Below are 57,671 nucleotides of genomic sequence, written 5' to 3'. Positions count from 1 at the left end.
ATGTGACTACAGATGACAAAAGGCTAAAATACCAGTTTGATACGCAAACCCAAATGGCATATACACCAAGAGATACCGTAGGCGGTCACTTCTTTTATCGTATGCATTTTGATTTGCATTATATGAGTGTGATATGGGCCAGAATTATCGTCGGTATAGCTTCTATGATGATGTTGATTGCTATTATCACAGGCGTTATTGTCCACAAAAAAATATTCACGGATTTTTTTACCTTTCGTTGGGGTAAGGGGCAACGCTCGTGGCTTGATGCGCACAATGCTTTTTCTGTGCTGCCAATACCGTTCCATTTGATGATTACCTTTACCGGCATCATTACCTTGATAACCTTGTATATGCCGTGGGCAGGCATGGTGTCTGGGGTAGATAATGAGCAGTTTTTTAAGGAAATTTACTCTTATCGGGCAGCGGATGCAACCCAGTTACAGGCTGCCCCTATGGCCAGTATTGCTCCATTGCTTGCCACGACACAATCTGATTGGCGAAAACGTAACTCCAATTATACCGTGACCAGTGTCAGTATTAATCATCCCAATACTGACCAAAGTATGATTATTATCGACGGTAAAGCCGAGCATCAATTATCGACATTAGGGGTGTTTCGTATTTATGATGGGCAAACAGGGGAAGTACTCAAAGACAGTCGACCGCCGCCGCTCGCTGTGCAAACACAAGCGGTCATGATAGGTTTACATGCAGGACGCTTTGCTGATAATTGGCTGCGTTGGTTGTACTTTTTATGTGGTACAGCGGGCTGCGGTATGATTGCATCAGGCTTAGTGCTTTGGACGGTTAAACGTCGCCGCCAATTATTAACTATAGATAAGCCTGATTGGGGATTTTGGTTAGTAGAAAAGCTCAATATTGCCACACTGGCGGGATTACCTTTAGCGATGATAGGTTTTTTATGGCTCAATCGTTTATTGCCGTTAGAGTTATTAGGGCGAGGCAAGTGGGAGGTAGATGGATTTTTTATCATCTGGGCGTTTGGTTTTTTGCTGACGTTATTACTGTCTAGTCGCCAGGCGTGGCGTCTATTATTAACATTGGTCACTCTATTGCTTTTATTCACACCGCTACTCAACGGCCTAACTACCGAGCGCGGATTGCTTCACAGTATCTTGAGCGTCGATGTGCTATTCATCAGCTTTGACGTTATGTTTTTTATTCTAGCCTTGCTGTTTGCTTATATCACTTATGTGGTCAGTTTTAAGAAAGCATCTCACCAGCAAAAAATAAAGTCGCCTAGTCGTTCAAAGCTTCAGATGGAAAATGTATAGTATGTCTAACGTAGTGTTATCTGGATTGCTATTGGCATTTAATCTGCTAGGTATGATGGCATTAATGATGACCAGTAAAAGACATAGGGATAAGTTTCATCATGATGAGCAGAAACGATATATCACTAAACAGCAATGGTTACGATGGCTGGGGTTGCTACTGCTATTGATAAGTTTTATCTTCCCTTTTTTTGCACCTCCTACTGGTTATTTTATCGTTGTCTGGTTTGCCAGCTTAATCGTAGCAGCAGGAATTGTATATTTGAGCATGGTCATTTATGAAAAATTGGCCTAGTCAGTTTATATAAAAGCGCCAAATTCAAAATAAAATGCTGCTATAAAGTTCTCCTGCTTGCTATGTGTCTTGTCCGCCAAAGGCTATGCTAATCTTTGGAATTAAGTAGTTTAATGGTATGACTTATCAGCAGTTATTCTAGCTGAGCAATTACTCTAACATAGAAATGGCGTCTGCACTGGCGCGCTGGCGTTCTTCTGCATTTAGCTCTGTCAGCCTTCCTTCTTTCATCATCAGCAAGCGGTCAGCATGCTCAAAATAACCGTCATCATGACTGATAATAAACAGTGTTTTGCCCATGGCTCTTAATTCAGGAATCAGCGTTTGATAAAATACTCGGCGAAAAGCAGGGTCTTGGTCAGCGGCCCATTCATCGAGCAGCAGAAAGTCCTTTTGTTCGGCGACAGCGAGCAGCATGGCCAAGCGTTTGCGTTGTCCTTGTGACAGCTTGTCGGTAGACAGTCGATGGTCAGTTACTGTCACTTTATCTTGCAGGTTCAATTTATGCAGCCACTCAGTTACTAAGGACCTATCAGGGTCATTGTCTTGACTGCCAATGAGTTGTTTAAAAAGATGTTGATCGCTAAAAATGGCAGAAAATAGCTGCCGATAATGGCTATTATTTTCCGAATCAATCGTCTGCTGGTCTACTTTTACAGCGCCTGTCGTAGGCGTAAAAATACCAGTAATGATTTTTGCAAGGGTTGACTTACCGCTGCCATTAGACCCTATCAAAAATACCACTTCGCCGCGCCTCAAGGTGAGATTGACATTTTTTAAAATGTCATCAGTAAGCAACTCATTTTCAGGTACACTTTCTTGTGTATGGTGGTTTATACCTTGATAGCGATAGCTTACATTGTTCAATGAGATGGTCTGCCAATCAATTTTTGCGATATCGGTTAAAAACGCTGGCTGATAATCAGCAAGCGCCAACGTCTGTATTTTATCTAACGCGACTTGCGCCGTTTGTAAAGTGGGATAAGCGCCAACGGCTTGTAGCAGCGGCGATTGCATAAATAGAATGGTTAAAGAAAAAGTAGTGGCAACGCTCATGGGTATATTAAGATAATTTGAGACGGCAAAGACGACGCCAATCGCTGCAAACATCATAATGTTCGACCAATTCACTGCTGATAGGTGAAAGGTATCTGCTTTAATAACACGCTCTTTATAAGACTGGGCATGACTCAAAAACTCATTGGTATACAGTTTTTGCGCGCGGTGCTGATTAAGTGCAAGCTCTTTTCGCCCTTCGATAATAGATTGATAATCTTGATACAAAAGATCATTAATCTCCCTTAATTCCGTTAAATGCTTATAAACGTGCTTCACCAAAATGGTGCTTATCCAAATTGTCATTACAATCCAAACCATGATGATCAGCAATAGTGGCAATGACAACCAACCCAAATATAAAGCGACTCCGCTAGATAAAATTACCCCTTGAACCAACTCTGGCATACGGACAAAGGCGACGGTAATCGATTGGATATCGGTAGACAAGCTGGCGAGTAGTTGGGCGTTTCCTAACTTGTCAATCTGCGGAACGTTGGTATCGATGATTTGTTTGACCAGCTTGGTTCTGAGCTCATACACAAATCTATGACCCAAGCGGGTTAGGGCATATTGTGATAAAAAAGTCGTGACCAATAGCAGAACCACTAACGCTGAAAAATAGCCTAAGCTCTGCCATGATAAGGTATTAAAAACAGGCTGACTGATAAAGGTGTGGTTAATATAAGCAATAATACCCACACTGACCGCCGCATTGACTAAATTCAGTAAGATAACTTTGAGAAAAGGCAGGCGATAATGCGACCAGATCATATGATATAGAGAGGCTGTAGCGCGAGAGGACATAAGGACTCAATAATAAAATGAATTTTGCGTATTTTAAGATAGCACAAAAGGGAGTAGGTGGCGCCTAATCCCTTTTATTTAACTCTGGTAATGACTCTATAACGATAATTTAATCAGTATAGTCGTTTCATTGGCGAAGCTTAGCGTTTAAATTTAAAAGTCAAACGTCGCTGAAACTTTTAAAGCCGTGGGTTCACCGGCACTTAAATAACCAGCATTTGTATAGCCACCGACTGATTGCCAATAATCTTCGCCCGTGACATTGGTTACCATGCCTTTTAAGGTTACATCTTGTCCGGCCAGCACGGTTTTATAGCGAGCTCCAAGATCTAACGTCGTATAACCGTCAACCTTTAAGGTATTGGCATTATCGGCATAACGAGGGCCTGTATGAATGATGTCACCTGTTAAGGTTAATCCTTCGAGTGCCGCAACATCATATTCTAGATTGACATTGCTTTGTAAGGTAGGAAGACCAATGACTTTATTACCATCTAACGCCGCATCACCGGTGTCTTTTTGTTTGGCACTTAAATAACTGACGCCCGCATTTAGGCGCATATTTTCGCTAGGGCTACCAAATACGGTCAGTTCTACGCCTTGGTGACGGTTTTTACCAGCAGATATAAGGGTGTTTGAAGCATCGATATAGTCACGTGCGGCATCAGTGCGATATATCGCCAAACTACTACCAATAAGCCCGTTGTCATACTTCACGCCAATTTCAGTTTGTTCGCTTACATAAGGGTCCAAAGCTTGACCAGCATTAGTAACGGGAGCATTGTTATTTGTCTGCGGGGCTGTTTTTCCTGGTGCTAAGCTTTCAATATAGTTACCGTAGAATGACCAGTCCATGTTCGGTTGATAGACAATACCGATACTTGGTGTCCACTCACTCTTATCATAATGAGCCGTTTCTGCCTGCGTGTTGGCATCATAGCTGGTGGTTTTTATAGTTTGATGACGCACACCCAAGGTGGTTTTCAGTTTGTCATCGAACAGCGATATGGTGTCAGCCAGTGCAAAGCTTTGGAGTTGCTTTTCATTGGTTAATTTTGGATCGTCTAGGTTACCGCCAAACGTAGTTGTACTTGTAAAAGGGACTTCCGTGTAGTCGGTAGGGCGGTAAAAATTGGTCGCTAGCTGATTGCCAAAATCATATGCGAATGCGCCTTTTTCTTCTTGATCATAGAGGTTTGCGGCCAACACCAAGTTATGAGTCACTTCACCGGTTTGTAATTTACCACGTAGACCAAGCTCGGCACTTTGTACCAAATCTTCTCTAGAGTTATCAAAACGATAAATCGTGCCCGCACCATCAGCACTGTTGACGGTTAAGGTGGCTAGTGAGTTTTCTTCCTCGCCACTTCGTATGCCGTAAGCACCATAAGCGGTGAGATTGTCATTAAAATCATATTCACCTCGAATGGTACCAAAGATATCTTTTTCATCTGAGTACGTCCAAGGCTGCGCCCAATTTTTTGAGCCGTCTGGCGCTTTTGGTACACGAGAAACACCGCCAAGATTGACGCTAGGACGAGTCTCTTTAAGTTTGTTGTCTTGCCAGCCCAAATCTGCTGATAATCGGTATTGCTCGCCTTTATAATCTAGACCAAGGGCTGCCAATCCCAATGTTGAAGATTCATCATCGATGGCACTATCGCCATCTTGATAAGCGGCATTAAAGCGCACGCCAAATGCCTCCTTAGTACCAAAACGGTCACTCACGTCGACGGCAACTTTACCTTGGTCACCTTGACCATAACCAAGCGTTAATTGGCGTAGCGGATCATTACTAGCACGTTTTGGTAATAGGTTAATCGTACCACCAGCATTGCCGCCACTAGGCGCTGCACCGTTTAGCATGGCAGAAGCGCCGCGTTGGACTTCAACACGCTCAAATAATTCAGTGGCAATATACTGTCTGGGCAAGATACCGTATAGGCCATTAAACATCGTGTCATCTGATGTGGTGATGAAACCGCGCATAAAGTAAGCTTCTTGGAAGTTACCAAAACCTCTGGCCACGCGTACCGTAGGGTCTTTTTTGAGCAGATCACCCACGCTTTGTGCTTGTTGGTTGGCGATATATTCGTTGGTATACGATGTAGTAGAAAATGGCGTATCCATGATGTCTTGATTGCCCAAAATTCCCACACGGCTTCCAGTCGCCATTTGGCCACCTTCATAAGCATCTGGCAATCCATCCGCTGACGCGTCCGCACTACTGGTCACCACAATCGTATCAAGTACCACACTTGGCACATCTGATTGACTATCGTTATTTATATCGGTTTGTGCCCACGCTGCTTGGCTTGCAGCAAGTAAAACGACTGAAGTAGAAATATGAAAGGTACGCAGTGATTTTACTGAAAATGGGTGACGCGCTCTGTTAGATGCTTTGAGGCAAAATAGAGCAGAATATAGGCGAGACAATTGCATGAATGTTACCAATATGTAAGTTAAATCACTATTATAATGATAAGCATTTTCATTACAATAGTGGCGCGTTATTAATTTTAAAAATTTTTAAAGCCTTAAATAGCGATAATGTTGTCGTGTCGTTATTGAAGTATTAACCATATAGGTTACGCTCTAATACGCCGCATCAAATATAGAAAATAAGCCCCGCCAATAATGGCAGCGATGGTGCCAGCAGGAATCTCATAGGGAAATATGAGATAGCGTCCAACCCAGTCTGCTATGACCATTAAGCCGGCGCCTAAGATAGCGGACAGTTGAATTTGACGTTTGAGCTTCACCGCGCCTAATGTGCTGGCAAGGTGAGGAATCATCAGACCCACAAAACTGAGCGGACCCACTGCCAACGTTGATATCGTACTCAGTAATGCTACAAGAATGAGTATCAAGCTTTGATACAATCTCAAAGATACCCCAAGCTCACGGGCAATCCCGCTACCTAGGCTCAATATTTCTAATGGTTTGATCACCATAAAGCTTAATAGGAAAAGTATAAAAGCCAACCCTACTAAAATCCATGCCGTTTCTGGACTGGCAAGGTACGTAGAACCTGATAGCCAACTTAACACCGCTTGTAACCGTTGATCGCCAGATATTTTTACCAGACTTAATAAACCGCCCATCAATGCGGCAATGGCCACACCAACTAATAATAAATAAGCTGGATTGATTCGACGGGCAAGCCATAAGATCAAACTAAGGACGATAAAAGCGCCCAACAATCCTGATAATATAATACCTGTATAGCCAAAACTGGGTAGGAAAACAAAGGCCAATACCACGCCTATTGCTGAGCCTGAGCTAATACCGAGTACTTCAGGGCTAGCCATAGGATTGCGAGTCAAGGTTTGTAGCAGCACGCCAGCAGTGGCTAGCATTACGCCAGTGGCGGCTGCGCTTAACGTGCGAGGCAATCTAAAGTCAATAATTAAATGTCTTAGCGTACTAAGCTGCCAGCCATTTGAAGTCGCCGTAAAGATAAGTACGCCTATGATCAACAGTATTAAGGCGATTCCCCAACCTATTAAATGAGTGTCACGGCGTTCTGAAATCAAGGTTGGAATAACCTCATCGGTATGTTGACGACTTTGGCTCACAATTAACCATATCACCAATGGCGCACCAAGAATGGCCGTCATTGCATCAGCGGGGATATTTAGGCTTAAATAATGTTGTAACAGCGTCGTAGCATTACTGGTGATCCATAACAACAGCGCCCCAAACACATAACCCAAAAGCAGGCGGTAACCAATACGCCGTACCGAAAACACATTCACCAGTGTGGCAGCCCCTAAGCCAATAAAACCAATAGGGCCCACGCGACTGACGACAAGGGCGGTCAGTAGTGCCACCAATCCCACCACCAATACACGAATGAGGTTGATAGGAACGCCCAAACTTTTGGCTTGCCTATCATCTAAGCTCATTATTTCTAATGGCTTTAATAAGGGCATTAAGCTAATAAAGGCGACCACACTAGCGATGAGTAATATGACAGATACTTGCCAGTTATTCTGCGTGAGACTACCCGCCGCCCAAACCATAACGTTTAAGGTTTCTTCAGCATAATAAATCAATAATAAAGCAGTAATAGCACCCAATAAAATATTAGTTACCAGTCCGCCAAGCACCAATACCAGAGGATTCATGCGGCTAGGCGCAGCTAGAAGAAAAACAATCGCCATACTGCCAAGCGCGCCCATAAAAGCGACCCAAAAACTTCCCCCCAATGCTAAAGTAGGCAGGAATAACGTGACAATGAGCAGCGCCATATTTGCACCGCTACCGACTGCTAGTGTCGTGTCTGAGGCCAATGTGTTTTTTACCAGCTGTTGTAATAACACACTGACCAATCCTAAAAGACCACCAGCGGTCAATGCTACCAACATAGTCGGTAGGATTTGTAGCTGGATACTCATGTCCGAAAGTGATAGGTCAAAAGAGGGGGTGAACAATTCTAAAAAAGTGAGAGACCATAGCTGATGTACGACTGCATAACCGCTCACTACTGCTAGCAGCATTAAGAAAACGACCATCATATAAATACGGTTAGCAGACAAAAAATTATTTTTATTCATCATAAATCGGTATTGCCTACAAAAGTGACATTCGTTAAGCGATCGGCCAAGACATTCATAGAAGCCACGCCACTATTGTTCCATGTCGCAGGCAGTAAGGTGATACAACGGCCTTTTTTGCTAGATGCATGCTCTTGATCAAAGGAATAACCCAAGCGCTGCCACACTAAGCTGTCTTCTAATTCAAGTTTGAGAAGGTCACTAAGAGGTTCAACGACCACAAGGCAAGTATCGTCATCAAGCTGCGCTAAGTCTCCTAGCATAATGGGCGTAAACCCCCATTGATTGCCATCTGCCAATGCCACTAGCTGTAGTCCCATCGTCTCTAAAGCAGGTTGAAACAAGCTATTATACGAAAACATACGCAAATTATTGGTGTCGGCAAATTGCACCACAGCCAATTTTTTGACATGAGGATAACGCGCATGAAAAGTCTGTCCCGCTTGTAAGATTTGTTTCTTACTGGTGTCTAAATAATCTTGCGCGGCTTGCGGTTTATTGATAGATCGGCCCAATTCTAACGTTGGTTCTATAAAGTCCTCCCACTTTGCAATTTTGTTAGGACTGGTCAATTCAATAGAGTGGATAGGCAAATCGCCGTACATAGGACGCAGGTGCGCATAAAAATCGTTGTCTATGACCAAATCCAAATCTAACTGAGAGAACATTTCAGGGTTGGGCTGATAGCGTGTTCCTACGTCGAGAGTCGTATCAGGTATAAGAGGCTTACCGACCCATTCTCTATAGAAAGGTTTATCACCCATAGCAACTGGTGGGTATCCCATGGCAGTCAGCGTCGCCGCAATACCCCAATCAGGCGTCATGACTTTAGGTGTTTTTTGACTTTCTTGAGGCGACATTGCTTGTGGCGCTTGTGATGTAGCGTCAGACGACTGGCAACTGCTTAACAATAAACTTGAGCATAATGCCACACATAGCCCGAACGAAAAGGTGAGCGCTTTCATATAACTGCGACTTTATGAGTAGTGGTAGGATGGGTTAGTAGGGTAAAATCGACACCAAATATCGAGCGCAGTACATCCTTTTCCATCGTGCGTTTTACATCACTCATATGGCACAACTTGCCTTGTTTTAAAGCGATAAATTCATCACAAAACCTTGCTGCTAGATTTAGGTCGTGCAGGATAATCACAACACCTAAGCCTTGCTCATCGACCAATTGACGAATCAGTTTTAACACTTCTATTTGATAGACCACATCCAGCGCCGCTAGTGGCTCATCCAATAGCAGATACTTTGTTTGCTGGGCAAGGCACATCGCCAGCCAGACGCGCGCACGCTCACCACCTGACAACGTTGATACTTGGCGGTTTCTAAAGGCGTCAACTTGAGTGAGGGCGATGGCTTTTTCTACTTGTTGATGATCGTTGGCAGTCGGCTTTTGCAGCCATTTTTGATGAGGGTATCTGCCCAACATCACAAGCTCATAGACTGTAAAAGCACCCGCATCAGGTAGATTTTGCGGTAAGTAGGCAAGATGCGTGGCCAGTCTTTTAGCAGAAAAACTTCGCAAATCTGTATTTTCTATCTCAATGCCACCTTGCGTGGGTGTCATCTCTCCTGCCATGGCTTTTATAAGGCTAGATTTACCAGAACCATTATGCCCAATGAGGGCATACAGTTTATTTGGTTCGATAATAAAAGAAGTCGGGTGAAGCAAAACTTTTTTTTGACGAATTAGGCTTAAATTATTGATGTGCATCATAGTGAGCAGTCGAAAGTAAATGGGGCATTTTAAAGAAAAGTAGCTGGTTAATGCAAATGATTTTCATTTTATTTATGGAATTGAAGCAGTTATTGAGCGCGCCAATAGACTTTTATGACCATATCTTGACGAGATAAACCAAGGGTGGATTTTAATCGTTGTCTTAATGACTTGATGTCCGTCGCTTCAAGCGCGCCCCATACTTTGCCAATCTTAAGAGGCAATGTCGTTAATCTTGCATGTAATAAGCTCATGATTTGTTCAGAGAGATCGATTGTCGGCGTTTTAATGATATGAAGTAGATTGTCTTGTAGAAAGCGCTCATCATGACCTAAGTGCTGACAGAGATTGAGAGTGTGTAAATAACTGATGTCTTCTGGATCTTCGGTGATAGTAATGACAAGGGGCGGCAACGGATTTTGCCAGTTTTCTAATAGATTGGCGACGGTAGGTAGAGAGGTTTCATCGCAAATTAATAAGCATTGTCCCTCACTGAGGTGTTCTATTTTTTCTGGATAATCGCGCACCGTTTTTATTGGCATGCCGCAGACGAGAGAGCGTACCCAATTGCCACCTGGCGTGTTGCCATGGATATAAACATCTATCCAAGCTTGAACAGACGAGCGGATTGGATCTCGCCATGCTTTTCGCAGGGTGTAGTAGCGCTGTAAAGGTTTATCGTTATTTTCTGACTCACCATTTATGGTAGATAAAACTTCAGCATTTAACTCAAATAAATACGCGTAGCCGGGATGATTGAGTGGGATATTATCGGGTGCTGTGACCACCAGTCGATACATATTAGGGCTGATATAATAACCATCAATCACGCTAAAGTACTGTTCTTGAAGCTTGATCGTACGCTTACCAAGCTTAGTAGCGGATGCCTGCAATAATGCTATATATTGCTCATGTAGTGTCTCAGCGTTACTAATAGGCACAAAAAAGTTGATAAAGTATTGATGATTAACACTAGAAAGGTTTTCAGCGAGGCTGTTATCTGTGGAACTGCCATCTTTTAACGTATTAGAGTTATTTTGATACCGATTCATCGTCATAACATCTAGCAAAAGGCCGTCGGGATACAGCTCTTTTATCGATACTATATCGTACTCGCCGACTGAAGCAGGGGTAAAGGCATTGATAAACATCGCAAGTTCATCTTGATGCTCTTCATTAAGATGATGAATAAACATGGCTTTATCAGCAAAGGCTAATGGAGTTTTATCGATGTCGTAACGAGTAAGCGTTTCAGCCATAAAGGGTCATCCAAGCCAAAAAATCATATAACGGTTAATTCATATAACCGTCAAGTAAATGGCATCTGAAAATATAAGGTAGCGGAGAATAGAGATAAAAATAACAAAGGTTTAATCAATAAGTATTGCGAGTCAAGCAAGGCGATAGAATTAGTAATCGATGATATGAATTAAAAACACCTAAGCGTTATTGATAACCATTAACATCTAGATTATTATTACGTTAATAAGGCTGACTGTCAATGTATTTATAAATAGGAAGTTGTGATTTTATTTGTAATGGATAAAGTTTATGCTAAAAAGTAGAAGGATTCCTCATCCTACTCATCAGTTATTAAGCCATTGCATTTCAACACTTTATAAGCTGAGCTATGATGAAGAAACCGTAGAGATAAACTTGGTAAACTAAGCGTATTAACAGGAGTTTACTATGACCAAGAAAGTAAGAATGTAGTGGTCAACTAATTTAGGACATCTGATAAGAGGTTTTGGTTAAAGTAGCGTTTCTCTTTTTCTAGCGGTGTTAAATAATCATTAAAACTGTGCGGTCTCACGATTTGATAGTAGCCCCAGATATAATCAATAATGGCGCTTTTAGCTTCAGTAATATCTTCATAGCCGCCCTTGGGCATCCATTCTGTTTTAAAGCTTCTAAAGAATCGTTCGGTTGGGGCATTATCCCAACAGTTTCCGCGACGGCTCATACTTTGCGTCATGCCCTCACAACTGGCAACGGATTCAGCAAATGTCTTACTGGTGGAATGGGTTCCCTGATCGGAATGAAACAGCACGCCACTGGGTTTGAGCCTAGTGTGATACGCCATCTGTAGGGCTTTAGCGGTCAGCACGCTATCAGGGGAACCTGATACAGCAAAGCCCACCACACGCCGAGCATATAAATCTAAAACAACGGCTAGGTAGCACCAGCCACCCTTGATACGAATGTAAGTCACATCCCCCGTCCAGACTTGGATTGGGCGCTGTTGGGCTAAAGTTGCGAGCTAGGATATTGTCATGCGTTTTATGCGCCTCGTCAGCGTGCTTGTATTTGTGCGTCTTCAATTGACAGCTTTTAAGCCTCATCTGCGCCATAAGTTTACCTACCATATATCGTGATAGCTTGATGTTGTGTTCATTCATTATTATGGCGGCAATGCTGCGAGCGCCTGCTGAGCGCTTTGAGTCGTTAAATATTTGACGAATTAATACCTTGTGCTTGACGGTTTCAAGACTGATGGGCTTGGGCTGCATGCCATAGTAGTAACTGCTTTTTATCACGCCAAACAGTTTGCACAGAAGACTTTTATTAACATGCTTGTCTTGCTCTGCAAGCTGACTGATTAGCGATAGCCGTTCAGGCTGTCCAAGGCTAGCAGAGCGGAAGCCTTTTTTAAGATGTCACGCTCCATAGTCAGCCGCTTAACTTGTTTGCGCAATTCTTGAAGCTCGCGCTGCTCATCCGTTAAGGCGTTGCCGACTTTAGGTACTTGGCCAGTCATTTCTTGACGGTACTGACTCAGCCATTTCTGTAGAGTGGATTTACCTATTCCTAAAGAATTGGCCACGTCAGGTATTTTACGTTTGTGGTCAACAACTAAGCTGATGGCTTCTAATTTGAATTCTCGGGTATATTGGTTGCGTTTGGTGGTCATACTATTTTCCTTCTTTGGGTTAGTATAAACCTCTTATGCGCTGTCCAAGTTTATTATGCCACTACAATAATCGCAATAAGCTGATACTGGACGCCTTGGAAGAAGCTCAGTTTATAAAAAATGATAGCCAGGTCGATGAGATACACACGTACCGAGGCAAAGAGATCGTCCCCGGTGGCCGTGTTGATATCGTCTTATGTGAGATTGATGACAGACGACAGTTGGCGAAATAACGCGGTATAAAAAAGTATATTGATTAATTAAATTGAGGACTCAAAATGACCAACTTACTAGCTAAAAGATTCGGCACCAGTCCACGCTTAGAATTACTCAGCGGTGAATGGTTAAAGCAGGGCATGGGTGCCAAGACCGTTAAGTTTGATATTGGCCAAGGTGGATTGCCTCCTGAAGTGAACTGGGAGGATAAGACAGCTGCTATTGCATTGATTGAGAGTCGTCACGCTAAAGCGCTGGCGTCTTTGTTGGTATGGGGTGATAACGAATTATGGGACTGGTCAGAGTGCTTTGATATGGTCGTAGAGTATCTTGCGCTTAAGATGTTCGATAGATGCGTCGTAGATGGCCGTGAAGCACCTAGGGGCGGTAAGCAAACCTTAAAGGAGTTATCGTCGCTTGTAGCACGTATGACATTGCATTTTGAGCTATATGATTTGTGGACTATCTACACGGTTGAAGGACGATTGTTGTTTAGTGGGATAAAAATGAATGACAGAACTTACAGTAATTATTTCTTATGCTACCAACGCCAGATGCTAAATGACCTAGAAGAGTTGGTCCACTGTATTAATAATGATATTGCCAAGTATAGATCTAACCTAGCAATAAGCTGTGAGCTGGTTGAAAGCATGTAATTATGATGATGTCATTAGTCTGTCACATTAAGAATCTAGTATAGCGTCATACAAATTCTTGATTAGAAAATAGCAGGTAAGATGATGTTAGATATAAAACAGGAAAAAGACATACAAGTTAGCCCACAAAGTTTTGATGCCATTATGATGTTAGCAATCACTACGGTCGCAGATGATATTGGTGATGCTCCTACCATTGACACGCCATTATTTGATGAAGCTCGAGAGGCTTATTGCGCTGAGCTTTTACAAAGTATTGTTGAATGGCAAAAACAGAACAGCGAAGATCTTTTGTTTGACTCGAATGCTACTCAAAATTACACCTATGCTAAGCGAGAGGCATTAATAAAGGTTGCAGAGGTAAAGCTTTTTAATGCTTTGCACGAAGGAGACTCTATTAGTGAAGAAATGATGATGTAGGGTACTAATCCACTTAATAAAATTTAAAAAATAAAGCAAGGAAGAGCAGGCTTGTCTAGGTATTATTATATGACTTGACCCATGCCGCACTGTAGTGTTATATTTTCTACAATGGCAGTAATTGTAAATTGATTTAAATATGAATGTCTTGAACGAAAGATAACTCTCCGGTTCTTTCGTTTTTTTATTGCCTACGTTTTTGTACCCGATATGTGATTTTCCATATCGGGCTTTTTTATGTCTACGATTTAGCATGGAAGCTGATATGTGCGATCTAACCAACCAAGAGGCCTATGATTATTATCAAGAGGTAACCGAGTCGTGCGACAAAGATTATTGGCTGCAGTTTCTTAAGGACCGAGCAAATAGAGGCGTGGAAGGTGCTCAAGGTTTTGTAGATAAGATTGAGTTTTGTAATTAATTACGGGCCCATAGCGCAGATGGTAGCGCAATACACTGGGGGTGTAGTGGTCAGAGGACAGGACTCATAATTCTAACGTCACAGGTTCAAATCCTGCCGTCTTCATTATGTTAAATTAATCAGTTTTCCTTCCTTGAATGGTTTGGGCGGTTTTTTATAAGTTATATAGCTACACCCGATAATATGTTGTTATAATTTACTTTTGTTTGTATTTGAGAGAACGAAGTGAACTATAAAAAAGTTAGCATTGGTATAATTGGGGTTTTAGTTTTATTTTTTGTTTGGTCTTATTCAAGCAGTCTGAAATCAGCCGAAGAATCAAACGAGATTGCATTAGATGATGCTTACGCTGCTATCGAAGAATATAAGTTGATTATAGAAAATAGCAAAGCTGAAATCGAAAATCTTCAAAGTGAAATGTACAATGCTCATCAGACAGCTGACAATATTAGTGGAATGTATTATCAATTCAGCTTTATTCAATCACAATCAGAACTTGACGATTTAGCGTCTGACTTAGATAGTGAGGCTAGCCAATTGAAGTCTCAACTTAATGATGTGGACAGTTCAATACAAAATCTTGAAAGCCAGCTAGATGCAAGCGAATATTCTTACTGATAGATAGTAATATACCCCACTCTCAACTTCGAAAGTGATTGAAAAAAGAAGAGCACCTCACTAATCTATTGTTTTCGACCAAGAATACAATGGAGTTGTGAGATGCCCATAGACGAATTTATCATCAATATCTATTTAATGGTAGAGCAATATTACAAAATAGTCGTCACCAAACCCTTGCGAAGTGCAGGTTACGCGCCAAAGCTAAGTGATCCTGAGATCATTTGCATGGAGATGGTCGGTGAATTTTTACACCTAGATCAAGACAAACAGATTTGGCAATACTTTACCCAGCATTGGCAAGACTGGTTTCTAGCCATCGGCTCATACCCTAACTTCGCAAAGCACTGCGCTAATCTGTGGCAAGTCAAACAGCAGATACAAGATAAAGTCAGTCAAATTTAAGGCCGTGACAACATTCATTTTATGGATGGCTTTCCGATACCCGTCTGTCATTATGGACGCGCTTATCGGCATAAAAACTATCAAGACTTAGCGCCTTTTAGCTACTGTGCGGCTAAGCAAGAGAGATACTATGGCTTTGAGGGACATTTGCTTGTTAACTTATCGGGCATGATTAAAGGCTTTACCTTTGCTCCTGCCAATGTTGATGAAAGAGCGGTTGCCCCAGAAATCACCACTCATATTCATGGGCTACTTGGCGCTGATAAAGGGTATATCAGCCCTAGTCTGACATCGTACTACGATGCTCAAGGAGTGGATTTACAAACGCCACTCAGAGCTAATATGAAAGAAGATAGACCCAAACCTGTGGTAAGGCGGCTAATGAAAGCCCGCCGTATCGTTGAAACAGTCATTGGTCAGCTATCAGAACGATTTAATATACAAAGGGTACGAGCAAGAGATTTATGGCATTTGTCTCATCGATTGATTCGTAAGATTCTTTCACACAATCTGTGCTTTGTACTCAACAAAAAACTTGGTAATCCGCCTCTTCAGTTTGAATTGCTTATTTCAAGTTGAGAGTGGGGTAATGATTGGTGCGCCCACAGGGACTCGAACCCCGATCGATCGCTTAGGAGGCAACTGCTCTATCCTGTTGAGCTATAGGCGCGTGGTGGAGTGCTATTGTAAAAAAAAGGTCTGACAAAAGCAATGCGTAATCATCAGGCAGCGGGCCTTAGACTTATTTACCATTGCTAAGCGCGTCGGATACATCTACCGAAAGCTCGCCGGTTGCTTGTTTGGCGCGTGAACTTGGTTGAAATAAATTATCCATATCATTCTTATAACCGTCGATATTGGTATAATCATGCTGGCTTAGGATATCTTGTCCGGTACTTGAGAGCAAAAAGTTTCTAAAATTAATCGCCGCAGAGTTTTGCGTTAATACCACGCCATCTACCGCTTGCTCGCCTTGCAGGGCATAGCCAAAAGAACTCAGGCTACGGGTATTGGTATTATCGCTTTTGGCCTGAGCGTCCACTTCTGCATTAGTTTCATCTACGCCGTCTTCTGCTGTTTTATCTTGGCCGCTACTATCATTCAATTTGTTTTGGTTGTATTTGTCTTGAGCGGTTTTTAATTGTTCTTGCAAAGGCGCTAGGCGCTCTTTTGACAGTTTGCCATTCGCAATGATTAAATCGGTATCTATGAGAAAAGACGCACGCTCATCGTCAGTGCGATGACTGTCAGCAAAATCATTATCGGATAACGTTAAAAGGGCAGCCGAAGACACATAATTTGTCAATATTTGCATATTTGGGTAGCGTGCTTGAAAGCTTGCAATCACCGCATCTAAAGGTGCTTGCAGCCCATCTTCTGCTTGGATGTGCAAGGTGCTTTTCGCAATGGTATTTTCGTCATTATCCGCAGACGATGTATCATTGTTATTTGCCATAATTGGCAGAGGATCCATGTTTTTGCGGTTACTGGTCCATAACCAAGTAAAGATGGCGATAAAAATGATCAGCAGCAGTAAAATAAGCCCCGCTAATAGCAGCTTGTAATCTCTCATAAGTTACCGCTCTTTTCTTTGGTTAATGTGGTGAGTGATGGAATAAATGATAAATGGTAACAGATTTACTCTTGATGGTTTAGTACTTCGTCTACTAAATCTGCCAGCATATGAGCAAAGATGTCTGCGTCTTTTGCTACAGGGGCTGCCGTACTTGGCTCATTACTTTCTTGCTGGGTAGGATTATTTTCGTTATTACTGCTAGCATCATTAGATACTACTTGGTAGCTTGAAACAGGCGCGTTTTGTTTATCAGTCGCTTGAGCAGCTGCCATATTAGTAGACACTGCTTGCAAAGCTTGATGCGCGGCCAATGGCGATTCACCGGTGGTAAGTTTGTCTTTAAGCCATTTAAAACCGTGGGCTTCCCACCATGCTTCAAAGCGTGGTAACGTGCTGCCACGCACCGCTGCTGGCAAGTTTAAAGTACGAAGCTTTTGAGCCAATATCGGGTCGCTAATGGCTTGATGAATGCTAAGATAAAGACCACTGCTATCGTCAGTATAAGGCTGCCTGTTTTGCCATGACCTATCATCAATTTTCATGCGGGGCAATTCCCACAGCTCACCGCGGTAGTATACAACATATAACCGGCGTTTAGGATGAACGAAAATGGCATCAATGGGGCGCATGGGCATAGTATTCTGTTATCTCTTTGACAAAAAAGTTTAGGTAAAGGGTAGGGCGACATCTATTGTCGCGTGCGCCCTTGCTTTATAGGTGACGTGCTGGTAAACCACCACGAACAATGGCACACTAATCAGCAGGTTGCGCACGTTATCAACTTTTCTCACTACCAACCGTTTTATTAATACTCATCGTTTATTATTAGCGACAGTTTTACTGCCAAACACAAGGCGTTATGCATGAATTGGTACTATAATATCTACTGTTTTTAATCGACATTATGCTAGCAGAAATGCAACAGACTAACGAGCAGCAAACATAGATTGATGAGTGTTGTCTGCCACGTTTCTTCTTCGTAAAAAGTATGAAACCATACGCTATCATCAGCTTTGCCGTAAAAATCACAGGCTTGTCGTGTTGTTTTTAATACTCAATTTTTACTATTCCAGCTTTATTCATTCAAATAGATTACCTCATTTATGTTTACCATTATTCAGTCGCACCGCACCGAACATCTCGTTGAGCAGCTACTCACAGCTTATCAGTCTAAGAACCTGCCTATCTTTGCAGAGTTTATTGTTATTGTGCCATCGATGGTATTGGGCGATTGGCTAGATAAATCGATTGCCAGTCAAGCAGGTATCAGCACTTTGGTGACCACCAAGTTTTGGGGACAGTATCAATGGACGTTGATGCAAAAGGTCTTGGCTGAACACAATGTCTGGCTTGAGGCCAATCAGCGCGCGCAAGAGATTGTGACGGTGCCCGAAGTTGCGGTATTAACAGGGGCGGTGATGCAGTGGCGGCTATTTGGTTATTTTACCTATTATCAAGCGCAAATCATGGATGATGAGAAACATCCTCTGTATCCGCTGCTATCGGCGCTGCTGGATAAAGAAGCAGATCGTAGTCAGCAAGATATACGTCTATGGTCGCTGGCAACCGATTTTTCGCGGGTATTTAGCCGTTATTTGACTCACCGTGAGGATTGGCTAAGCTTATGGTCTGCTAATAAAGCGGTCGATGTTGAGCTGCTTATCGCTGAAAAAGACAAGCTCACGATGGAGTTTGATAAATACGCAGGCAGTACGCCTGAGTGGTTGGTTGCGCATTATACTGAGCTTGAAGTCGCACAGCGGCATTTATGGCGGTTATTGTTTGCTTCGGTGTATGAACACCGTGCTTCGATTGAGACGCGCTTTTGGCAAATTATGGAACAAGATAAAGCGGATAGTGGGGTAGATATACAAGCGATACTGCCAAAACAGCTGCATATTTTTACCATTCAGCAATTACCGCAAAATGAGCTGAACTTCTTGCAGCGCTTATCCACTTACATGGATATCATCTTATTGCATTACAATCCATCGCAACTGTTTTGGGCGGATATTGTCGACAAGCAGTGGTTGCAGCGTCAGCAAGTGATTAACCCCGAAAGCGTGTTTTTTCGTGATTATGGACATACGCTATTGTCGCGTTTGGGCAAGCAGTCGCGTGAGACCTTTGCCATGCTGGCAAGTCTATCGGGTAATGAAGATAAAAACGGTTTTACGCTTGATTGGCAGGATAAGTTTGATGTAGATGCCCCCGAAACTGATGTGCAAGCCGAGCGGCCGCTCAGTTTACTTGCGCATCTGCAACAAGATGTGCTTATGCTCGATGAAAGCGCAACCCAGCAAACGACTGCTGGGCGTCTAAGCGCTGCGCTCAGTACGCAACTGCAAGATTCTAAGAATGTCCTAAGTAATAACAGTAATACCGACTCATTATATAGCGACGAGCATTTAAGGGGTAAGCGCTACGAGCAGGCGCGCCAATGGCAATTGTCGCAATATGACAATAGTCTAAGCATTCATTCTTGCCATAATCTGCAACGCCAGCTTGAGATACTGCGCGGTATGATTGGACGCTGGTTAAATGAGCCAAACGAAGACGGTAGCACGCGGCATTTATCTGATATCGTCGTGTTGCTTCCCGACGTTGATCGTCATCATGAGCTAATCAACTCGGTATTCGTGAATGGTGAGGGGCAAGATGGTCTGACGCTACCGGCCAAAGTCACGGGTGTCGTCGACAAATCCATTCGCCAGTTATGGGAAGCGATACGCGGCTTTTATGGATTATTGGGCAGTGAAAGCGCTCGTTTTGAAGCGGCTGAGGTTTTTGATTGGTTGATGCTGCCACCGCTATATGAAAGCCTCGGTTTAACGCATGAACAGATGAGCCGCGCCTGTGTGTTGCTAGAGCAAGCAGGGTTTGTGCGCGGTTTTGATGAAGCGCATTTGCAGCAAACCCTTGACGTCGATGACAATGATTATCGGTTTAGCTTTGCCCATGCGCTGGATAAAGTGGCGCTAGGCTTGGTCATGCCTGAAGCTGAGATTAGTGACTGCCTGTATCCCGATAATTGGCAAGATAATGCTTTGGCAGAAAAAACCGTGCCGATGTCAGCAATTGGTTTGGCAGATGCGGTGATTATTGAAGCCTTATGCCGTGTCTATAATGGCTTACATCATTGCCGTTACGAGTTTGAAGCCCGTTATAATGCCGAAAAATGGCTCAATAATATTGAGAATCATATCATTCATCCGTATTTTGGTGCACTTGATCAAACGCGGCCGATGCGCGCTATTTTTAACGCGATGAACGGCTTTAAAAGTAGCTTACGCGCCAACCGTCATTATCAGCGCTATCATAGCGAAAATGACAATCAATCATCTATGCTAGTAGACAATGGAGCATCAAATGACCTACAGGGTTCATTACAATTGGAAGCCAGCCAAGTAGAATCAAGGCTATCACAAGTCAGCAATCTGCCATTAAAGCTGAGCTTTATGCTCGATAGTATCGAGGATGAGTTAGAGAGCCAACAAGTCAGTGCCGAGCCAACAGGCGTGATTACCTTTGGGCGTTTTGGGGCGCTGCGTAATGTACCGTTTGGCTTGGTCGTGATGCTTAATATGGATTTGGCTGAGTTCCCCAACCGTGACCGCGATAACCGTTATGACTTGATGAAAGCTGGGCTGGCACGTCGCGGCGATCGATTTAGCGAAGATGATGATAATGGCGCGTTTTTGGATGCGCTGCTTTGTGCGCGCAACGCTTGCTGGATTTTTTATAATGGCCAGCGCTTGACCGATACCCATGAGCACCTACCTGCCAATCCGGTGAGTGAGCTCTTACAATTTTTAAAAGGTGAAGTGCAATGGCAATGGGACCCATTAAAAGCTGAGCAGCTTAAAACGCAAGCGTTAATGACGGAAAATAGTGAAGAGTCAGCGTTGGCAATGCAAGTGCAGCGTTACCTGCCAAAACTTATCGAGCAATGGTTAGTGACGCGCCATCCAGCGCTGCCTTTTGCCGAAGAAGTGTTTGTGCAACCAGACGCGCTTAATGGATCATCTGATGCAAATAATTCAACATCCGATGAAGAGGATGGTGACGTTCTGATGGACTTGCTTACCCGCGCTATGCAAAAAGAAAAAGCCTACCAGCAAAGTACCAATGCGCCAGCCAAAGTATGGCACGAGGTGTTTGAGCGCTTAAGCTCTCAAGATGACGCTACTTTGCCCGCGCTTAAAGTTGAGCTACCGAGCGCCGAGGATTATGCCAATATTGCTCAGCGTCTTGACCTCAATAGCGCTTTGCATAAAGAACCTTTACCAAATATTGATGAGCGCTTTGAGATTAATCAAGTTGATATGCAGGCGCTATATTATCAAGTGCGTCACCCTGCCAAGCATTTTTTACGCGAGCAGCAAGTACATGTAGTCTTGCCTGAAGATGAGATGGCGCACCAAGAGCCTTTGTCATTATCAGGCCTAAGCGCTTATACTGTCAATACCCAGCTACTTGATGAATTGAATAAAGACCACGATGACACGGCTGTTAAGTCGCTTAGCAAACTGCTATACGATCCCGTCATGCCCGCTGGCGTGGCGCGGCAATCAACACTGCAGTATCAGCAGCTAAAATTGCAACAGCAATGCCAAGCGTTTGCCGAGCAGCTATCGTCATTAGGCATAGATGCTCAGAACAATGCCAGTCGTTTTTTGCTAACTCCTTGTGCAGAAACCATGACCACGGTTGCGACCCCAGATATAAATACGCACGGCAAATTACAAATTAAAGGCATGGTACCTGTTAAAGTGCCTGCCACTCATCATGACTTGGAGGAGGAGTCATCTTCGCCTGAGCTGTGGTTAAATCTTCTTCCCAATAGCGCGCGCAGCCAATATTTATTGCGTTTTTGGTTGGCGCATGTCTATTGGCAGGTTGCCCGCCGTACTACGCATGAGCAAGTAGCTGCTGGTGATGGTAGAAGTATTTGGCGCTTTAATAAAGGCAGCGATGAGTATAAAAAGTTTAAAGGTAAAACTACCTTTGAGCTTGCGCCGATCGCTTATAACAACGCCCTAACGGAACTGCTTAAATGGGTAAGGTTTGCCCACATGGCGGGCAAGATACCGATGACGGTGCTGCCAGTTCACGCGCTTACTTATGTAGATAAGCTCAATGAAGCCCGCGCAAAAGATACCGATTATCAGCCCAAGCGTAGTGACTTTGAAAGTTGGTTATGGCCAAGTTTTAACAGTGATACTATCTATGATACTTGCTCGCAGCATGAGCTATGGCAATACATTCTTTATAAACAAGATGTTTTTGCCAAGTTAAAAGACGCGCTGCAAGCATTGGCGTTGCCTTTATTTGGCACGATGGATGAATCTCTACAAGCGCTATAAAGTGGTTTGTTTTTAACAGTAAATAATAATGATGTTAATAGTACGATTTTGAACAAGTGATTTTTTATGGATCAATATAACAACGCTAACCATACTGCTCATGGCTTAGAGAATGTCGGCCATACCTACAGTCATACCTATAGTGGTGGGAATTATATTATTAATAATAATAACAACGATGATAGCCATACCAGCCCCGACAATTTAACTAAGAATCTGCCTAATAGTAGCGCTGATAACGCTGATAAGTCAGAAGAGCCACCTGCGATTCGTATCAAATTAAACGGTCAGTATCTGATAGAAGCGTCGGCGGGCACGGGTAAGACTTGGACTTTGACCGGAATTGTATTGCGCCTGCTTATCGAAGCCAAACGTGCGCCTGAGCATATTATTGCCACCACTTTTACTCGCGCTGCAGCTGCGGAGATGCGCCAACGTATCCATGATCGTTTGGTTGATTTTTATCAGTTATTGCAATGGCTGAATAACCTGCAAGTAAACTCAAACACGCATGCTATTCTTTACCCGCAGCTTGTTGATATTAATAAAAAAAATACGGCAGTGCGAGATGGTTTTATCTCAGAAAACGAGCAGTCGGATAAAAAAGTAAGCGCTGAGCAACGACAGACGCGTAAAGAATGGCTAGCAGAAAAAGCAAAACTGTCTGGCAATGCCGATTTGTTATCAGATCCTATCAATCTTTATTTATTAACGTATCTCTTGGACCATACCGAAGATTATCCATTAGCGGATGCCATAAGACGTTGTGCGTTGGTGCTAACGACGCTAGATAAGCTGTTTGTCGGTACTTTAGATAGCTTGTCACAAAAATGGCTGTCTGAATATAGTTCTGAGACTGGTCATCAGCAAGGCATCCAAATTAGCGATCAAGAGCAGATAGTCATCGAAAGTATCATTCATGATACCGTACGCGCGCATCACAGCTATTTGTACAATCAAAAGCCTGAGATTTATCAATTATTGCAGCATACTAAGCGTTTGACAGCGCCTGCTGATCATATTGGCGTCGCGCAAAAATCCATGCAGTTTATTTCGACACCAATTGAAGCGGTTGAGATGGGTGAAGAAATAGACTTTGCCGCTTATCAGCAAGCGTTAGATACTTTTAAAAATTGCGATTTAAAGGATATTGAGCCGTATTTCGATATAGAGTTCGGTATTGAAAAAGGGCTAAAAAAAGGCGGTAAATTTGGTAAGACCATATACGCTATTGCGACTATTCAAAAATTGGTTCATCAATATGAGGGTGCTTTTTTCGCAAATTTAGATGCTGATTCTGAGAGTTTTTATGGTTTGGTATCTAGTCTTTTTATTAGCGAAGAAGATGGCGGTAATCTTTTTAAAAAGAAGTTTGATGAACAGCGTCAAATACTTGCAAATTTTGAAGGTATTCAATTATTAGCGTCACTACGCAGTTACACTGAACAGATTGAACTATATCTCGACGCCCTTATAGAAAACCTTAACCGTGACATTGCATTAAAAGTTCGGCAAAAGCTGCCCTCTATATTAGAAACGCGCCGCGAGACTACGTTTGCCTTACAGATGGTGCGCTTAAACCAAGCATTATCAGGTAAGCAAGGCGAACGCTTAGCACGTTATATTCGTCACCATTATCCAGTAGCGCTGATTGATGAGTCACAAGATATCAATGGTGAACAAGCGCGCATGATTGAGCGTATTTATTTGTCAAAGAGTAACGATAGTGCGACCCAAAGCGGCAGTCGCGGTTTTCTCTTGCTCGTTGGCGATCCAAAGCAAGCGATTTATGGCTTCCGTGGCGGTGACGTTGCCAACTATAACGCCATGAAGGCAAAGTTTGCTAAAGATAGAATTATGAGCTTGGATGTCAATCGTCGCTCTAATGAGCGCTTGATTACCGCGCTTAACCACTGGTTTGGCAGACCGACTCCTGTTGCAGACTTACAAGATGCTACTTCTGGTAAGGCCGTTTCTGATAAAGCCAGTCAACTCGCGCAGTTGGGTAAGAGTATTTATTATCAATATATCACCGCCGCCAACACTGATTTTCGTCTGTCATGGCAAATGGCGCTAGAGCAAAAACAAGAAGCATCTGTGCAAAATTTGCTATCAGATAGCCCTGTCAGTGTCATTCATCTGCCTTATGACAAACAGGCCAAGCACAACGCTTGTGAGCTCACCGCGCTACATATTGCAGCATTGCTGGCAAGTGAGCAGACGCTAGAAGGACGACCTATTAAGCCAAGTGATATTGGGGTGCTCGGTCGCCGTAAACATGAGCTTAAGCAAGTGGAAGATATGCTCAGTAAACTTGGCGTTCCAACGCTAGAAACCGCTGAAAAAAATGTCTTTGATACGCCTATCGCTGCTGACTTGGCGGCTTTGTTAGAAGCCATGCTGCGCCCTCATCGCCGTGACATCATTAATCGGGTATTGACCAGTAATTTTTATCAGATGAGCCTCAATGATGTGCAAGCGTTGATGCTCGATGACGATGAAAGCGAGACTGATACTGACCAAACGCATAGAAAAATAGATTCTGCGCAAGCCGAGTTAAAACAGCGCTATCAAGATTTCCAGTTGTATTTAAAGACTGCTGCCTCGCATTGGCAGCACAATGGTATTTTATCAGCATTGCACTATTTGTTTGCTCGAAACCCTATGGTGAGCGCCAAGAGCGTACCATCTGATAGACAAACTGATAGACAAGTGCAGAGCGAAAATATATGGGTCGGTCTTGCCGACTTAGAAGACGGCGCGCGTTACTTAATGGATTTACGACATCTGCTTGATATTTTAGCGCAGCACGGCATGCATATCGGTGAGCATGAGCTACTGGCATGGTACAAGAAAAATATGAATAGCAGCCGTACACCGGAATGGGCGCAGCAGCAGCCGTTGCCGACAGAGTCAGGGGTACAGCTTATGACCATTCATAAGTCTAAAGGCCTTGAGTTCCCGATTGTCTATGTCGTCGGTATGGATGGCGCGAGTCCCAAAGCGGGCGGGCGCAGTCACCATAATTTATTTCTATACGATTCTGATATAGAAAACAATAAAACAGAACGCCGTCTGTCTGCCAGTAAAGGCAAGCGCTATAGTAAATCTGCTAAAGGTGAAAAGCCAACAGATTATTATGCCCAGTTCGAAACCATAGAAAACTATGAGGAGCTTAGGCGACTGGCTTACGTTGCCTTTACCCGTGCCAGTGAACAGTTATATATGGTGTTTAATGATGCTTATAATAAAACCGATGCTGAACGTAAGCCAAGTCTGCAATGGCTAAGCTGTGAGGACCATAAGTTTGTACTACCAGATAGATTGCAACCTTATATTGGCTGGCTAGAATACGTAGCGATTGCGCCCATCGCTGAAACGATTCTTCAGACCAATAAAACGCCTCAAAATACTAATCCTCTTGAGGACTCATCATCTGAGTTACAGACAGCACAGCGTATCGATTACCAAAATGCTTATGCGCAGATACAACTTAACACCTTTAAAGGTTGGGCGAAGACCAGCTTTACCGCGTTATCGCGTCAGTTAAATGAACAAAGCCAAGCGTTAGCGGTGTTCGATGATGGGGTAGAAGATGAGTTGGATCTGACTGACAGTATAAATCTAACTAACTCTGTAGAGAGCAACCAGCTTCGAGAGGATTTGCTCAGTGATGGCAATAGCGAGATTGGTGCTGACCCCATTACTAGCGACAATATTCGTTTTCGCTTTGTAAAGGGCGCGAACGCTGGTACGTTTTTGCACGAGATTTTTGAAAAGATAGATTTTACCGATAATAGCAAATGGTCGGTTATCATTGATCAAAGTCTTCGTCAGTATCAACTGCCGATTAGCTATGCCAGCGTTACGACGCAGCAGCGATTGCAACAAAATACAGCCGTGCCTATAGAGACAGATGAAAGTATAAATTTAGCAGCGACCGCTCAGTTAGGTGACGCCCATGAAGAGCTGATAGCTTGGGTGGCCGATGTATTGGCCGCTCCATTGTTGGCTTCGGGTCAACCGCTACAAGCAATACCGACTAGGCAACGTATCGCCGAGCTTGGTTTTAATATGGGGCTGTCAGAAGATTTTACCCCTGAGCGTATCAATCATATTTTTACGCAGTATTTACCGGATGAGCCTGAAAAACACATTGAGCTTACGCCACAATTTTCTAGCCATATTTATCGGTACTTACGCGGTGAGATTGATCTTGTCTATGAGTGCGCTGGCAAGTACTACGTGGTGGATTATAAAAGCAACTATTTAGGAAATAGCCTAAGTAATTATAATAATGAAAGCCTAAGCGCGGCTATGAATAAAGCTGGCTACTGGTTACAGGCGGCTATTTATCAAGTGGCATTACATCGATTTTTACGTTTGCGTTTAAAAGGTTACGTCGGCAATGAAACAAAGTATTTGGGCGCTGTAGAGTATGTATTCTTGCGTGGTATCGACTCAAAAGGTACGCAAAACTATGGACGAATCCAGTGGCAAATACCGTTTGAGCTGGTTAAAGCATTGGATGAGATGTTTGGTAGCCCTAGCGCTTTGTGATTTTTAAATCAATAAACTTAAAATAATGATAAAAACGGATCAATAATGAGTAATGTGCAAAGTATAAATAACGTGAGCAAGTCAGCAAAAGTAACCAACAGCGTTCAAAATGTTGTAGATGACGTTGGCAATAGTTGGGCAACGACGATTGGCCAGTATTTATTACAGCGCCGCGCACAAACTCAGACTGCTTATCAAAATCAATTGCTCATGAGTAGCTCAAATAAGACTGAAAACAATGAAGATTGGTTGTTTGAGGTGATGTTTGAATTACTGGTGCAGCGATTAGAAGAAGGGCATACCGTATTAGAGCTTGAGGCATCTAATCATGGAGCTAGCGTCAATTTGTTTGATGACGACAAAGAGTTATTTGCTTGGCAACATCAATTGCTACAACCTTTAATGCAACCACTTTTTTCAGCATTTTCCAGTACCAATATAGCAGACATAACGGCGGCAGCGTTGTTAGAAGATGAGTTATTGTGGGAAACAGTAATGCGTCAATCTACACTGGCGGCCTATGACAAGCGTGTAGTAGAGCAGCGCCACAAAGCTTGCGTGAAACTTTATCACTTACTAAAAGATATATCCAATACGACTGTTCCAGTAGGAAATAGCCTAAGCAAGTTTAGTGAACTATTAAACAAACACCCACTTTTTAATAACAATACAAGAGACAAATCCGATATTTCAAGACCACTTGTCTTCCAAATAAACGAAGGCGCACCCAAAAACGCAGCCAATCAATCTATAAAAATCACCTTATGGCTGCATCGCACGTGGCAGGCGGAGTTCGCTTTGGCAAAGCACGTGCTGCGTATTAAAAATCAAAGCCTCATAGAACTACCGATTACACCGAACCCCTTGCTGAATGATGAACAACAAGGCGCCATTCATATGGCAAATCGTTCAGCATTTAGCATCATCACTGGTGGGCCAGGGACGGGGAAGACCTTTACCGTTGCACAGTTGGTCATGGCTTTGCAACAAGAGCAGACGACAGACGAGCAAGGCAGTAACTCGCAGGCCAATTTAGCACTAGCAGCGCCGACAGGGAAGGCCGCTCAGCGTATGCAGGAGTCGCTACAGGACGCCATACAGCAAGCGGGCGTTGCTTTACAGCTGCCAGAAGCAAAGACCATCCATCGCCTGCTCGGTATCGGGCAGGGCGGTCGCCCACGTTATCATAAGGACAATCCACTTAGCGAAGACATCGTCATCATTGATGAAGCGTCGATGCTTGGAGTAGAGCTTGCCAATCATTTAGTGAGCGCCATAAAGCCCAATGCGCGGCTGATATTACTTGGTGATGCCAATCAGCTCGCAGCAGTCGATGCGGGGGCAGTATTGGCAGACTTATGCCGTATACCAGTGCTACAAGACGTGCACCAACGTTTAATCGCCAGTCGTCGTTTCAAAGAAGACTCAGGTATTGGCAAGCTTGCTAAACTGATTAATCAAACAGATAAAGCTCAGACCCAAGCGCAAAATATGAACGCTGTCTGGCAACTGTTTGAAAAAGACGAAGCATTAAGTTTTTATCATCTGACAGCGAATGATACTCAAGCACTTGACAGCAATACTACAAATAATAAGATAAAAAATAGCCTAAGCAATTATAAATTTCTAAAAATACTATCTAACAATTACCTCAAGTACTTTAATCAAACTCAAAAAACATTAGCCAAAATCAAAAAAGCGAAATCCATACCAACTAAAGAGTATCTTGCTGACTTTAATAAGCACATAGAGCTACTCAATAATTTTCGCGTTTTAACCGCTGGACATCATGGCCGCTGCGGTGACCATTACATCAATAATTATCTAAGCGAGCAGCATAAGACGCAATTAAAACTGCCACTTTCCAAATCGCCTTGGTATCACGGTCGTCCAGTCATGGTATTGCAAAACAATTATGAACTAGGGCTCTTTAACGGTGATATTGGCATCTGCCTGCAAGTAGAGCAGGGGCGGCTACAGATATTTTTTGAAAACAAAAAGCACGGTATTAATATCAATATGCTGAGTGATGAGATGATTGCGACTGCGTACGCGATGACCATTCATAAATCACAAGGGTCAGAATTTGACCATGTAGCGATTAGCTTCGATGACAACAATGCCCGCTTGTTAAGCCAAGAGTTGATTTATACCGCGGTCACCCGTGCCAAAAAACAAGTCTCTGTTTTTAGTACTGCTTCGGCAATGACCTCGGCATTATCGACGCCGACGCTACGCCAAACCGGACTGAGCTTACAGTTTGAAAAATTGCTAGAGTAGGTGAGTGACTTTATCTTACAAGATTAGGTGTTTAGGGTTATGAGAAGATAACTTGCTAGAGAACAAAAAAACGAGCGTAAAAAAAGCATCCAGTCGGATGCTTTTTTATTATGCGATACATTCAAAACATTCAACCAAAGAATGACTAGATTTTGTCTTCTTTAATAGCGTAGATACCAGGCAGATGACGCAAGTAACCATGGAAATCCATGCCACAGCCATAGACATAACGATCTGCAACGTTGATACCAACAAAATCAACATCAAAGTCTGCAACTTTGCGATCATGCTCTTTATTGAGTAATACGCAACATTCAATCGATAAGGGTTTTTCTTTACCTAATTCTTCAACAATGGCTTTTAAAGTAATACCTTCGTCAAAAATATCATCGATTAATAAAACGTGTTCGCCTTCGATACTTACGTCAGGCTTAAATTTCCAATCAAGCTCATTGGTGCCCGCATTATCACGATAGCGTGACGCGTGGATATAATGCATGCGATGGTAAAAGGTTAGATGAGTCAATAGCTGACCGGCTGGGATAAGTCCGCCGTTCATAACGACCATCACGATTGGGTTTAAACCGGCATAATGTAGATTGAGCTGGGCGGCCAAGCGCTCATAAGCAGCGGCTACTTCGATACTGCTGATCAGGCACTCTGAGTTGCGCAGGGTTTTTTCAATTTCTTGGTTGTTAATTTGGGTCATGAGTTGCGCCTTTGATAAAAGTGCCGCCTATTTTAGCAAATTTTAGCAAATTTGCCCAACACTACCGTTTTAATAAAAACATAATAGTTGCTAATACAACCGCTATTCAGGTTTTTTTACGATAAATGGGCGATAATAATTGGCCAAACGATTCAATGATGCATCAGGTAGATCAGGCAGTAATTTATTTAGTGCCATGGTCATTCCTTTATCGATAGCTGCTTTGGCAACTGGCACAGATTTGCGCTTAATCATGCCAAGCTTCAACGTTTCCGCATAGCGACTAATGAAATGCGTTAACGTTTCTTCATTCATCGTTTCAAGTGCCGTTTTAAACGTTTTCATATCTACGTGTTCAGGAGTAACCGCTGCAAAACCAGCATCAATGATTTTGGCGTCAGCATCTGACAATTTAAAACCGATACGCTTTTCACCTTCGTTATCGATAAAGGTCGCTTTATCACGTAAAAAATGAAAACTCGGCAACACTTCTTCGTTATTCTCTTTACCCAATAAAATATTAAGCAGCGTGTCAGTTGCTTTTTCGACCGTACCGACCACTTTACGCATGGCGGCTTGGCGCTCAGGATTTGGAATAATATCTACCAGTCCAACCAATAATTTATCGGTGAGGTCACGCGCCGTTTGGTGGGTTAAGGCATCACGATAGGGGTAGTAATCTGTTTCTACGTTTGATTCAACGATTTGCTCTGCCTCAATAATCAGCGCTTTTAATTCATCTGACGGTATAAATCCAAAATAATGGGCCATTCTAACTCCTGTATTTATCGTTTTTAATGTTTCACCAACGTTACAATTACTGCCAAATGAGTTACTATTTAAGGCATAGAATGCTAAGTCACACAAGAAGTAAAGACTCACCATACTTCATGGCTAATTGGTCAAGCGTTTTGACCTTAAAATACTATGCTTTATTAGCCAGTAATCACAAGAAGATATGCTGTTATCTCATTGATAGCTGTTTTCTTAGCAACTGTTTCTTGAAGAACAGTGAGCCGAGTCTTTCACTGCTCACTAATCTAGCATATTTTTAAGAATTTGATTTAAAAAGCTTGAACTTGTAAGGCTATCTAATACTTGTCTAGGGAGAGATAAGATGAATAGTGCTATTGTACTGTTGGTTGGTGTGGCCGCAATGCTTTGCGGTTATCTGTTTTACTCAAAATTTATCGCCACTAAGATTTTGGCCTTGGATGACAGTCGTCCCACGCCAGCCCATACGATGAAAGATGGGGTAGATTATATCCCCACCAATAAATATGTATTGTGGGGGCATCACTTTACCTCGGTTGCAGGGGCGGCGCCGATTATCGGTCCTGCAATTGCGGTTATTTGGGGCTGGGTGCCGGCCATTATTTGGGTGGTTTTAGGGACCATTTTTATGGCAGGCGTCCATGATATGTCAGCCATTTGGGCCAGTATGCGCAATAAGGGTCAGTCTATTGGCTCGATTGCTGGTACCGTCATGGGCACACGTGTACGTAGCTTAATGATGGTAGTTATTTTCTTATTATTATTAATGGTAAACGCAGTATTTGGCGTCGCTATTGCCAATATGATGATTAAGACCCCATCTTCTGTGTTACCTGTCTGGGGCGCATTGGTCGTGGCCTTCATCATCGGTCAATGTATCTATCGCTATAAGATGAATCTGGTTTGGGTATCCATTATTGGCGTTGTCGCTCTATATGGACTTATTTATCTTGGCCCTATGTTCCCAGTCGTGTTACCAGAGACTTTTATGGGGCTACCGGATAACGCCGTATGGATTATTATCTTATTCGCCTATGCGGCGATTGCCTCATTATTACCAGTATGGATGCTGCTGCAACCGCGCGATTATATTAATGGGTTACAATTATTTGTTGGTTTGATTTTATTGTATGCAGCCGTATTTATTGCGACACCAAACATTGTCGCGCCAGCGATTAATCATGATTTACCCATCGGCACGCCGTCATTAATGCCATTGTTATTCGTCACTATTGCTTGCGGCGCTATCTCAGGATTCCATGGTTTGGTGGCGACCGGAACGACTTCTAAACAGATTGATAAAGAAGGCGATGTACGTTTTGTTGGTTATTTTGGTGCGATGGGTGAAGGTATGCTCGCACTGGGCGCCATTCTTGCGGCCACCGCAGGTTTTGCGACACTCGGTGATTGGCAAGCGGTTTATCAAAAATTTGGCGACGGCTCTATCGGTGCTTTTATTGATGGTGGTGCGACCATCTTAAATGCAGGTGTTGGTATCGATATGGTGCTTTCTCAAACAATGCTCACTGTTATGGCAGCATTATTCGCTGGCACCACGATGGATACGGGTGTCCGCTTACAACGTTATATATTCCAAGAGTTTGGTGAGTTTTATAACATTCCAGTGCTAAGTAAAAGTGTCGTGGCTACTTTCCTTGCCGTCGGTAGCTGTCTATTATTAGCATTTGGCGCCGGTGGTATTGATGGTGCAGGTGGCATGATTATTTGGCCACTATTTGGTACCACCAATCAGCTCATGGCAGCATTAACCCTTATGATTGTCACGGTTATTTTATTACGTAAAGGCAGAGCGGTTTGGTACACCTTAGCACCTTTGTCATTTTTGCTAGTTATGACCATTTTTGCCTTATTGATTCAGCTAAAAACCTTTTTTACCGAGGGCAATTGGCTGCTGATTATTATGGACATTATTATTTTGATCGCAACGATTCTAGTAACGTTCGAGAGTCTATCTGTGCTGCGTAAAGAATGGACATTGCATAAAGGTAAAACGGATTCGTAATTGAGATTAAACCTTATCATTTTTACTTTTATCAAAAAAACGCTAGCAGCAATTGCTGGCGTTTTTTGTATGAGGTAGGCATGATAGAGATGATAGGTAATAAGAAGTAAGCAGAGGTGAATAAATCATGGAAGATAACCCGATACCAAAACAAATAGAAAGCCCGTCAAACCAAGTAAAAAACGAAACACCATGGTGGCAACGTTTTGCGGCTGGACTCAATGAGTTTTATCATGCGCCTTATCGCCAGACGATGGCACGCGCGGCACGTGATGAAGAAGACTTCTTTATGCTGCTGATGTTTGCAGAGAGCTTAGGCATTGATAATCCTGCTAGCTTTTATACCTTGGAGTTGCAGCCGTTATTTTTGGAAAATTTCCATGAATGGCATACGCGCATGGGGTTGGATAAATGCCCCTTTGACCACGTTGGTTGTTGTTAAGTCAACTGCTAGTTAGATTTATAAGAAAAAATGATAAAAAATGAATGAATTAAAATTGAGATAAAAATATGGCATTACACCCTCTACACGGATTAGTAGATCAACTATCGACCCAGCCTATTATCTTTATTGGCGGCAAGGGCGGTGTCGGTAAAACCACGACGGCTGCGGCACTTGCCAGCTATTATGCTAGCCAGCAAAAAAAGACCTTGATTGTCTCAACCGACCCAGCGCATAGCCTCGGTGATGTGTTAAATGTACGGCTCAATAATGAAAAAACTGCGATTACGCCGCATCTTGATGCGATTGAGTTAAACCCTGATGTCATCGTCGATGCGCATTTTGCTCAAGTTGAATCTACCATTAAATCTTATGCCAACCCAGATATGATGCCCAAAATCCGTGAGCATCTAAAGCTATCAAAGTCTGCACCTGGCGCACAAGAAGCGGCCATGCTCGAATCTATGTGTCAGCATTTAATCACGGCTGCAGATGCTGACTCTGATAAAAGGTATGAACATATCATATTTGATACCGCGCCCACTGGGCATACGTTGCGCTTACTCGTATTACCAGAGATGATGGGTGCGTGGACAGATGGGCTGCTAGCGCAGCAGCGCCGACAGGCAAAATTACGCTCGGTCGCAAACCATTTAGACAATCACAATCAAAAGAGCAGTCAAAAAGACATCAATAAAAAAGATGTGCCAAATCCGTTTGCCCAAAAAAAATCTGACCGCTGGGAGCAAGCGGTAGCCGTCCTAGAAAAACGCAAACAGCTGTTTCGACAAGCAGGGATACTACTTCATGACCGTAGCCAAACAGCGATTGTATTGGTGATGACTGCCGATGTGCTACCACTGGCAGAAACCAAACGCGCTATCGAACAATTGGAAGAAAGTAAACTCACACCAGCCGCGATAGTCATCAATCAGCTGATAGTACCCACGCAGTCAGATGAATTTTGGCGTCTTCGTGCCGAGCGGCAACAGCAATTGCTGCAGGATATTGAAAACAGTTTCTCCAATTATCCACTGTATCCGATTTATTTACAGCAAACAGACGTACGCGGTACTGAAGCATTAAGTATGCTATTACGCCCCTCATCGTAAAGGTCGCTTGTAAGCCATATGTTTGAAAAATAAAAGAAACCGACCGTTAATACTTAACGCTCAGGCTTATATAACTGTAATTTATTTGCCAGCGACCACGCCATATCTGCACGCAGTAGCTGAGCCTGTTCAGATTTACCGCTACTAAGTGATGACCATTGTGGTTTGCCGCGAGCTTTTTTAAGCTCACTGGGTAATTTATGTGGCGGCCACGGCGTCACGACACTTTCTTCATTATCGTTACTTAGGTTGTCGTTATTTGAGATATCAGCATCGTTTTTTGCGCCGCTATATATCAGTTGGGTGGCATCGGTTGCTGCATGACCACGATGACGCAGTGCGGTGAGCAAATCTATCGCTCGCGTGGCGAGTAAGGTTAGGGTGGCAGGGTCGATATATAAGCGCTTTACGCCAGTGATTTTATCAGCGATGCTACTGGTATTGGATAATAGCCCACCTGCGATACCACCGATGGCAGCGCCCAAACCTAACGTTGTACCGAGTGCCGCCGCATCAATGCCCAAACCTAATAATGCGCCCGCTGCTGCACCCGATGTCGTGCGAATACCATAGCTTTTGAGCAGTTCAGGGTCAAACGGGTCTTGCTGATAGGCTTGTAACTCAAGTGGCGTTGCTGCCACGGCGTTATCATAAAATTTATATAAGTTAAGCAGGCTATTTTGCATTGCCCGTTCACTCTGCCTGACCGCTTCTTGCATTTGCGCAAGTACGGGCATTGGATCATCATCTTCACTAATTTCACGCACAAAGGAGGCAACATTTAATAAAAAATCGGCAATGATGATATTGGCCTCCTCATAGAGCTGCGCCCAGTTTTCTGTACGGCGTGCCATGAGTTGCTCAAGCATCTCAGAGTGAGTGAGCATGGTGGCAAGATTTTGCCATAAGCGCATCTCATCCTTAAACTCAAAAGCCACGGAATCAAAACGCGTTGAGATGTGCAAGTTACGTCTTGCGAGCATCGTCTGCCATGCGTCGATATTGGCATCTTGACTGTCAGTAAAGTTAAATACCGGCATAACAGGTATTGCAGCCCACGATAAAATAGCCAGCTCATCTTTATACTTACCGAGTACCGGCTCACGCGCATCGACAACATAGATGGCCATATCACTTGCCAGCAGCTGCCGAATCACTTTGGCTTCTTGGCTATAGTCCTCATTGTTACCATTGTTAGCTAGCGCATTGCCGCCTTGGGCAATATCGGCTGCCAAAAACTGCTGCAAACGCTCAATACCGTCACGGCGACTGGCAGTGTTGTCTTCTAGCCAATCCATTAACCCCGAAGCATCTTCTAAACCCGGCGTGTCATACAGCACCACCAATACTTCGCTCGTTTGGCTGTCGGTCAATTTTGCTTGCTCGACATGGCGGGTGGTTGCCGCTTCGTTTTTCACTTCCCCAAAATAAACATCGCGTAGTAACGTGCGCAGTAGTGATGTTTTACCTGTATTGGTATGACCAACGACTGCTAATTTGAGCGCTTCGCCACTGGCAATGGTCTTTTTAGAGACATTATTATTAAAGGCAGTATTAACCGATAGCGCTTGATCATCTGACGCTGGTTTATCCAGCGATAGCTCTGTATCAGCATTCACATTTTCATTTTTAAAATTAGCTTCTGAGTCGCGTACGGGCTCATAGGCTTTATCGGCGAACAGGCCGACAGCTTTGGCACTATCTTGATGGTTGTTTTGATTATTATTGTCATTGTTCATAATAGAATCTTATTATTAATATTATTGAGTACCGGTACTAGAGTATCTAAGCAAGCTAAACCAAGCCAATTTTTCGAGCGGCAAGGGCGGTTTGCCATTGCTGATAACGAACGTCCTGATTTTCTGAGCTTGGGTTTTCTGGGCTTTGCTCTTGCTCGTGGGTGTTAACACTGCTGGCATCACTGAGCAGCTGTACAATAAGGCCGTCTGTGGCATGTTCGGCAATACGATCAAGTTTACGCAGTGTACCTCGGTCAGGTAAAGCCTTGCTATGAATACCTAATAATACTTGAACCGGATGACTGTCTAAGTAAGTCGTTAAGCGCTCCATATCATCACGGTCGTCAACAATACCGAAATTCTCGACATTGTTAATGTTACTGTTATTACTGTGGCTACTCATATCGGCATTCAGTCCTGATTGCCACCAATTATCCTGCTGTGATGGGTATTCAAGTAGAGCAACCAGTTTCTTGCCAGTACTCACTGTCGCTTTTGGCGCGACAGGAGCAGGCGCCGCCTTAAAATCATCTGCATCGACCACATGACGCTGCCAAAAGTTCAGAATCTTTTGATAATATGGCTGCTTGATATCCAAACGCATCTTTTTACGTCGGAACATCAAGGCGCAAAATATCCAAGCAATCGCCCTTGGTACAATACCGTACATCAGCAAGCTACCGACCAATAAGCCTGCCCATTGCCGCGCCATCGATAATGGCATGGCATCCGTCACCAAACGACTCTGCACGATAGCAGCACTGTCAGGCACGGTAAATCCAACCTTGCTTGGTAACCAGCCGAGTACTTGAGTCAAACTGATCAGCGCCTGATCAGAGAGTAATGTCGACTCCCAGCTAAAGCTATACTGGCGCACAATCAACAAAAATATGATCGCAAGCAGCATACCGGTCAAGGTAGCGAGCCACAATTGATGGCTAAAGCGCCCCAGATACCAACGCATACCGCTGTGCTGTAATTGACGCTCGTACAAATCAACCGCCGCTTTGGTGACATCGTCCTTACCGCGTATCAGATAACTTGGACTCACAAAACTGGCAAACCAATTTGACGACTGCTTACCTTGATTAATCAAAGTCATGACTAGCCAGCCTAAGAGCATGATGGTATGAAACCCAAGCAGACAAACCAGCACATAAAAGAAGTTCACCACATTGGTCTGCAGCAAGGTAAACAGCCCCAAAAACCCCGAAATGCACCACAGCACACTCATAACCAGCATAATACCTTTGATGCGCCCATCAATTTTACCAAGCACACGTGCCAGCGCACCGTTACTATCGATACGCGAGGCGCGGCGATGCAACTTTTGAATGGGCTTCCCATCCTCACTTTGCAGCTTTTCTGTGATAAGTAGCGGGTCAGTGGCAAAGACATGCTGCTGCGTCTCAAGCGTTCGTACGAGCTCAGTCAATTGGTCTTGGGGCGATAGCATAGGGCGATGACATCCGTATAAAGGCGTTGGTTAAATTTAAAAGATTAAAGGTTAACGGTATTTAGACATCTCAACTGATAGATGTCGAGTATTTACCCGTCAGTGATTATTGTAGCCTATATAGAATAGCGATAACTTCTATTATTCTTAGCGTTTTAACATAGTAAATGTAAAGTAAATACGCCAAAATGAATGCAAGAATGCATATATATAATAATAAGGAGTGCTTTGTGAATCAAAAAAACTATTTAATCATTGGCGCTAGCGGTGGTATCGGTAAAGCGATGGTTAAACAGCTGATAGAGTTAAGTGCTAATAATAAAAGCAGTGGAAAAATATTTGCCACTTATCATGCAAATCAGCCTAATTTTACGGCTGATAATTTGTATTGGTTACCGATGGATGTCAGCGATGAGAAAAGTATTGAACAAGCCACTGCTGATATTAAGCAGCAAACCACTCATATTGATTGGGTGATTAACTGTGTGGGGCTATTACATACGCCGCATAATCAACCAGAAAAAGCGCTACGACAATTGGAGACGGACTTCTTTTTACAGAATATGCAGATTAACGCCTTAGCCAGCCTGCTGATTGCTAAGCATATCAAGCCCCTACTGGCAAAAGCTGAGCGCAGTACGAACGCACCGGCGATTTTTGCGACCATATCGGCTCGGGTTGGTAGTATTAGCGACAATCAGCTTGGCGGTTGGTACAGCTACCGTATGAGTAAAGCGGCACTAAATATGGGTATGAAGAATTTGAGCATTGAATGGAGTCGGTCGCTAAAGGATGTCTGCGTGGTCGTCATGCAACCAGGCACCGTCGATACCCAGTTATCATCGCCTTTTCAGGGCAATGTGGCTGACGAAAAACTGTTCTCGCCAGCTTATAGCGCCGAGCGTTTACTAGAAGTGCTTGATAGGATGACTGCCGCCCAATCTGGTTGTTTTGTCGATTGGGCAGGTGAGTCGATAGCTTGGTAAAAGGCTGGTAAAAAATTGGTAAAAACCCAATTTATAAAAACAAAAACGCGCTGAACTATTTATACGCTTTAACATTAATTAGCGACAAATAAATCCATAAACTCATTGACTGGGGTTTGCTCTAAGCGCTTCTGATCATCACACAAGGCAAAAATATCCGCGCAGCGACTGTCAATAAAGCGCGTTGCCAAGCTTGCTCGGAACTTCGCTTCTAATACGGGGATACCTTCTGCACGGCGGCGCTTATGACCAATAGGATATTCGACAGCGACTTTATCGGTACTGCTGCCATCTTTAAAGAATATCTGAATGGCATTGGCAATCGAGCGTTTGCTTGGGTCGTGATAATCTTTTGAATAATTGGGATCTTCGACGACGACCATTTTACGGCGCAGCCCATCAATCAAAATATGATGCTGCTCGTGATAATCATCTTCATAGTTCTCTGCCATCAAGTCGCCCGTCAATAAAGGCACGGCAACCATATATTGCAAACAATGATCACGATCGGCAGGATTGGCAAGTGCGCCTTCTTTGGAGATAATTCGAATCGCTGAATCATGCGTGGTCAGGACGACTTTTTCAATATCATCGATCCTATCGTCAACCATAGGATGCAAGATAACCGCTGCTTCACAAGCGGTTTGGGCATGAAATTCGGCAGGAAAGCTTATCTTAAATAAGATATTTTCCATCACATAGCTGCCAAACTCGCGCTGAAAGGTAAAACGGCACTCGCCTGCAGGTTTGAGTGCTAGGTCTTTATTGGTATGGCTAAACAACACATCATAAAACCCCCATTGCGGCGCGGTTAATGCTCCCGGAATGCCCATTTCGCCGCGGCGGGTGATATCGACCAAGCGTACCGCACGACTGGTGGCATCACCTGCCGCCCATGACTTACGGCTACCAGCGTTTGGCGCATGACGATAAGTACGCAGCGCTTGACCATCGACAATCGCTTGCGAGATCGCCGCCATGATGCGCTCGCATGGTAATTTATAGAGTTTGGCGACCACCGCCGTTGAGGCGAGTTTGACTAGGAATACATGGTCTAGACCCACGCGATTAAATGAATTGTCTAAAGCAAGTACGCCTTGAATCTCATGCGCCATAATCATCGCTTCTAATACGTCGCGCATGGTGAGCGGTGCTTTATTTTGGCTGACGTTTTGCTGACTGATATAGTCCGCCACTGCCAAAATTCCGCCTAAGTTGTCTGAGGGATGTCCCCATTCGGCCGCAAGCCACGTATCATTATAATCAAGCCAGCGCACCATACAGCCAATATCAAAAGCGGCTTTAATGGGGTCGAGTCTATGAGGCGTACCAGGGACGCGCGCGCCGTTGGGAGTGATTTGATCGGCGCAATCGGGTCCGAGATGTTTGGTACATTCAGGAAAACGCAGTGCCAGCAGTCCGCAGCCTAGGGTGTCCATCAGACAGTGGCGAGCAGTATTCCAAGCATCGGCACTATTGGGCGAGTCGTTATCGATAGAGTAATTAAGCACATAGTCGGCGATTTTTTGAATCTCATCGTCATACTCTGGACGGACATTGCTCTCTACCGTAGCGTTTTGAGTCGTAGACATAATCGTTACCTCTTCCTTGAGTCCAATATTGGAGCGATTGATAAGCGACATGATTCATCAATCAGTGATGTAACAAAAATAACATACTCAATATCGAACAACAGTGAAGTCGTGTAAGACTGTTTTATCGTTTCATGAGTTACACCATGAGATAAACCAAACCGACAATGAATAAAAGTGCCAGTATCAAGAGTAAAAAACTGAGAATACTACTCACCATTCCCGAGCTTTCTTTTTTCACCTTTACTTTTTTAATGACAGGTAAAACCATGGTGACATGCTCGATACCGTCTTCAAGGTAGCGTTCACCTTCAACGATAAATCCAAGTGATTCGTAAAAGTTTAGCAAATAAGTCTGCGCGGAGATGATGATGGTTTTTTTACCATACTTTTTACGGCAGTATTTGATGGCTTCAAGCATCATTTGACGGGCAACGCCATAGCCGCGATGCTCTGCTAGCACCAAAACCCTGCCGATCGCTGGTATCGGACCTGACGGGTTAACCGAGGGTCTTTTATGATTAAATTGCGGCGGGATAATGCGGCAATAGCCAATCAAGGCTTCATTTTGATGAGCGACCAGATGCAGACAATCAAAATCGACCTCGTCCATATCTTGATACGGGCAATTTTGCTCGACCACAAATACTTGTGAGCGCGCTTTTAAAATATGGTAAACATCAACGGTAGTCAGCTCATCAAAGGTTTTTATAGAAAATTCACAGGTCATAGTCGGCTAGCTTTTAACGATTTAAAGGGTTTTTTAATGTCTTAAAGACTGAGCATTATAACGATTTCGCCCCGCATTAACTATTTAAGGTTTGACTGATTTTATCTAAATTCAAACTATCGGACATGGCATTGAATATCTCATAGTATTTATCGTGATTGGCATAAAGCTCCTCATGCGTGCCAGTCTCCATCACACGGCCATTTTCAATCACCACCAAGTCATCGGCGTCAATAATTTGTGAGATATTGTGCGAGACAATGATCACCGTACGGTCTTTTTTGATTAAATCCAAGCTGTGCTTAATTTGCTGGGTGGCAATAGCGTCAAGGCTGGCCGTTGGTTCATCCAAAAATACGATCGGTGGGTTTTTTAAAAACATCCGTGCCAGCGCGATACGCTGCTGCTGACCGCCGGAGAGTAGTTTGGCTTCACTGTCATAGCCTTCAGGCATACCAACGACTTGCTCATGAATAGAGGCTTGTTTGGCGGCGTCGACAATCTCCTCATCGGTGGCATCCATCGCCCCGTAACGAATGTTGTCGGCGATCGTCCCTGAGAAAATATGGTTCTTTTGTAGCACCAAACCGATTTGCTCACGCAAGTCATGGGTGCTGTAGTCCTCTAAATTACGCCCATCGAGACAAATGGTGCCGCTACTTGGGTCATAAAACTTGACCAATAAATTAATAATCGTGCTTTTACCCGCGCCACTGAGCCCAACCAAAGCGGTGATACGATTGGGATGAATATTAAAGCTCACATCATGCAGCGCCTGCTTACCATTGGGGTAGGAGAAATTGACATCTTTTAGCTCAATATGGCCTTTTAAATCGGTGCATTTGACTTTACCTTCGTTTTCAATTGCTTGGTCATCGTCCAAGATATCAAAAAAACCTTCGGCATAGGTGAGGGCATTATTAATCTGGTCGTAAATACGGTGCAATTCGCGAATGGGAGCCGCGACGTTTTGAAACAGTAGGATATGGAACATAATGGCGCCAATGGTCATCTGTCCGTTGAGCACAAAATATGAGGTTAGGACAATAATTGCCACCACGCCGATTTGCTCGATAAAGGTTTTGCCAGCGTTATACATAAACGCAATACTGCGAATACGTAGCTGATTGGCGGTCATATCCTTTTGGATGTCCCAATGCTTACCGGACTCAATCGACTCGCGCACAAAGGATTTAATCACCGTGATAGAGTCAATAATCGAAATCACCAAGCCGCTTTTGGTCTCGCGATATTGGCGCATTTGTTTGCGAAACCCTTGCAGACGGTTGGCTTGGCGCTGACTGACAAAAAAGTAAATCGGCACAATAATCAAACCGACCATACCGACCCAAAAATTGGCGTTAAACATAATGATTAATGACACGATAGCACTGGCAAACAGCGGCAGCATGTCAATAAAGAAGTTTTGTACCAATTGCGTGAGACTGCTGACCCCCAAATCAATGCGGGTTTGCAGCTTACCGCTGGCGTTCTCGTCGCTGGTATAAAACGCCATTTTGTAAGACAAAATACGGTCAACTACCTTTTGTGACAAATCACGCGATAGGTTAATACGGATACGCTCACCAAAATAGCGCTGACCAAAGGTAATGATGACGTTAAGGACTTCTTTCACCAATAAAATCACGCTAATGAGCGTCAGTAATTTTATACCTTCTACCCATGGGTCAGGTAAACCAACAATATTGGTCAAAGTATCGATGGTATATTGCAAGACAAAGGCATTCACCTGCGCGGTAAACGACCCAAGCACTGTCAATATTAAGGTTAAAATAAAAAGCCCGCGATAGGGTCTTGCAAACTCTCCGAGCCTTTTTAAAATCGACCACAGCAAAGCCCCCCGTTCCTTTTTTTTGGTGGGCGGCTTGATGTCTAAAGGAACACGGCGTGGCGGAGTACTCATAGGGTTAAGGCGCTATTTAATTTGATATTGGCATGTATTAACTGCTTATTATTCATAATAATAAGCGACCACCAGTATAAAGACTTTAAGCAGTATCTTAAACCTTGTTACCTTTAATTTTCTTTTAAGTTCGTTTCCTAAAAATTGTCGTTATTAAAAAGCATCCGCTGGTACAAAAACTTCACCAACCATAATACGGCGAGCAGAGCGGCTCATGGAGACTTTTTTGGCTTGCCAGCGTCCGTTCACGCGTTCGGTTTTACCGCCGACGAGTAGCGTTCCTGATGGATGCCCAAAGCGCACTTCACCTAATTCGCTACCACCAGCTGCTTCATTGACCAGTGTACCCTGTGTGGTCGCTGCTGCGGCAATCGCCACCGCTGCCGTACCCATCATCGCATGATGTAATTGTCCCATACTCATCGCGCGTACGACTAAGTCAATGTCTGCTGCATCAACGGCTTTGCCACTTGAGGCGCTATAACTTTGTGCAGGGGCAACCCAAGCAATCTTTGGAATATGTTGACTACTTTGTGCTTCACTGACGTCTTTAAATAACCCCATCGCAACGCCGCCTTTGGCACGGATTTCCTCTAACTTAGCTAAGGTTTCGCTATTACTATTGATGTCGCCTTGCAGTTCCGTACCAGTAAAGCCTAAATCAGCGCTTTTCATAAAGATAGTTGGGATACCGGCACTGATAAAGGTGGCCTTGACGCTATCGGTATTTAGACCACAGCCAGACACATCAAAATCATCGATTAGGTTGCCCGTGGGGAACATATCGCTTGATGAATCTACCGGGTCGATAAATTCAATCTTTACTTCGGCAGCAGGAAAGGTCACACCGTCTAATTCAAAATCGCCGGTTTCTTGCACTTGTACCTTGCCTTGCGCATCTAAGTAAACAGGCACATGAGCGATAATGGTTTTACTGATATTTTCTTGCCAAATGCGTACTTCGCAAATGCCACTCTCACTACTGTCATCAATACTATTAGTAACTTTATCAGCATCAACTAAGCCCATATTGATAGCACAAGCACCAACTGCTGCGGTTAAATTACCGCAATTTCCCGCCCAATCTATCATAGGTTTGGCGATATTGACTTGTCCAAACAAGTAATTGACATCGTGATCTGCTTGCTTGGCTTTAGATAAAATCACCGTCTTTGAAGTGCTAGAGCTACCATTACCCAAGCCGTCAATTTGCTTGCCATAAGGATCAGGACTACCAATGACCCGCAAAAGGAAATTATCGCGCGCCTTGCCAGCAACTTGGCAACGCTCTGGTAAATCTGTTAATTTAAAGAAAATGCCTTTTGAGGTGCCGCCGCGCATATAAGTGGCAGGGACGGAGATTTGTGGGGCAAATTTTGGTGTGTTTTCTAAAGTTGATTGGGTCATTTCTTATTCCTTATATCTGTTTATGAGGATGAGAGTCGTTAATACACTATTTTTGTGGTAAAATACCACAAGGATTAATATTTTGAATATGGAGAAAGTTATGTCCACTGCAAGCATACGTCTTAACAAGGCGCTGGTTGATAAAGCCTATGCGATATCTAAAGCACAACATCGTACCCCGCCAAAGCAAATAGAGCATTGGGCTACCATTGGACAAATTATGGAAGACAACCCTGATCTGTCTTACGAATTTGTTCGTCAGCTTTTGATTGCGCAAGCAGAAGTTGATGCTGGTATGGTTGAACCCTACGAATTTGGATAGTTTACTTTGGATAAACAATGACTCAGTCTTTAAGTATTATTCAATCGCATAGTTTTAAAAAAGCCGTTAAAAAATTGCACAATAATCAGAAAGCTGATTTAGATGATGCTGTACGTGCCATCATTGACCATCCTGATATAGGTGTGCAAAAGGTAGGTGACTTATCATCAGTACGAATTTATAAGTTTAAAATGCTAAAGCAGTTAACATTATTGGCTTATCAAATCGATGATGGTCAACTTGTCCTTACCTTGTTAATGTTTGGCCTACATGAGAACTTTTATCGGGACGTTAAATTAATACTTTAATGCTCGTTATAAAGCACTAGGCTCATTATTTTTCATATCTAAAGATTAAAAAGCCGATGCCGTATAATTTATACAACATCGGCTCTTTGATTACTCAAAATCCATGCGGATTACGCAATATCTAGCGTGCCATCGATAAACTCTTTGGCAAAGCGTTGTAGCATACCGCCAGCGTTATACATTTTGACTTCATCAGCGGTATCTAAACGGCAGATAACAGGTGCTTTATCGACGGTGCCGTCTTTACGATGAATCACTAACGTCATCTCACCACGAGCAGATACTTCGCCTTCGATATCGAATATTTCAGTACCATCGATATTTAAGGTATTGCGATTGACCCCTTCTTTAAACTGCAAGGGGAGCGCGCCCATACCGACCAAGTTTTGACGATGGATACGTTCAAAATCTTCTGCAACCACGACTTCAACGCCAGCCAGACGTACACCTTTGGCAGCCCAGTCACGGCTTGAGCCTTGACCATAGCCGTCGCCGGCGATGATGATCAGCGGTTGCTCGCGGTTCATATAGGTTTCAATCGCTTCCCACATGCGCATGACCTGACCTTCTGGCTCTACTCTAGCAAGTGACCCTTGAATCACGTCACCGTTCTCGTCGCGTACCATCTCATTGAGCAATTTAGGGTTGGCAAAGGTCGCACGCTGCGCCGTTAAGTGATCGCCGCGATGAGTCGCATAAGAGTTATAGTCTTCCGCAGGCAGGCCCATGGTATCAAGGTACTCGCCAGCAGCCGAATCGCCCAAAATCGCGTTAGACGGTGACAAATGGTCAGTGGTGATATTATCGCCAAGCACCGCCAGTGGACGCATACCTTTTAGCTTATTCATCGCCGCCATTTTGCCTTCCCAATACGGCGGACGACGGATATAAGTGGTCATCTCGCGCCAGTCATACAGTGGGCTTAGCGCTTTGCTGGTATCTTTTTTGGCTTCATCGAACATCGGGATATAAACGGCGTTAAATTGCTCAGGCTTCACGGCTGCCGCGACGATAGCATCAACTTCATCGTCATCAAACCAGATGTCTTTTAAATACACGTCATTGCCATCTTGATCTTTACCTAACGAGTCTTTTTCGATATCAAAGCGAATGTTACCGGCGATAGCGTAGGCAATCACTAATGGCGGTGACGCTAAAAACGCTTGCTTAGCATACGGGTGGATACGACCATCAAAGTTACGGTTGCCAGATAGTACCGCGGTGGTAAATAGGTCACGGTCGATGATTTCTTGCTGGATATCAGGATCTAGCGCGCCACTCATACCGTTACAGGTAGTACAAGCAAAGCCAACCACGTCAAAGCCGATTTCTTGTAGCTCAGGCATCAGGCCAGCTTCTTCTAAGTACATCTTGACCGTTTTTGAGCCGGGTGCTAATGACGATTTTACCCAAGGCTTACGCAGTAAACCTTTTTTATTCGCATTACGGGCGACAAGACCAGCAGCAACCATATTGCGCGGGTTAGACGTATTGGTACAGCTGGTAATCGCAGCGATAATCACGGCGCCATCTGGCATTAAGCCATCTTTCGGTTCAGGTAATTTCTCATTTTCTCCATGAGCAATGCCTTTCGCAACCAAGTCTGTGGTTGAAACGCGCGCATGCGGACGCGAAGGACCTGCCATGTTACGAACGACTTTTGATAAATCAAACTCAAGAACGCGTGGATAAACGGCATTTTCCATACCGTCAGCCCACAGACCGGTTTGCTTAGCATACTGCTCAACCAGTTTGATTTGTTCTTCACTACGGCCCGTTAGACGCAAATAGTCAATGGTTTGCTCATCGATATAGAACATCGCGGCGGTTGCACCATATTCTGGGGTCATGTTTGAGATAGACGCACGATCACCAACGCTTAATTGGCGTGCCCCTTCACCGAAGAATTCGATATAAGTAGAGACTACGCCTGCATCACGCAAGAACTCGGTCATCGCCAATACCAAATCGGTACCAGTAATGCCTTTTTGCAATTTACCGGTTAATTTGACCCCAACATAATCTGGCAGGCGCATATAAGATGGATTACCTAGCATGACGCTCTCCGCTTCAAGCCCGCCAACACCGATTGAAATCACACCCAAAGCATCAACCATCGGCGTATGGCTATCCGTACCAACCAAAGTGTCGGCAAACGCCACTTGTTCACCGGCTTTGTTTTGTACCACTTGCACGACCGGTGACATTTTTTCTAGGTTGATTTGATGCATAATTCCGTTACCGGGCGGTACGACGTTGACGTTATCAAAAGCGTACTGGCACCAGTTGATAAAGTGAAAACGGTCATCGTTACGGCGCTCTTCGATGGCGCGGTTTTTCTCAAAAGCGTTTTCTTCAAAGCCTGCATGCTCAACGGCTAGTGAATGGTCGACAATAAGCTGAGTCGGTACGATAGGGTTTACTTTTGATGGATCACCGCCTTGCTCGGCGATGGCATCACGTAGACCTGCCAAGTCAACAAACGCGGTCTGACCTAAAATATCGTGGCAGACGACGCGAGCAGGATACCACGGAAAATCGAGGTCTTGCTTGCCTTCAATATGCTGCTTAAGGGCTGCGGTTAAGTCTTCTGGTGGGCAGCGGCGTACCAAGTTTTCACACAATACTTTTGAGCAGAACGGTAGTTTGTCATAGGCGCCAGCTTCGATATTTTCAATCGCTTCACGGGCGTCAAAGTAATACAAATCAGTATCGGGTAATGGTTTTTTAAATTGTTCATTCATCGGTTGTACGAGGGCGTTGTCCATAAGTCACCTTTGGCTGTTGGCTGGTTGCAATGTGGATTGAAAAGAATAGTTCGTTTGGCAAAATCATTTTTAATAATAAAAAGTAGCTTTGCTAAAAAAACTTTTAAGCGTTAATTTTTTAAACATTGAAGGTAGGGAGTTGTAGGGCGTGTCTTCAGCTGTTTTACTAAAAATGAAGATGAAGATGAAGCACACCCTACAAACATATTGTTTTAAGAAAAATTGTTATTTCAAGACGAGTTAACGCGCACTCATCTCTGGTACTGGGCGCAGCTCTTCACCAGTATATTCCGCACTTGGGCGAATGATACGGTTATTGGCACGCTGTTCAAAAACGTGGGCCGCCCAGCCGGTTAGGCGCGAGCAAACAAAGATTGGCGTGAACAGTTTGGTTGGAATTCCCATAAAGTGATAAGCAGACGCATGGAAGAAATCGGCGTTACAGAAGAGTTTTTTCTCGCGCCACATCACTTCTTCACAGCGTACTGATACTGGGTATAGCACCTCATCACCAACGTCAGCAGCGAGCTTTTCCGCCCAGCCTTTAATAACGACGTTACGTGGGTCTGATTCGCTATAGATGGCATGACCAAAGCCCATGATTTTGTCTTTACGGGCCAGCATTGCCATCATCTCTTCTTCAGCTTCGTCGGCTGATGTAAAGCCTTCAATCATATCCATCGCCGCTTCATTGGCGCCGCCATGCAAGTGACCACGTAATGAGCCAATCGCGCCAGTGATACAAGAGTGGATATCAGATAGGGTAGAGGCACAAACACGCGCGGTAAAGGTTGAGGCGTTAAACTCATGCTCAGCATAAAGAATGAGCGATACGTTCATAACTTTGGTATGCAGCTCGTTTGGTTTTTCACCTTTAAGCAGATGTAAGAAATGACCGCCAATGGTGTCATCATCGGTCTCGGTTTCGATACGCACGTTATCATGAGTAAAGCGATACCAGTAATTGATGATAGACGGGAAAACCGCCAGCATGCGGTCGGTTTTGTCATTCTGTTGTGAGAAATCAGTTTCCATCTCAAGGTTACCTAGCATCGAGCAACCGGTACGCAGTACATCCATCGGATGCGCTTGTGCTGGGATACGCTCAAGGACATCTTTTAATGCTTGCGGTAAACCACGCATTTTTTTGAGTTTGGCTTGATAAGCATCAAGCTCGCTTTGGGTTGGCAAGTTGCCATAAAGTAGCAAATAAGCCACTTCTTCAAAGACGCATTTATCGGCCAACTCTGACACATCATAACCACGATAGGTTAGACCTGAGCCTGATTTACCGACCGTCGATAGTGCCGTCTTGCCCGCGACCTGACCACGTAGACCTGCGCCTGACAATACTTTTGTTGATTGGTTCTGTGCTGCCATGTTAAATTCCTTTTGTTGGTAGCTCTTTTTGAGTTAAAAAATAAAGATGACTAAAAGTGAATAAGCAAAACCAAAGGTAGATGATTTTGCTTATGGTTGACTTAATGCTTATTTACTATTGGCAAACAGCTTATCTAGCGTTTGCTCAAACTCATGATAGTTTAAGAAGTCATAAAGCTCCATACGCGTTTGCATGGTATCGACGACTTTCTCTTGCGTACCATCATCAAGCAGATGCTGATAAACGTTTAGTGCCGCTTTATTCATCGCACGAAACGCTGATAAGGGATACAGTGCCATATCAACCCCAACGTCATATAACTGCTCAGTGGTATAAAGGTCGGTTTGACCAAACTCAGTCATATTGGCAAGCACTGGAATATCAAGCACATCAGTAAATTTGCGATACATCTCAATATCAGTCAATGCTTCGGCAAAAATCATGTCAGCACCAGCCTCTTGGAAAGCAACGGCGCGCTCAACCGCTGCATCAAGCCCTTCAACAGATAGGGCGTCTGTACGAGCCATGACCACAAAGTCTTTGTCTGTTTTGGCATCAAGTGCCGCTTTTAAACGATCAACCATCTCAGAGATACTAACGATTTCTTTATTTGGGCGATGTCCACAGCGTTTTTGCGCCACTTGGTCTTCGATATGCACCGCTGCAACGCCGGCTTTTTCCATTTTTTTAATGGTTTGAGCGATATTGAAGGCACCGCCGAAGCCAGTGTCGATATCGACCAATAGCGGCGTCTCAACTGCATCAGTAATACGGCGTGCGTCTTCTAAGACATTATCAAGGCTGGTCATCCCTAGATCAGGCAGACCAAATGAGGCATTGGCTACGCCCGCACCTGAGAGATATAGCGCTTGATGACCGACTTGGGTTGCCATCATCGCCGTATAAGCGTTGATCGCGCCGACAATTTGTAATGGTTGGTTGTTATCGTTTTTTTGTTTTATTGCACTGCGAAAGCGAGCGCCAGCTGAAGAGGTCATATCGTCGTCCTTACGTGGAGGGTAATCTTATCGTGTGATGAAGGATAAAGTTGTTGTGCTTGATTATACCCAATTATCCATGTCTGCAAAGCGGTGTTTCTCAAGCTTATATTAAATTTACTTTAAACAGTGATTACCTATATTAAATATATTCAATTGTAGAATAGTAATATCCATTTTTTAAACCTTTATCATAATAGTTATTCATATTACTAAAGTCGTCATCTTTACCATATTAATTAATTTACATTTAGTTACAAATAGCTGGGTTTTTTGTCAGTCAACTCTTAAAAAAATAATCACTTAACAATAAAAAGCCCTCATAGCAGGGCTAAAAGGGCTTTTTTTACTTCTATCATAGAATCTTAATGGTAAATATTGCTTAACCAATAAATCCTGCAAGGTTAGCAAGGAACAAGAGCGCAAAACCTGCCAAGAATATCAGACCTGCAATGGATAAAGCGTTCATACCCATTGATAGTTTTTTATGGTTTTTAACCAATGAATAATTAAGCCAACCAAAAATAGGCGCCGAGACAAACGCCGATATCATCGCAAACTTAAGCATCACCCCTAATTGTCCGGTAAAGAAAGTGATAATCACCAATCCGCCACCAATCGCATAAGTGGTCCAAAAAGCGATTTGTTTTTTATTAATCTCACTTTGACCTTTAATCAAACGCCAGCATTCGGCATTGGCGCGGCCGTAACCATCAGCGCAGGTAATCGTGGTGCCAAACATGCACATAAAGGCGACGAAGGCGACCAGTAGGCGTGACCATTCGCCAATGGTGGCGGTATACATGTTAATCAGCTGATTGATATAAGCGCCGCCGACCAGTTCAATCTCTTGACCCGAGCCATATTGTACGAACACACCTAACGCTAAGAAAAACAGGGCTAAAATAGCCGACACTGCGTAACCAACGTTAAAGTCTAACAAACCTTGGCGGTGAGTGGTGTTGTCGGTTTTTCTTTTGGCTGACGTCCACATCGAGGTAATCGCTGCAAACTCAAGTGGCGCTGGCATCCAGCCCATCAGTGCGACAATGAAACCCAAGGTCGCAAGATTCCAAGGAGATGCGGCGACAAAATCTGTCACCATAACAGTTGGCTTGCCAGCGGCAATGACCACCGCGGCGACAGTTGCTGTGGTCAGGGCAATCATAATCCACTTGGTCACGCCATCGAGCAGCTTATAGTGACCAGCAATCAAGAAGAACCATGATACTGCTACGATAATCATCGACAAGCTCATGGTTGAGAGCTGAACAGAGGCGGGCAGCATAAAGCCTAAGATAACCGCTGCTATTAGGGACACCGCACCCGTACTAATCACCGCTGATAGGATGGAGAGAATAAAGTAAATCCAAAGATAGGCCTTTGAGCGTTTGGCATAGCCTGCGATCAAACTCTCGCCCGTATCATAAACATAATCGGTGCCGAAGCGAAAAAACGGATACTTAAAGACGTTGGCTAAAATAATCATAATCGCCAGCTGCCAGCCATATAGCGCGCCCGCCTGCGTCGATGAAATCAGATGCGAGCCACCGATAGCAGCAGTCGCCATTAATATACCGGGGCCAAAAATCCGCCAGCTAAATCCTTCTTGCTGGGGAACAGCGTACCCAGTTGCGCCATCGTCGGTGGCGCTTGGAGTGTTGAGTGGTTGTGTGGTCATGAATACCTCGAAATGGTTAAAACGGCAAAACATCACTTACCTGTGTCAGTTTGCCAGTGATCATGAGAGAAATGGTTTATACGATATATATAGCAGTTAAACTATAAATATAAAACGATTCATCTTGTATCGACTTTAGCATACTGCTGCTGAGCAAGATAAGGATTATTTTAATTATTATTACTAATAGTTTGCATACCTATTCTTGATGGTTAGCATGATAGTTTATGAATATCAAGGGTTAGCGCCAATTTTTTTGCCGGTTCTTTATACCACAATATGCTGCCGATAGCTGCCATTTCGAACGATTTAAAGCGCTTCGATGTACTTTAATACTCTTTACCCTTGCGAGGCAAAACTTTGCTTGCGATAAGTGATACCGCGGCGCTCATAGACTTGATAAATCGCGCTAAGTAAGTCGGGGATTTTTGGATGGATAAAGTCTTTAAGGGTATGCAGGTAGATAGGAGAGGTAGCATTTTCATGCAATAGGCGACGATAGACGATTTGCTCAGTACGCACCGTTTTTAGGCTGGCAGGGACTAAAGTAATGCCTTCGCCCGCGGCAACCAAACCGAGCGCCACTTGTAAATCACTGACGGTGGTGGTCATAAATGGTGAAATACCATATTGGGCAAATAAATGCAGCAAAGGCTCAGTGACTGGCTCAAAAGAAGGCTGATCGTTAGAAGACTTAATAGGTATCGCGGTCGTCGAAATAGGCAGATGGGTTTGATGGTATAAAATCAAGCGGTTATTTGCCAAGTCAATCAGACGCTGCTCATCGCTATCGGCGAGCGGATGTGCTTTAGGCAGTGCTACCAGATAACGCTCATGCCGCAATAGTATTTGCTGAATCCACGGATCTTGATGCGCAAAACGCCCAAAGCCAATATCAATATCACCGCTTTTTAAGGCGTGAATTTGCTGATAGGAACTGATGTCCTTGAGATTGACCTCAATATCAGGATGAGACTGCTTTAGCTTGGCGATAACCTCAGGTAATAGCCCATACAGCACCGATGGTACAAAGCCAATATTTAAAGCCGCACTTGGCGCCGATAAGCGCTGGGTCATACTGGTGACGGTATCAATCTCTGTCAGAATGGTGCTGATTTTATCGTAAAAAAACGCGCCCGCTTCGGTCAGGTGGAGCGGTCTATGATAGCGGTCGATTAATTCTACGCCCATATCGGTTTCAAGTTGCTTGAGCAACCGGCTAAGCGTCGGCTGTGACAACCCCGTCTTGCTAGTAGCGGCGCTAAAGCTTTTAAGATCAGCGATAGCGATAAAGGCATTGAGCTGTTTTAGATCCATATGATGATACTCACCTGTTTATGACGCTCATTTAATCAGATATGTTAGCTATTTTATGTAAATAGCAGCGACCCAGCTAAAATTATACTTGAAGGATAGGGAGTGACACACTATATTGTGTGGCAACGATAGTGTTACAATTTAGCAAACAATTGATGTAAATTAGTTATATAGATAAAACGTAAAAAATCATTTATACCTTAATTTTAGCAATCATCTAATTTTTGTGGCATTCACTGTTCTGGTATCTCTTCATGAGCGACAAAAAAAGCAAGAAAAGCACTGATCTAGAGGCAAATTTGGCTAAAATCGCTAATGCTAAGCCGCGTAGACGCTCGCGTAAAAACGATATCTATGAGCGCTTTATCACGCGTGTCGAAAATGTGGACAGCAATGACAATGAAGATGGCGAACAAGCCAGTAGTATTAGCGGCAACGGCAACGGCAGGCTCGCACCGCTAAAAAACGCTGATAAACTGTCCTCATACGAGCCTTTGAGCGCAGCAGAGCTAGAATTGTTCGCCAGCCAGCAAGAGGATTTTCAACCAGAGAGCAGCCTACAGCGAACGAGCAGTAAAAGTACCGGCGTTCATTTGAATTTCTTTGATGAAGATGAGCGTCTAGAGGTAAGTGGTACAGCAAGCAATGAAGCTGACCTACCTCATGATGCTATGGTAAAAGAAAAAGCCTCCTTTTCCAGTACAGACTCTTTAGATGATGCCAAGCACATTTCTAAAAACCATTCTAAAAACGATGAAAACATTCAAGATCATGATTCTAAAAGTACTAATGAGAACATAGATAACGACGGTTTGGTAGTACAAAGTCCAACCGCATTTACCCTCTCAAAAAATAAAAAGCTGGCAAGTAGCAAAAAACCGCTCATTATTGGCATGATAGTGGGCTCATTATTCATTGCTGCGGTGGTACTAGCCCTTATCTTTACGGGGGTCTTATCAACGTCAACCACAGCGCCTGAACCTGAACCTAAATCTAAGGTGGCAGCGTCTGATAACGCTGGCACGACAAACAGTAGTAATAACAGCGATAATAATACCGCAAATGCAACAAATACTTCGAATGATGCCAGCAAGCAACAGCCTGTAAATACTCAGCCTCAGGTGGTAAATACCGACAACAAAGACGTTAATCGTAAACCAGCCGCCGCTATCGATGATTCAGAAAATGAATCGGCATCTGAGCCAGCCATTACATACGAGGACTTTAGAGAAGAGTCACAAAGTACCTTGTATCGTGAGACCAACGATTAAGCTGTGATAATAATGATTTTGAGCAACGAGCTTGTGTTTTGATACCGTTTATCTGTTAATTCTTACGCTCATTCCAAAAATCATTGCATCGTGTCATAGGTTACGTATCATCATATAAAGACGCGGATATATACCGCTCATCATATATATGGATACGGTACTGACTTATGAACCCCTCAAGTAATGACGGAAATCCTGATATCGCTAATAAGCTGCCTAGCAGTAGCCTTAACAGTGATGATGTTATCTTGAATATCGAGGGTCGAAAGCGTATGCGTCGGCCCTATGAGCGCTACATGCAGCAGCAAGATAAGCAAAAAGCGTTAGAAAATTCTGCAGCGGATGCGACTATGGTACATAAGCTACATAAGCAGAGCGAGAACCATCAATCCTTAGATATCATTCATTCTAACGAAACAGTCACAGCTCACCAATCAACCTCTCCATTTTACGCTGACACGGCTAAATCTACAAAGAAACCTAAAAAGAGTAGGTCGCTTAATTATGCCAAGTTTCTCAGTGTCATGGCTATCTTTTGCGCTGTCTTCTTGCTTGCCGTATTTGCCTTCAATTACTTACTCTCAAAAAATTCTCAGGTACCATTAGGAGTTAACAGCACGTCAGTTGCTCAGAATAGGGCATCTGCCAAGCAAATGAATACAAACTTAGCAACCGACCCTAATTCTATTCCTACTTTCATTTCACCACGAGATGAGACAAAAAATGAAAGGCAAAATGGTGATGAGCAAATCAATAATATGAAGGCTATAAAAGTTAAAACAGCACTTAGTGAGCATGATTTTAGATAAGAGGCGCAGAATACCTTATTCCGTGACTCAGAGAAACAGGCCAGCCAGAAACCTGACATTACCACTCAGACAGAAATGAATCCACAGGATTTTAAAGCAGAAGCTAAGAGTATCTTGTATCGGGATGAGACTAAAGCAGGTAATAATCTGAGAAGGTTTTAATTTCAAAGCCTATCTCAGATTATTATGCAATCTTGAATATTATATCAACCACTGTCTATCAACTATTGAGTATTGACTAAAACAGATGTAAATGTAAACCAACAGCTTAGACAGCCTCTATTTCGAGTAGTGTCGTAGATGACGTTTCTAACTGCTCATATTTTATAATCACATCATTACCTTCAAAACTAATATCAAGCTCAACATCATAAGTAGCAAGCATTACACTGTTATCATCCAAGCACTGACCGGTAGCAATGTTAAAGCGCTGCTTATAAATAGGTGAAGCCACATACAACACCGCTTCATCAATGCCACCATCGTTGGTAACAGTAGTACCACCCACTAACCCTCTAGATAATACATTGGCCTGACTAAAGGGATCATAGTTATCAAGCGCGAATAGTTTATTGTCTTTAGTACGAAAAATTGCTACTTGTTTGCCCTCTATTAGTGCGCAAACACCAGTTTCAGGGAGAATGTCTTCTAATCTACAAACTACATACTGGTTCATTGGATTATCCTTATTGGTGTATGATCGAAAGTTATTAAGCGGTGATTAAGACAGCTCAGTCGCTAGGATTTTAGCTTTTTCAATATCGGTCGCAGGGCGGATCTGCTCGCGCTCGGTGACAAAGACCACATTGTCATCTCCTTGTTCACTATTGACGAAGTGACGGAAGCGTTTGAGCTTTTCGCTATCGGTGATGGTGGCTTTCCACTCACACACATAGTTGTCGATCAGCAGTTGCATCTGCGCCTCTAGCTCATCAGCGATGCCTAAACTGTCTTCAACAATGACGGCTTGTAAATACGCCAATCCGCCATCTAAGCTCTCGCGCCATTTTGAGGTACGCTGGAGCTTATCTGCTGTTTTGATATAAAACATGATAATACGGTCGATGTATTTGATGACCGTATCGCTATCAAGATCAGTGGCAAACAATTCGCCATGACGCGGGGTCATACCGCCATTACCACAGACAAATAAATTCCAACCATTTTCGGTGGCGATAATACCAAAGTCCTTGCTTTGTGCCTCTGCACACTCGCGTGTACATCCAGACACGCCCATTTTTATCTTGTGCGGTGAACGCACGCCTTTATAGCGGTCTTCTAATCTTAGTGCTAAGCCGACACTGTCATCGACACCGTAGCGACACCAGTTATTACCCACGCAGGATTTAACCGTCCTTAACGACTTACCATAAGCGTGACCAGTCTCAAAACCGGCTTGCACCAACTGTGTCCAGATATCAGGTAGTTGGTCTAGACGTGCACCAAATAAATCCACGCGCTGACCACCCGTAATTTTGGTATATAGATTAAATTCTTTGGCGACTTGTCCAAGGATGATCAGCTTATCAGCAGTGATTTCACCACCCGGCACACGAGGTACGACCGAATAGGTGCCATCTTTTTGTATATTTCCCAGATAGTAGTCATTGCTGTCTTGCAACGGTGTCAGTTCAGGCTTGAGCACATAATCATTCCAGCATGAGGCCAAGATGGAGGCGACCGTAGGTTTGCAAATCTCGCAGCCATGACCTTTACCATGCTCCTCCAGTAGCGCATCAAAAGTTCTAATACCATGAACACGAATCAAGCTATAGATCTCTTGACGGGTATAAGCAAAGTGCTCACATAAGTCGTTATTGACCTCAAAACCAAGGGTCGTTAACTGGTAGCTTAAAGTGTCTTTCACCATAGGAGCACAGCCACCACAGCCTGTACCTGCACTGGTACAAGACTTTACTTCGGCAATGGAGTACGCACCGTTCTCAACCGCCGTGCAAATATCGCCTTTGGTGACGTTGTAGCATGAGCAAATCGTAGCGCTATCCGGTAAGTTCTCTATACCCATTGCTGGTTTTTCAACGTTCGGTAAAATCAAGCTCTCAGGATGGGCAGGCAAGTCGACATCATTGAGGTATAGCTGTAATAGATTGTTATAGTCTTCGGTATCACCGACCAATACCGCGCCAAGCAAGCGCTTGTTATCAGGCGTTGTGACCAGTTTTTTATAGATGCCTGTCGCAGGATTTTGATATAAATAGCTCAAGCTGTCTGCGCTTTTGCCATGTGCGTCACCGATACTGCCTACATCCACGCCCATCAGTTTGAGCTTGGTGCTCATATCAGCGCCTGTAAAGGTTTGCGTTTGTTCTCCGGCAATTTGCGCCGCACAAATATTCGCCATGCTATAACCAGGTGCCACTAAGCCAAATACTTGATTATCCCATACCGCGCATTCGCCAATAGCATACACATGTTTGGACGTGGTACGGCACTGCTCATTAATTACAATACCGCCGCGCGCACCCATTTCAATAGCGCACTTAGGGTTGTTTTTGATAATGCCGTCTTGTGGACGAATACCGGCACTAAAGACGATCATATCGGTATCAAGCGAGGTGTCATCGGTGAATTGCATGGTCAGCTGGCACGGGTTCTCATTAAAGGTGCTCAGGTTTTTATGTATGGCGTCGGTATTATCAATAATGGCTTGGGTGTTTTTACCGGTCAATACTTTGACGCCAAGCGCTTCAATTTTTCGTTTCAAAATATCGCCGCCAGCCGCATCAAGCTG

At 43.7% G+C, this 57,671-nt stretch carries 42 protein-coding genes, 1 tRNA gene and 3 pseudogenes (2 of these 46 cut by a window edge); 19 read left to right on the top strand and 27 right to left on the bottom strand.

The genetic code is table 11. From position 1 onward, the window contains the following. Positions 1 to 1,298 carry the 3' portion of a PepSY-associated TM helix domain-containing protein gene (locus ACPEGP_RS03240; RefSeq protein ID WP_423813915.1) on the top strand. 403 nt of this gene lie to the left of the window's left edge, so the window shows 1,298 of its 1,701 coding nt (coding positions 404-1,701); the start codon falls outside the window, past its left edge; it ends in the stop codon at positions 1,296 to 1,298. Position 1,299: 1 nt separating this feature from the next. After that, positions 1,300 to 1,593, top strand: a complete 294-nt coding sequence (locus ACPEGP_RS03235; protein ID WP_423813914.1) for a DUF3325 family protein — start codon at positions 1,300 to 1,302, stop codon at positions 1,591 to 1,593. Positions 1,594 to 1,743: 150 nt separating this feature from the next. Here ACPEGP_RS03235 and ACPEGP_RS03230 read toward each other — a convergent pair whose 3' ends face one another. The 9 genes and pseudogenes from ACPEGP_RS03230 to ACPEGP_RS03190 all read right to left on the bottom strand — a co-directional run bounded on the left by ACPEGP_RS03230 (position 1,744) and on the right by ACPEGP_RS03190 (position 12,652). Continuing rightward, on the bottom strand, positions 1,744 to 3,456 hold the full coding sequence (locus tag ACPEGP_RS03230) for a multidrug ABC transporter permease/ATP-binding protein (RefSeq protein WP_423813913.1): 1,713 nt from the start codon (positions 3,454 to 3,456) through the stop codon (positions 1,744 to 1,746). A gap of 153 nt (positions 3,457 to 3,609) precedes the next feature. Further along, positions 3,610 to 5,898, bottom strand: coding sequence for a TonB-dependent receptor (locus ACPEGP_RS03225; RefSeq protein ID WP_423813912.1), 2,289 nt, complete (start codon positions 5,896 to 5,898; stop codon positions 3,610 to 3,612). Between the two features lie 146 nt (positions 5,899 to 6,044). Continuing rightward, on the bottom strand, positions 6,045 to 8,018 hold the full coding sequence (gene fhuB / locus ACPEGP_RS03220) for a Fe(3+)-hydroxamate ABC transporter permease FhuB (RefSeq protein ID WP_423813911.1): 1,974 nt from the start codon (positions 8,016 to 8,018) through the stop codon (positions 6,045 to 6,047). After that, positions 8,015 to 8,980, bottom strand: coding sequence for an ABC transporter substrate-binding protein (locus ACPEGP_RS03215; RefSeq protein WP_288727847.1), 966 nt, complete (start codon positions 8,978 to 8,980; stop codon positions 8,015 to 8,017). The genes fhuB and ACPEGP_RS03215 overlap by 4 nt, the downstream gene beginning before the upstream one ends. Further along, complete coding sequence (locus ACPEGP_RS03210) at positions 8,977 to 9,741, bottom strand: ABC transporter ATP-binding protein (RefSeq protein WP_423813910.1); 765 nt, start codon at positions 9,739 to 9,741, stop codon at positions 8,977 to 8,979. The genes ACPEGP_RS03215 and ACPEGP_RS03210 overlap by 4 nt, the downstream gene beginning before the upstream one ends. An 89-nt stretch (positions 9,742 to 9,830) precedes the next feature. Further along, a complete protein-coding gene (locus tag ACPEGP_RS03205; protein ID WP_423813909.1) occupies positions 9,831 to 11,000 on the bottom strand; it encodes a siderophore-interacting protein in 1,170 nt (389 codons plus the stop codon). A gap of 461 nt (positions 11,001 to 11,461) precedes the next feature. Then, positions 11,462 to 11,977, bottom strand: a pseudogene (locus tag ACPEGP_RS03200) (IS3 family transposase); the annotation flags it as partial. A gap of 103 nt (positions 11,978 to 12,080) precedes the next feature. Further along, a pseudogene (locus tag ACPEGP_RS03195) lies at positions 12,081 to 12,251 on the bottom strand (transposase); the annotation flags it as partial. A gap of 89 nt (positions 12,252 to 12,340) precedes the next feature. Further along, entirely contained in the window at positions 12,341 to 12,652 is a 312-nt protein-coding gene (locus ACPEGP_RS03190; RefSeq protein WP_423813908.1) for a transposase, read from the bottom strand. Between the two features lie 35 nt (positions 12,653 to 12,687). Between ACPEGP_RS03190 and ACPEGP_RS03185 the strand changes: the two genes are divergently transcribed. From ACPEGP_RS03185 to ACPEGP_RS03160, 6 genes and pseudogenes are all read left to right on the top strand, one after another. Further along, on the top strand, positions 12,688 to 12,885 hold the full coding sequence (locus ACPEGP_RS03185; RefSeq protein ID WP_145989792.1) for a RusA family crossover junction endodeoxyribonuclease: 198 nt from the start codon (positions 12,688 to 12,690) through the stop codon (positions 12,883 to 12,885). A gap of 45 nt (positions 12,886 to 12,930) precedes the next feature. Next, entirely contained in the window at positions 12,931 to 13,524 is a 594-nt protein-coding gene (locus ACPEGP_RS03180) for a hypothetical protein (protein ID WP_423813907.1), read from the top strand. 81 nt (positions 13,525 to 13,605) lie between these two features. Next, positions 13,606 to 13,944 (top strand): hypothetical protein, encoded by a 339-nt coding sequence (locus ACPEGP_RS03175; RefSeq protein WP_225211716.1) that lies wholly within the window; start codon positions 13,606 to 13,608, stop codon positions 13,942 to 13,944. Between the two features lie 253 nt (positions 13,945 to 14,197). After that, positions 14,198 to 14,365 (top strand): hypothetical protein, encoded by a 168-nt coding sequence (locus ACPEGP_RS03170; protein ID WP_180952491.1) that lies wholly within the window; start codon positions 14,198 to 14,200, stop codon positions 14,363 to 14,365. A 225-nt stretch (positions 14,366 to 14,590) separates the two neighbouring features. Next, the gene (locus ACPEGP_RS03165; RefSeq protein WP_102076308.1) at positions 14,591 to 14,983 is read left to right on the top strand and encodes a hypothetical protein; all 393 of its coding nucleotides are present in this window, start codon (positions 14,591 to 14,593) and stop codon (positions 14,981 to 14,983) included. Between the two features lie 102 nt (positions 14,984 to 15,085). Beyond that, positions 15,086 to 15,967 (top strand): annotated as a pseudogene (locus ACPEGP_RS03160) (IS982 family transposase). 15 nt (positions 15,968 to 15,982) lie between these two features. On the opposite strand, the gene ACPEGP_RS03155 reads toward ACPEGP_RS03160, so the two are convergent. The 3 genes from ACPEGP_RS03155 to ACPEGP_RS03145 all read right to left on the bottom strand — a co-directional run bounded on the left by ACPEGP_RS03155 (position 15,983) and on the right by ACPEGP_RS03145 (position 17,599). Further along, positions 15,983 to 16,058, bottom strand: a tRNA-Arg gene (locus ACPEGP_RS03155). 72 nt (positions 16,059 to 16,130) lie between these two features. Then, positions 16,131 to 16,961 carry a hypothetical protein gene (locus ACPEGP_RS03150; RefSeq protein WP_423813906.1) on the bottom strand — a complete coding sequence of 277 codons (831 nt, stop codon included), beginning with the start codon at positions 16,959 to 16,961 and terminating at the stop codon, positions 16,131 to 16,133. Positions 16,962 to 17,026: 65 nt separating this feature from the next. After that, positions 17,027 to 17,599, bottom strand: a complete 573-nt coding sequence (locus ACPEGP_RS03145; protein WP_423813905.1) for a hypothetical protein — start codon at positions 17,597 to 17,599, stop codon at positions 17,027 to 17,029. 468 nt (positions 17,600 to 18,067) lie between these two features. On the opposite strand from ACPEGP_RS03145, the gene ACPEGP_RS03140 reads away from it, so the two are divergent. The 3 genes from ACPEGP_RS03140 (at position 18,068) to recD (ending at position 29,170) form a co-directional block, all read left to right on the top strand. Then, a complete protein-coding gene (locus ACPEGP_RS03140; protein ID WP_423813904.1) occupies positions 18,068 to 22,330 on the top strand; it encodes an exodeoxyribonuclease V subunit gamma in 4,263 nt (1,420 codons plus the stop codon). Positions 22,331 to 22,396: 66 nt separating this feature from the next. Continuing rightward, positions 22,397 to 26,890 carry a UvrD-helicase domain-containing protein gene (locus ACPEGP_RS03135; RefSeq protein ID WP_423813903.1) on the top strand — a complete coding sequence of 1,498 codons (4,494 nt, stop codon included), beginning with the start codon at positions 22,397 to 22,399 and terminating at the stop codon, positions 26,888 to 26,890. A 45-nt stretch (positions 26,891 to 26,935) separates the two neighbouring features. Further along, a complete protein-coding gene (gene recD / locus ACPEGP_RS03130) occupies positions 26,936 to 29,170 on the top strand; it encodes an exodeoxyribonuclease V subunit alpha (protein ID WP_423813902.1) in 2,235 nt (744 codons plus the stop codon). A 145-nt stretch (positions 29,171 to 29,315) separates the two neighbouring features. Here the strand turns inward: recD and ACPEGP_RS03125 are convergent, their stop codons facing one another. Next, complete coding sequence (locus ACPEGP_RS03125) at positions 29,316 to 29,879, bottom strand: hypoxanthine-guanine phosphoribosyltransferase (protein ID WP_068404752.1); 564 nt, start codon at positions 29,877 to 29,879, stop codon at positions 29,316 to 29,318. A gap of 102 nt (positions 29,880 to 29,981) precedes the next feature. Further along, positions 29,982 to 30,650: a hypothetical protein gene (locus tag ACPEGP_RS03120; RefSeq protein WP_068404750.1), complete on the bottom strand. Its 669-nt coding sequence runs from the start codon at positions 30,648 to 30,650 to the stop codon at positions 29,982 to 29,984. Positions 30,651 to 30,996: 346 nt separating this feature from the next. Here ACPEGP_RS03120 and ACPEGP_RS03115 point away from each other — a divergent pair, with 346 nt between their 5' ends. The 3 genes from ACPEGP_RS03115 (at position 30,997) to ACPEGP_RS03105 (ending at position 34,230) form a co-directional block, all read left to right on the top strand. Further along, positions 30,997 to 32,676 carry a carbon starvation CstA family protein gene (locus ACPEGP_RS03115; RefSeq protein ID WP_068404748.1) on the top strand — a complete coding sequence of 560 codons (1,680 nt, stop codon included), beginning with the start codon at positions 30,997 to 30,999 and terminating at the stop codon, positions 32,674 to 32,676. A gap of 127 nt (positions 32,677 to 32,803) precedes the next feature. Further along, the gene (locus tag ACPEGP_RS03110) at positions 32,804 to 33,118 is read left to right on the top strand and encodes a cory-CC-star protein (protein ID WP_068404746.1); all 315 of its coding nucleotides are present in this window, start codon (positions 32,804 to 32,806) and stop codon (positions 33,116 to 33,118) included. Positions 33,119 to 33,186: 68 nt separating this feature from the next. Beyond that, positions 33,187 to 34,230, top strand: a complete 1,044-nt coding sequence (locus ACPEGP_RS03105) for an ArsA family ATPase (RefSeq protein ID WP_423813901.1) — start codon at positions 33,187 to 33,189, stop codon at positions 34,228 to 34,230. A gap of 53 nt (positions 34,231 to 34,283) precedes the next feature. Here ACPEGP_RS03105 and ACPEGP_RS03100 read toward each other — a convergent pair whose 3' ends face one another. Then, positions 34,284 to 35,969 (bottom strand): DUF3482 domain-containing protein, encoded by a 1,686-nt coding sequence (locus ACPEGP_RS03100; RefSeq protein WP_423813900.1) that lies wholly within the window; start codon positions 35,967 to 35,969, stop codon positions 34,284 to 34,286. 55 nt (positions 35,970 to 36,024) lie between these two features. Then, positions 36,025 to 37,425, bottom strand: a complete 1,401-nt coding sequence (locus tag ACPEGP_RS03095) for a DUF2868 domain-containing protein (protein WP_423813899.1) — start codon at positions 37,423 to 37,425, stop codon at positions 36,025 to 36,027. Between the two features lie 230 nt (positions 37,426 to 37,655). Between ACPEGP_RS03095 and ACPEGP_RS03090 the strand changes: the two genes are divergently transcribed. Further along, complete coding sequence (locus ACPEGP_RS03090; protein WP_423813898.1) at positions 37,656 to 38,411, top strand: SDR family oxidoreductase; 756 nt, start codon at positions 37,656 to 37,658, stop codon at positions 38,409 to 38,411. A 74-nt stretch (positions 38,412 to 38,485) separates the two neighbouring features. Here ACPEGP_RS03090 and ACPEGP_RS03085 read toward each other — a convergent pair whose 3' ends face one another. The 4 genes from ACPEGP_RS03085 to prpF all read right to left on the bottom strand — a co-directional run bounded on the left by ACPEGP_RS03085 (position 38,486) and on the right by prpF (position 44,064). Beyond that, a complete protein-coding gene (locus ACPEGP_RS03085) occupies positions 38,486 to 40,003 on the bottom strand; it encodes a bifunctional 2-methylcitrate dehydratase/aconitate hydratase (RefSeq protein ID WP_423813897.1) in 1,518 nt (505 codons plus the stop codon). A gap of 139 nt (positions 40,004 to 40,142) precedes the next feature. Next, on the bottom strand, positions 40,143 to 40,733 hold the full coding sequence (locus ACPEGP_RS03080) for a GNAT family N-acetyltransferase (RefSeq protein ID WP_144297901.1): 591 nt from the start codon (positions 40,731 to 40,733) through the stop codon (positions 40,143 to 40,145). A gap of 76 nt (positions 40,734 to 40,809) precedes the next feature. Then, entirely contained in the window at positions 40,810 to 42,657 is a 1,848-nt protein-coding gene (locus tag ACPEGP_RS03075) for an ABC transporter ATP-binding protein (RefSeq protein ID WP_423813896.1), read from the bottom strand. A 153-nt stretch (positions 42,658 to 42,810) separates the two neighbouring features. After that, complete coding sequence (prpF, locus tag ACPEGP_RS03070) at positions 42,811 to 44,064, bottom strand: 2-methylaconitate cis-trans isomerase PrpF (protein WP_423813895.1); 1,254 nt, start codon at positions 44,062 to 44,064, stop codon at positions 42,811 to 42,813. A gap of 100 nt (positions 44,065 to 44,164) precedes the next feature. Between prpF and ACPEGP_RS03065 the strand changes: the two genes are divergently transcribed. Then, positions 44,165 to 44,386 carry a TA system antitoxin ParD family protein gene (locus ACPEGP_RS03065; protein WP_068404729.1) on the top strand — a complete coding sequence of 74 codons (222 nt, stop codon included), beginning with the start codon at positions 44,165 to 44,167 and terminating at the stop codon, positions 44,384 to 44,386. Positions 44,387 to 44,403: 17 nt separating this feature from the next. Beyond that, the gene (locus ACPEGP_RS03060) at positions 44,404 to 44,694 is read left to right on the top strand and encodes a type II toxin-antitoxin system RelE/ParE family toxin (RefSeq protein ID WP_423813894.1); all 291 of its coding nucleotides are present in this window, start codon (positions 44,404 to 44,406) and stop codon (positions 44,692 to 44,694) included. A gap of 110 nt (positions 44,695 to 44,804) precedes the next feature. Here the strand turns inward: ACPEGP_RS03060 and acnD are convergent, their stop codons facing one another. The 5 genes from acnD to ACPEGP_RS03035 all read right to left on the bottom strand — a co-directional run bounded on the left by acnD (position 44,805) and on the right by ACPEGP_RS03035 (position 52,839). After that, complete coding sequence (gene acnD / locus ACPEGP_RS03055; RefSeq protein WP_423813893.1) at positions 44,805 to 47,462, bottom strand: Fe/S-dependent 2-methylisocitrate dehydratase AcnD; 2,658 nt, start codon at positions 47,460 to 47,462, stop codon at positions 44,805 to 44,807. A gap of 240 nt (positions 47,463 to 47,702) precedes the next feature. Further along, complete coding sequence (prpC, locus tag ACPEGP_RS03050) at positions 47,703 to 48,842, bottom strand: bifunctional 2-methylcitrate synthase/citrate synthase (protein WP_423813892.1); 1,140 nt, start codon at positions 48,840 to 48,842, stop codon at positions 47,703 to 47,705. Between the two features lie 108 nt (positions 48,843 to 48,950). Then, a complete protein-coding gene (gene prpB / locus ACPEGP_RS03045; protein ID WP_423813891.1) occupies positions 48,951 to 49,841 on the bottom strand; it encodes a methylisocitrate lyase in 891 nt (296 codons plus the stop codon). A 382-nt stretch (positions 49,842 to 50,223) separates the two neighbouring features. Next, the gene (locus ACPEGP_RS03040) at positions 50,224 to 51,522 is read right to left on the bottom strand and encodes an NRAMP family divalent metal transporter (protein ID WP_404814810.1); all 1,299 of its coding nucleotides are present in this window, start codon (positions 51,520 to 51,522) and stop codon (positions 50,224 to 50,226) included. A 339-nt stretch (positions 51,523 to 51,861) separates the two neighbouring features. Beyond that, positions 51,862 to 52,839 (bottom strand): LysR substrate-binding domain-containing protein, encoded by a 978-nt coding sequence (locus tag ACPEGP_RS03035; RefSeq protein WP_144297894.1) that lies wholly within the window; start codon positions 52,837 to 52,839, stop codon positions 51,862 to 51,864. A 254-nt stretch (positions 52,840 to 53,093) separates the two neighbouring features. Between ACPEGP_RS03035 and ACPEGP_RS03030 the strand changes: the two genes are divergently transcribed. Together ACPEGP_RS03030 and ACPEGP_RS03025 are read left to right on the top strand one after the other, a co-directional pair. Next, entirely contained in the window at positions 53,094 to 54,110 is a 1,017-nt protein-coding gene (locus tag ACPEGP_RS03030; protein WP_423813890.1) for a hypothetical protein, read from the top strand. Between the two features lie 167 nt (positions 54,111 to 54,277). Beyond that, complete coding sequence (locus ACPEGP_RS03025) at positions 54,278 to 54,919, top strand: hypothetical protein (RefSeq protein WP_201590746.1); 642 nt, start codon at positions 54,278 to 54,280, stop codon at positions 54,917 to 54,919. A 268-nt stretch (positions 54,920 to 55,187) separates the two neighbouring features. Here the strand turns inward: ACPEGP_RS03025 and nirD are convergent, their stop codons facing one another. Together nirD and nirB are read right to left on the bottom strand one after the other, a co-directional pair. Continuing rightward, positions 55,188 to 55,595, bottom strand: coding sequence for a nitrite reductase small subunit NirD (nirD, locus tag ACPEGP_RS03020; RefSeq protein ID WP_068408020.1), 408 nt, complete (start codon positions 55,593 to 55,595; stop codon positions 55,188 to 55,190). A gap of 45 nt (positions 55,596 to 55,640) precedes the next feature. After that, positions 55,641 to 57,671 carry the 3' portion of a nitrite reductase large subunit NirB gene (gene nirB / locus ACPEGP_RS03015; protein WP_423813889.1) on the bottom strand. 579 nt of this gene lie beyond the right edge of the window, so only the last 2,031 of its 2,610 coding nucleotides appear in the window; its start codon lies beyond the right edge, outside the window; it ends in the stop codon at positions 55,641 to 55,643.

Source organism: Psychrobacter sp. 219-2-C, from assembly GCF_049560815.1.
Lineage (GTDB): Bacteria > Pseudomonadota > Gammaproteobacteria > Pseudomonadales > Moraxellaceae > Psychrobacter > Psychrobacter faecalis.
Note: the sequence above shows the minus strand (reverse complement) of the source record. Positions and strands in the feature narration are given on the sequence as shown.

Coding starts and splice junctions, on each gene's coding strand:
- ACPEGP_RS03225 (WP_423813912.1), bottom strand. CDS start 5,898: ATGCAATTGTCTCGCCTATATTCTGCTCTATTTTGCCTCAAAGCATCT.
- ACPEGP_RS03075 (WP_423813896.1), bottom strand. CDS start 42,657: ATGAGTACTCCGCCACGCCGTGTTCCTTTAGACATCAAGCCGCCCACC.
- ACPEGP_RS03025 (WP_201590746.1), top strand. CDS start 54,278: ATGAACCCCTCAAGTAATGACGGAAATCCTGATATCGCTAATAAGCTG.
- ACPEGP_RS03210 (WP_423813910.1), bottom strand. CDS start 9,741: ATGATGCACATCAATAATTTAAGCCTAATTCGTCAAAAAAAAGTTTTG.
- ACPEGP_RS03150 (WP_423813906.1), bottom strand. CDS start 16,961: ATGAGAGATTACAAGCTGCTATTAGCGGGGCTTATTTTACTGCTGCTG.
- ACPEGP_RS03125 (WP_068404752.1), bottom strand. CDS start 29,879: ATGACCCAAATTAACAACCAAGAAATTGAAAAAACCCTGCGCAACTCA.
- prpF (WP_423813895.1), bottom strand. CDS start 44,064: ATGACCCAATCAACTTTAGAAAACACACCAAAATTTGCCCCACAAATC.
- ACPEGP_RS03120 (WP_068404750.1), bottom strand. CDS start 30,650: ATGGCCCATTATTTTGGATTTATACCGTCAGATGAATTAAAAGCGCTG.
- ACPEGP_RS03140 (WP_423813904.1), top strand. CDS start 18,068: ATGTTTACCATTATTCAGTCGCACCGCACCGAACATCTCGTTGAGCAG.
- ACPEGP_RS03115 (WP_068404748.1), top strand. CDS start 30,997: ATGAATAGTGCTATTGTACTGTTGGTTGGTGTGGCCGCAATGCTTTGC.
- ACPEGP_RS03060 (WP_423813894.1), top strand. CDS start 44,404: ATGACTCAGTCTTTAAGTATTATTCAATCGCATAGTTTTAAAAAAGCC.
- prpB (WP_423813891.1), bottom strand. CDS start 49,841: ATGACCTCTTCAGCTGGCGCTCGCTTTCGCAGTGCAATAAAACAAAAA.
- fhuB (WP_423813911.1), bottom strand. CDS start 8,018: ATGATGAATAAAAATAATTTTTTGTCTGCTAACCGTATTTATATGATG.
- ACPEGP_RS03170 (WP_180952491.1), top strand. CDS start 14,198: ATGGAAGCTGATATGTGCGATCTAACCAACCAAGAGGCCTATGATTAT.
- ACPEGP_RS03030 (WP_423813890.1), top strand. CDS start 53,094: ATGAGCGACAAAAAAAGCAAGAAAAGCACTGATCTAGAGGCAAATTTG.
- ACPEGP_RS03085 (WP_423813897.1), bottom strand. CDS start 40,003: ATGTCTACGACTCAAAACGCTACGGTAGAGAGCAATGTCCGTCCAGAG.
- ACPEGP_RS03095 (WP_423813899.1), bottom strand. CDS start 37,425: ATGCTATCGCCCCAAGACCAATTGACTGAGCTCGTACGAACGCTTGAG.
- ACPEGP_RS03185 (WP_145989792.1), top strand. CDS start 12,688: ATGCGCTGTCCAAGTTTATTATGCCACTACAATAATCGCAATAAGCTG.
- prpC (WP_423813892.1), bottom strand. CDS start 48,842: ATGGCAGCACAGAACCAATCAACAAAAGTATTGTCAGGCGCAGGTCTA.
- nirD (WP_068408020.1), bottom strand. CDS start 55,595: ATGAACCAGTATGTAGTTTGTAGATTAGAAGACATTCTCCCTGAAACT.
- ACPEGP_RS03230 (WP_423813913.1), bottom strand. CDS start 3,456: ATGTCCTCTCGCGCTACAGCCTCTCTATATCATATGATCTGGTCGCAT.
- ACPEGP_RS03205 (WP_423813909.1), bottom strand. CDS start 11,000: ATGGCTGAAACGCTTACTCGTTACGACATCGATAAAACTCCATTAGCC.
- ACPEGP_RS03100 (WP_423813900.1), bottom strand. CDS start 35,969: ATGAACAATGACAATAATAATCAAAACAACCATCAAGATAGTGCCAAA.
- ACPEGP_RS03040 (WP_404814810.1), bottom strand. CDS start 51,522: ATGACCACACAACCACTCAACACTCCAAGCGCCACCGACGATGGCGCA.
- ACPEGP_RS03145 (WP_423813905.1), bottom strand. CDS start 17,599: ATGCCCATGCGCCCCATTGATGCCATTTTCGTTCATCCTAAACGCCGG.
- ACPEGP_RS03175 (WP_225211716.1), top strand. CDS start 13,606: ATGATGTTAGATATAAAACAGGAAAAAGACATACAAGTTAGCCCACAA.
- ACPEGP_RS03215 (WP_288727847.1), bottom strand. CDS start 8,980: ATGAAAGCGCTCACCTTTTCGTTCGGGCTATGTGTGGCATTATGCTCA.
- ACPEGP_RS03105 (WP_423813901.1), top strand. CDS start 33,187: ATGGCATTACACCCTCTACACGGATTAGTAGATCAACTATCGACCCAG.
- recD (WP_423813902.1), top strand. CDS start 26,936: ATGAGTAATGTGCAAAGTATAAATAACGTGAGCAAGTCAGCAAAAGTA.
- ACPEGP_RS03065 (WP_068404729.1), top strand. CDS start 44,165: ATGTCCACTGCAAGCATACGTCTTAACAAGGCGCTGGTTGATAAAGCC.
- ACPEGP_RS03190 (WP_423813908.1), bottom strand. CDS start 12,652: ATGACCACCAAACGCAACCAATATACCCGAGAATTCAAATTAGAAGCC.
- ACPEGP_RS03180 (WP_423813907.1), top strand. CDS start 12,931: ATGACCAACTTACTAGCTAAAAGATTCGGCACCAGTCCACGCTTAGAA.
- ACPEGP_RS03035 (WP_144297894.1), bottom strand. CDS start 52,839: ATGGATCTAAAACAGCTCAATGCCTTTATCGCTATCGCTGATCTTAAA.
- ACPEGP_RS03235 (WP_423813914.1), top strand. CDS start 1,300: ATGTCTAACGTAGTGTTATCTGGATTGCTATTGGCATTTAATCTGCTA.
- ACPEGP_RS03080 (WP_144297901.1), bottom strand. CDS start 40,733: ATGACCTGTGAATTTTCTATAAAAACCTTTGATGAGCTGACTACCGTT.
- ACPEGP_RS03135 (WP_423813903.1), top strand. CDS start 22,397: ATGGATCAATATAACAACGCTAACCATACTGCTCATGGCTTAGAGAAT.
- ACPEGP_RS03110 (WP_068404746.1), top strand. CDS start 32,804: ATGGAAGATAACCCGATACCAAAACAAATAGAAAGCCCGTCAAACCAA.
- acnD (WP_423813893.1), bottom strand. CDS start 47,462: ATGGACAACGCCCTCGTACAACCGATGAATGAACAATTTAAAAAACCA.